Annotated in this window: 46 protein-coding genes, 2 tRNA genes, 1 other RNA gene and 4 pseudogenes (1 of these 53 cut by a window edge); 23 read left to right on the forward strand and 30 right to left on the reverse strand. The window is 72.7% G+C overall.

The annotated features are described in order from the left end of the window. Positions 1-550: the start of a pyridoxal phosphate-dependent aminotransferase gene (locus BJF80_RS01335; protein ID WP_075810932.1), read on the reverse strand. The gene continues 650 nt to the left of window position 1, outside the view; 550 of the gene's 1,200 nt are visible here — the first part of the coding sequence; the start codon lies at positions 548-550; its stop codon lies off the left edge, out of view. Between the two features lie 165 nt (positions 551-715). On the opposite strand from BJF80_RS01335, the gene BJF80_RS01340 reads away from it, so the two are divergent. Then, positions 716-2,122, forward strand: coding sequence for a sugar porter family MFS transporter (locus BJF80_RS01340; RefSeq protein ID WP_075810933.1), 1,407 nt, complete (start codon positions 716-718; stop codon positions 2,120-2,122). A gap of 202 nt (positions 2,123-2,324) precedes the next feature. Next, complete coding sequence (locus BJF80_RS01345; protein ID WP_022926005.1) at positions 2,325-3,353, forward strand: type IV toxin-antitoxin system AbiEi family antitoxin domain-containing protein; 1,029 nt, start codon at positions 2,325-2,327, stop codon at positions 3,351-3,353. A gap of 48 nt (positions 3,354-3,401) precedes the next feature. Here BJF80_RS01345 and BJF80_RS01350 read toward each other — a convergent pair whose 3' ends face one another. Beyond that, positions 3,402-4,334, reverse strand: coding sequence for an alpha/beta hydrolase family protein (locus tag BJF80_RS01350; RefSeq protein ID WP_083673388.1), 933 nt, complete (start codon positions 4,332-4,334; stop codon positions 3,402-3,404). Positions 4,335-4,346: 12 nt separating this feature from the next. After that, complete coding sequence (gene def / locus BJF80_RS01355; protein WP_075810934.1) at positions 4,347-4,916, reverse strand: peptide deformylase; 570 nt, start codon at positions 4,914-4,916, stop codon at positions 4,347-4,349. Between the two features lie 49 nt (positions 4,917-4,965). On the opposite strand from def, the gene BJF80_RS01360 reads away from it, so the two are divergent. Further along, on the forward strand, positions 4,966-5,589 hold the full coding sequence (locus BJF80_RS01360; RefSeq protein ID WP_022926002.1) for a YgjV family protein: 624 nt from the start codon (positions 4,966-4,968) through the stop codon (positions 5,587-5,589). Between the two features lie 25 nt (positions 5,590-5,614). Here BJF80_RS01360 and BJF80_RS18055 read toward each other — a convergent pair whose 3' ends face one another. From BJF80_RS18055 to upp, 4 genes are all read right to left on the reverse strand, one after another. Further along, positions 5,615-6,367, reverse strand: a complete 753-nt coding sequence (locus BJF80_RS18055) for a PH domain-containing protein (RefSeq protein WP_075810935.1) — start codon at positions 6,365-6,367, stop codon at positions 5,615-5,617. Between the two features lie 16 nt (positions 6,368-6,383). Then, positions 6,384-6,554 (reverse strand): hypothetical protein, encoded by a 171-nt coding sequence (locus BJF80_RS19005; RefSeq protein ID WP_022926000.1) that lies wholly within the window; start codon positions 6,552-6,554, stop codon positions 6,384-6,386. Between the two features lie 216 nt (positions 6,555-6,770). Further along, positions 6,771-7,961: a pyridoxal phosphate-dependent aminotransferase gene (locus tag BJF80_RS01370; RefSeq protein WP_075810936.1), complete on the reverse strand. Its 1,191-nt coding sequence runs from the start codon at positions 7,959-7,961 to the stop codon at positions 6,771-6,773. A gap of 3 nt (positions 7,962-7,964) precedes the next feature. After that, complete coding sequence (gene upp / locus BJF80_RS01375) at positions 7,965-8,603, reverse strand: uracil phosphoribosyltransferase (RefSeq protein ID WP_022925998.1); 639 nt, start codon at positions 8,601-8,603, stop codon at positions 7,965-7,967. Between the two features lie 17 nt (positions 8,604-8,620). On the opposite strand from upp, the gene BJF80_RS01380 reads away from it, so the two are divergent. Continuing rightward, the gene (locus BJF80_RS01380) at positions 8,621-9,127 is read left to right on the forward strand and encodes a nucleoside deaminase (RefSeq protein ID WP_075810937.1); all 507 of its coding nucleotides are present in this window, start codon (positions 8,621-8,623) and stop codon (positions 9,125-9,127) included. A gap of 48 nt (positions 9,128-9,175) precedes the next feature. Then, positions 9,176-9,262 (forward strand) — tRNA-Ser (locus BJF80_RS01385). Positions 9,263-9,328: 66 nt separating this feature from the next. On the opposite strand, the gene BJF80_RS01390 is transcribed toward BJF80_RS01385, so the two are convergent. From BJF80_RS01390 to BJF80_RS01415, 6 genes are all read right to left on the reverse strand, one after another. After that, positions 9,329-10,801, reverse strand: a complete 1,473-nt coding sequence (locus BJF80_RS01390; RefSeq protein ID WP_075810938.1) for a serine hydrolase domain-containing protein — start codon at positions 10,799-10,801, stop codon at positions 9,329-9,331. Positions 10,802-10,947: 146 nt separating this feature from the next. Continuing rightward, positions 10,948-11,325: a DUF4190 domain-containing protein gene (locus BJF80_RS17435; protein ID WP_083673389.1), complete on the reverse strand. Its 378-nt coding sequence runs from the start codon at positions 11,323-11,325 to the stop codon at positions 10,948-10,950. A 37-nt stretch (positions 11,326-11,362) separates the two neighbouring features. After that, complete coding sequence (locus BJF80_RS01400) at positions 11,363-11,686, reverse strand: hypothetical protein (RefSeq protein WP_075810939.1); 324 nt, start codon at positions 11,684-11,686, stop codon at positions 11,363-11,365. A gap of 63 nt (positions 11,687-11,749) precedes the next feature. After that, complete coding sequence (locus BJF80_RS01405) at positions 11,750-12,229, reverse strand: SRPBCC family protein (protein ID WP_075810940.1); 480 nt, start codon at positions 12,227-12,229, stop codon at positions 11,750-11,752. After that, a complete protein-coding gene (locus tag BJF80_RS01410; RefSeq protein ID WP_143553767.1) occupies positions 12,226-12,753 on the reverse strand; it encodes a LytR C-terminal domain-containing protein in 528 nt (175 codons plus the stop codon). The genes BJF80_RS01405 and BJF80_RS01410 overlap by 4 nt, the downstream gene beginning before the upstream one ends. Positions 12,754-12,780: 27 nt before the next feature. Next, positions 12,781-13,092, reverse strand: a complete 312-nt coding sequence (locus BJF80_RS01415; protein WP_022925877.1) for a type II toxin-antitoxin system VapB family antitoxin — start codon at positions 13,090-13,092, stop codon at positions 12,781-12,783. 24 nt (positions 13,093-13,116) lie between these two features. Between BJF80_RS01415 and BJF80_RS01420 the strand changes: the two are divergent. Next, positions 13,117-14,711, forward strand: a pseudogene (locus BJF80_RS01420) (helicase HerA-like domain-containing protein). Between the two features lie 89 nt (positions 14,712-14,800). Here BJF80_RS01420 and BJF80_RS01425 read toward each other — a convergent pair. Continuing rightward, positions 14,801-14,885, reverse strand: a tRNA-Ser gene (locus BJF80_RS01425). Between the two features lie 96 nt (positions 14,886-14,981). Here BJF80_RS01425 and ffs point away from each other — a divergent pair. From ffs to purM, 9 genes are all read left to right on the forward strand, one after another. After that, positions 14,982-15,076: signal recognition particle sRNA small type (gene ffs / locus BJF80_RS01430), an RNA gene on the forward strand. A 77-nt stretch (positions 15,077-15,153) separates the two neighbouring features. Next, positions 15,154-16,401 (forward strand): arginine deiminase, encoded by a 1,248-nt coding sequence (locus BJF80_RS01435; protein ID WP_075810942.1) that lies wholly within the window; start codon positions 15,154-15,156, stop codon positions 16,399-16,401. Then, positions 16,401-16,760 carry a sterol carrier family protein gene (locus BJF80_RS01440; RefSeq protein ID WP_075810943.1) on the forward strand — a complete coding sequence of 120 codons (360 nt, stop codon included), beginning with the start codon at positions 16,401-16,403 and terminating at the stop codon, positions 16,758-16,760. The genes BJF80_RS01435 and BJF80_RS01440 overlap by 1 nt, the downstream gene beginning before the upstream one ends. A gap of 190 nt (positions 16,761-16,950) precedes the next feature. After that, positions 16,951-18,381, forward strand: coding sequence for a cell wall-binding repeat-containing protein (locus tag BJF80_RS01445; protein WP_075810944.1), 1,431 nt, complete (start codon positions 16,951-16,953; stop codon positions 18,379-18,381). A gap of 79 nt (positions 18,382-18,460) precedes the next feature. Continuing rightward, on the forward strand, positions 18,461-18,712 hold the full coding sequence (locus BJF80_RS01450) for a hypothetical protein (protein WP_143553928.1): 252 nt from the start codon (positions 18,461-18,463) through the stop codon (positions 18,710-18,712). 5 nt (positions 18,713-18,717) lie between these two features. Next, positions 18,718-18,933 (forward strand): hypothetical protein, encoded by a 216-nt coding sequence (locus tag BJF80_RS01455; protein WP_075810945.1) that lies wholly within the window; start codon positions 18,718-18,720, stop codon positions 18,931-18,933. Positions 18,934-18,994: 61 nt separating this feature from the next. After that, on the forward strand, positions 18,995-20,575 hold the full coding sequence (gene purF / locus BJF80_RS01460; RefSeq protein WP_075810946.1) for an amidophosphoribosyltransferase: 1,581 nt from the start codon (positions 18,995-18,997) through the stop codon (positions 20,573-20,575). A 134-nt stretch (positions 20,576-20,709) separates the two neighbouring features. Beyond that, positions 20,710-21,132, forward strand: a complete 423-nt coding sequence (locus tag BJF80_RS01465) for a hypothetical protein (protein ID WP_075810947.1) — start codon at positions 20,710-20,712, stop codon at positions 21,130-21,132. A 101-nt stretch (positions 21,133-21,233) separates the two neighbouring features. After that, complete coding sequence (gene purM / locus BJF80_RS01470) at positions 21,234-22,340, forward strand: phosphoribosylformylglycinamidine cyclo-ligase (protein WP_075810948.1); 1,107 nt, start codon at positions 21,234-21,236, stop codon at positions 22,338-22,340. Positions 22,341-22,364: 24 nt separating this feature from the next. On the opposite strand, the gene BJF80_RS01475 is transcribed toward purM, so the two are convergent. The 3 genes from BJF80_RS01475 to BJF80_RS01485 form a co-directional block, all read right to left on the reverse strand. Further along, positions 22,365-22,895 (reverse strand): hypothetical protein, encoded by a 531-nt coding sequence (locus BJF80_RS01475; protein ID WP_075810949.1) that lies wholly within the window; start codon positions 22,893-22,895, stop codon positions 22,365-22,367. Between the two features lie 25 nt (positions 22,896-22,920). After that, on the reverse strand, positions 22,921-23,163 hold the full coding sequence (locus BJF80_RS01480; RefSeq protein ID WP_075810950.1) for a DUF3073 domain-containing protein: 243 nt from the start codon (positions 23,161-23,163) through the stop codon (positions 22,921-22,923). 141 nt (positions 23,164-23,304) lie between these two features. Beyond that, entirely contained in the window at positions 23,305-23,976 is a 672-nt protein-coding gene (locus tag BJF80_RS01485) for a copper resistance CopC family protein (protein ID WP_158068452.1), read from the reverse strand. A gap of 44 nt (positions 23,977-24,020) precedes the next feature. Here BJF80_RS01485 and BJF80_RS01490 point away from each other — a divergent pair, with 44 nt between their 5' ends. The 4 genes from BJF80_RS01490 to BJF80_RS01505 all read left to right on the forward strand — a co-directional run bounded on the left by BJF80_RS01490 (position 24,021) and on the right by BJF80_RS01505 (position 28,565). Then, entirely contained in the window at positions 24,021-24,668 is a 648-nt protein-coding gene (locus BJF80_RS01490) for an IMPACT family protein (protein WP_075810952.1), read from the forward strand. 130 nt (positions 24,669-24,798) lie between these two features. Next, positions 24,799-26,238, forward strand: a complete 1,440-nt coding sequence (locus tag BJF80_RS01495) for a GntP family permease (RefSeq protein ID WP_075810977.1) — start codon at positions 24,799-24,801, stop codon at positions 26,236-26,238. Beyond that, positions 26,235-26,762 carry a gluconokinase gene (locus BJF80_RS01500; protein WP_075810953.1) on the forward strand — a complete coding sequence of 176 codons (528 nt, stop codon included), beginning with the start codon at positions 26,235-26,237 and terminating at the stop codon, positions 26,760-26,762. Before BJF80_RS01495 ends, BJF80_RS01500 begins: the two co-directional genes overlap by 4 nt. 93 nt (positions 26,763-26,855) lie before the next feature. Further along, a complete protein-coding gene (locus BJF80_RS01505; protein WP_075810954.1) occupies positions 26,856-28,565 on the forward strand; it encodes an alpha-glucosidase in 1,710 nt (569 codons plus the stop codon). On the opposite strand, the pseudogene BJF80_RS17440 reads toward BJF80_RS01505, so the two are convergent. From BJF80_RS17440 to BJF80_RS01520, 3 genes and pseudogenes are all read right to left on the reverse strand, one after another. Beyond that, positions 28,564-29,044, reverse strand: a pseudogene (locus BJF80_RS17440) (amidohydrolase family protein); the annotation flags it as partial. The gene BJF80_RS01505 and the pseudogene BJF80_RS17440 sit on opposite strands and share 2 nt — an antisense overlap. Positions 29,045-29,239: 195 nt before the next feature. Further along, complete coding sequence (locus BJF80_RS01515; RefSeq protein WP_075810956.1) at positions 29,240-30,556, reverse strand: SPFH domain-containing protein; 1,317 nt, start codon at positions 30,554-30,556, stop codon at positions 29,240-29,242. 51 nt (positions 30,557-30,607) lie between these two features. Further along, positions 30,608-31,099: an NfeD family protein gene (locus BJF80_RS01520; protein ID WP_075810957.1), complete on the reverse strand. Its 492-nt coding sequence runs from the start codon at positions 31,097-31,099 to the stop codon at positions 30,608-30,610. A gap of 100 nt (positions 31,100-31,199) precedes the next feature. On the opposite strand from BJF80_RS01520, the gene BJF80_RS01525 reads away from it, so the two are divergent. Then, positions 31,200-32,336 carry a hypothetical protein gene (locus BJF80_RS01525; protein ID WP_075810958.1) on the forward strand — a complete coding sequence of 379 codons (1,137 nt, stop codon included), beginning with the start codon at positions 31,200-31,202 and terminating at the stop codon, positions 32,334-32,336. A gap of 225 nt (positions 32,337-32,561) precedes the next feature. Here BJF80_RS01525 and metX read toward each other — a convergent pair whose 3' ends face one another. From metX to BJF80_RS01560, 6 genes and pseudogenes are all read right to left on the reverse strand, one after another. Beyond that, on the reverse strand, positions 32,562-33,752 hold the full coding sequence (gene metX, locus BJF80_RS01530) for a homoserine O-acetyltransferase MetX (protein ID WP_075810959.1): 1,191 nt from the start codon (positions 33,750-33,752) through the stop codon (positions 32,562-32,564). 1 nt (position 33,753) lies between these two features. Next, a pseudogene (locus BJF80_RS01535) lies at positions 33,754-35,090 on the reverse strand (bifunctional o-acetylhomoserine/o-acetylserine sulfhydrylase). Positions 35,091-35,439: 349 nt separating this feature from the next. After that, the gene (locus BJF80_RS01545) at positions 35,440-36,513 is read right to left on the reverse strand and encodes a beta-propeller domain-containing protein (RefSeq protein ID WP_075810961.1); all 1,074 of its coding nucleotides are present in this window, start codon (positions 36,511-36,513) and stop codon (positions 35,440-35,442) included. Then, positions 36,450-37,430: a beta-propeller domain-containing protein gene (locus tag BJF80_RS01550; protein ID WP_075810962.1), complete on the reverse strand. Its 981-nt coding sequence runs from the start codon at positions 37,428-37,430 to the stop codon at positions 36,450-36,452. Before BJF80_RS01550 ends, BJF80_RS01545 begins: the two co-directional genes overlap by 64 nt. A gap of 176 nt (positions 37,431-37,606) precedes the next feature. After that, positions 37,607-39,376 carry a sodium:solute symporter family protein gene (locus BJF80_RS01555; RefSeq protein ID WP_075810963.1) on the reverse strand — a complete coding sequence of 590 codons (1,770 nt, stop codon included), beginning with the start codon at positions 39,374-39,376 and terminating at the stop codon, positions 37,607-37,609. Continuing rightward, positions 39,373-39,654 (reverse strand): DUF4212 domain-containing protein, encoded by a 282-nt coding sequence (locus BJF80_RS01560; RefSeq protein WP_075810964.1) that lies wholly within the window; start codon positions 39,652-39,654, stop codon positions 39,373-39,375. The genes BJF80_RS01555 and BJF80_RS01560 overlap by 4 nt, the downstream gene beginning before the upstream one ends. Before the next feature lie 155 nt (positions 39,655-39,809). Between BJF80_RS01560 and BJF80_RS01565 the strand changes: the two genes are divergently transcribed. After that, positions 39,810-40,172, forward strand: a complete 363-nt coding sequence (locus tag BJF80_RS01565) for a hypothetical protein (protein WP_075810965.1) — start codon at positions 39,810-39,812, stop codon at positions 40,170-40,172. Between the two features lie 39 nt (positions 40,173-40,211). Continuing rightward, positions 40,212-41,147 (forward strand): hypothetical protein, encoded by a 936-nt coding sequence (locus BJF80_RS01570; RefSeq protein ID WP_075810966.1) that lies wholly within the window; start codon positions 40,212-40,214, stop codon positions 41,145-41,147. A gap of 85 nt (positions 41,148-41,232) precedes the next feature. Here the strand turns inward: BJF80_RS01570 and BJF80_RS01575 are convergent, their stop codons facing one another. Beyond that, on the reverse strand, positions 41,233-41,739 hold the full coding sequence (locus BJF80_RS01575; protein ID WP_075810967.1) for a PspC domain-containing protein: 507 nt from the start codon (positions 41,737-41,739) through the stop codon (positions 41,233-41,235). A gap of 149 nt (positions 41,740-41,888) precedes the next feature. Here BJF80_RS01575 and BJF80_RS01580 point away from each other — a divergent pair, with 149 nt between their 5' ends. Further along, positions 41,889-43,148, forward strand: a complete 1,260-nt coding sequence (locus BJF80_RS01580) for a hypothetical protein (RefSeq protein ID WP_075810968.1) — start codon at positions 41,889-41,891, stop codon at positions 43,146-43,148. Here BJF80_RS01580 and BJF80_RS20625 read toward each other — a convergent pair. The 3 genes and pseudogenes from BJF80_RS20625 to lpdA form a co-directional block, all read right to left on the reverse strand. Next, positions 43,067-43,666: a lipid II flippase MurJ gene (locus BJF80_RS20625; protein ID WP_269087361.1), complete on the reverse strand. Its 600-nt coding sequence runs from the start codon at positions 43,664-43,666 to the stop codon at positions 43,067-43,069. The genes BJF80_RS01580 and BJF80_RS20625 overlap by 82 nt on opposite strands. After that, positions 43,555-44,601, reverse strand: coding sequence for a murein biosynthesis integral membrane protein MurJ (gene murJ, locus BJF80_RS01585; protein ID WP_269087362.1), 1,047 nt, complete (start codon positions 44,599-44,601; stop codon positions 43,555-43,557). The genes BJF80_RS20625 and murJ overlap by 112 nt, the downstream gene beginning before the upstream one ends. Before the next feature lie 22 nt (positions 44,602-44,623). Then, positions 44,624-46,023 (reverse strand): annotated as a pseudogene (gene lpdA, locus BJF80_RS01590) (dihydrolipoyl dehydrogenase). Positions 46,024-46,135 lie beyond the last annotated feature (112 nt).

Here is a 46,135-nt window from a genome sequence, read left to right on the forward strand (position 1 = left end):
CGTCGGTGGACTCCGCGGAGATCGGGTTCTGCAGGTCGTTGTAGATGATGGCGACGGTCCGTTCGGTGATGGCGTCGCGCACCTGGTCCAGGTCGATGCGGAAGCCGTCGTCGGTCGGGAGGTAGCGGTAGGGCCGGGCGACGCCGCCGAGGTACTCGATCTGGGACTCGTAGATCGGGAAGCCCGGGTTGGGGTAGAGCACCTCGTCGCCCGGGTTCATCACCGCCTGGAGGAACTTGGTGATCACCGGTTTGCCGCCGGTCATCACGGTGACGTCCTCGGGGGCGACGGTCATGCCGCGGCGGGAGCCGATGTCGTCGGCGAGGGCCGTCCGCAGCTCCGGTATGCCCGGTCCCGGGCAGTAGCCGGTCCTCCCGTCCGCGATCGCGGCGTTCATCGCCTCGACGATGTGGTCGGCCAGCGGGAAGTCGAGGTCGCCGAGGTGGAAGGGGAAGACCTCGTGGCCCTGCGCCTTCCAGTCGGCGGCCGCCGCCGCGACCGCGAACGCGGTCTCGGTGCCGAGGTTGTCCAGTCTGCTCGCGAGCCGCATACCCCACGTCCTTGTGTCGAGTGTCGAGTGCCGAGTCGTGCCCGCCGGGCGGAGAGCGGCGGCGGGCTGGACCACGGTACCGCGCGTCCGCTGGTGAAACGGAGGCCCACGTTGCACACTGTGCCCTGACGCTGCGTCAACGGGGTGCGGCAGGAGGGTGGACACATGAGCCAGCAACCACAGGTCCAGGTGGGCGAGCGCGACTACTACCTCGGTAAGGCCATCCTGCTCGCGTCCGTCGCGGCGCTCGGCGGCTTCCTCTTCGGCTTCGACACCGCCGTCATCAACGGCGCGGTCAACGCGATGCGCAACGACTTCGGGATGGGGGCCGGGCTGACCGGTTTCGTCGTCAGCTCGGCACTGCTCGGCTGCATGGTCGGCGCCTACGTCGCCGGTCGCCTGGCGGAGCGGATGGGGCGCATCCGCGTGATGATGCTCGCCTCGGCGCTGTTCACCCTCTCGGCGATCGGCTCCGGCTTCGCCTTCGGGCCGGTGGACATGATCCTGTGGCGCGTGATCGGCGGCATCGGCGTGGGGATGGCCTCGGTCATCGCGCCGGCCTACATCGCCGAGATCGCGCCGGCCTCGATCCGTGGTCGGCTCGGCTCGCTGCAGCAGCTCGCGATCGTCGTCGGCATCTTCATCGCGCTGCTCTCCGACTACTTCCTCGCGGGGGTCGCCGGCGGGTCTGCCGAGGCGCTCTGGGGCAGCACCGCGTGGCGCTGGATGTTCTGGGCCGAGATCATCCCGGCCCTGGCCTACGGCGTCCTCGCCACGACCATCCCCGAGTCGCCGCGCTACCTGGTGACCCTCGGCAAGCTGGACGAGGCCCGCGAGGTGCTGGGGCGCGTGATGCTGCGGGGCATACCGGAGCGGATCAAGGAGATCCAGCGCACCGTGCGCCGCGACGCCAAGGCCTCGCTGTCCGACCTGGTGAAGTCCGGCGGCGGGCTGCTGCCGATCGTGTGGATCGGCATCGGGCTGTCGGTCTTCCAGCAGTTCGTCGGGATCAACGTCATCTTCTACTACTCCTCGACGCTGTGGCAGGCGGTCGGCTTCACCGAGGAGGACGCGCTCACCCAGACCGTCATCACCTCGGTGACCAACATCGTCGTGACCATCGTCGCGATCGCGCTCATCGACAAGATCGGGCGGCGGGTGCTGCTCATGATCGGCTCGGCCGGGATGTTCCTCACGCTCGGCACGATGGCGTGGATCTTCGCCAACGCGCCGATCGTGGACGGGTCCCCGCAGCTCGGGGACAGCACCGGTCTGGTGGCGCTCATCGCGGCCAACGGCTTCGTGGTCTTCTTCGGTATGTCGTGGGGCCCGGGCGTCTGGGTGCTGCTGGGCGAGATGTTCAACAACAGGATCCGGGCCACGGCGCTGGGTGTCGCGGCGGCGGCCCAGTGGCTGGCCAACTTCGCCATCTCCACGAGCTTCCCGCGCATGGCCGAGCTGGGCCTGGGCTTCGCCTACGGCTTCTACACCCTCTTCGCGCTGCTGAGCTTCTTCTTCGTGCTGAAGTTCGTCCCCGAGACCAACGGGCGCGAGCTGGAGGACATGGACTGAGCGCGGGGCCGGTCAGCGGGTCGCGGGACCGACTCCTACGCAGAAGGTGTTCCTCGGGTGTGATGCATCCCCGTAGCGGAACACGTTCTGCGTGGGTGTTGGGCCGAGCGAGTTGTACACACGACAGGCGGGTCGGGTCCGGCGTCCACAGATCTCTCCGCGGCCGTGGCGGCCGCCGGACGGCGGTCGCAGGCTCGTCGGTATGGACGAGCTCGCACGCCTCACTGGCTTCCTCGCCGCGCACGAAGGCGTCATCACCGCCCAGGAGGCACGCCGCCTCGGCGTAGGCCCCAACGGACTCCGGTCCCTCGTCACCCGACGTGTGCTCCGACGGGTGGGGCGCGGCGCCTATGCCGAGCCGTCCCACGACCGCCTGATCGAGGCGCGCCGTACTGTCCTCGCGCTGTGCCGCGCGCGCCCGAGCGTGGCGGCGAGCCACCAGAGCGGTGCCCTGCTGTGGCGGCTCCCGGTGCTCACCAGCGCGCTGACCCGAGTGCACCTCACCCGTACCTCGGGGACCGCGGCCACCCGGAGTCATCCAGGTCTCACGCTGCACGCCTGCCCCGGTCGACAGGACGCCTTCGGGCTCGTAGGCGGGCACCCCGTGGTGACCCCAGCCCTGGCGGTCGTCGGCACGGCGTTGGAGGCCGGCTCCGATGCCGGGGTCTGCGTCGCCGACGCCGCGCTGCGGCTGGATCTCGCGACCGTCGAGGAGATGTCAGGCTGGGTGGACCGTCTGCGGCGCACCCCGCACCTTTCGGTGGCCCGGCACGTCGTCGCGAGCGCGAGCCCGACGGCGGAGTCGGCTGCCGAGTCCAAGGCCAGGCTGCGGCTGCTGTCGCTGGGCTACCGGGTGATCCCGCAGGTCGTCCTCCGCGAGCAGGACGGTGCCTTCGTCGCCCGGGTCGATTTCCTGCTGCCCGATCTCGGGGTGGTCGTCGAGGTCGACGGCGCGCTCAAGTACGACGGTGCGGAGGGCCGGGCAGCCCTCGTCCGCGAGAAGCGCCGCGAGGACGACATCCGGCGGCTGGGTTATGGGATGGCCCGACTCGTGTGGGCCGACCTGGACGACCTGGCCCGGATCCGCGCGGTCGTGGAGCTGGCCGCGCGCAGCGTGCAGCGCCCGCCGGGGCGGATGGCGGGCGTCGTGGACGCGCACCGGCGCCGCACCGGGGCCACGTGGGACGGGCTGCTGCTCCACTCCTACGCAGAAGGTGTTCCTCGGGCATGATGCATCACGCCCGAGGAACACCTTCTGCGTAGAAGTGACGGGCGAAAGTCAGCGGGCAGGAGCGATGCCGTCGAGGACCGCCGCGACGGCGGCCCAGGCGTCCGAGCCGACCTCGATGAGGTCGAAGTGACCGCCGGTGACCTCGACCAGCTCGGCGTCGGCCCCGGCCTCACGGGCCGCGGCGACGTAGCGCTCTGACTGGCTGATCGGGACCTGCTCGTCGTCCGGTGCGTGCAGGGCCCGGACGGGCGCGTCGAGCGGCAGCATGCGCTGCGGGTCGGCGACGTCGTAGAGCGGGTCGTCGGGGGTGGCGGAGAGCAGGTCTCCAACCGCACCCCCGCCGAGCCGGTCCTGGTATGCCGCCGTGAGGTCGAGCACCCCGGCCTGCGACACCACGTGGGTCACCTGGACCCGCCCGGACCACTGCCCGGTCTGCAGCCGACCTGCGGCCCAGGTCGCGAGGTGCCCACCCGCTGAGTGCCCCAGCGTGATGACCGGCCCCTCACCGTCCGCGAGCTCGACGGCGGCGTGGATGTCGTCGAAGGTCTGTGGGAAGCCCCCGCCGTCCCCGACCCGGCGGTACTCCACGTTGAGCGTCGTCCAGCCGCGCGCGGTCAGGTCCTCCGCGAGCGGGGTGCCGAGGTCCGCAGCATACGCGGCCCGCCAGAAACCTCCGTGGATGACGACGACCGTGCCCCGGCTCGCACCCGAGGGGACACGGCGCTCCACCCACTGGGACGGGTGGTCGCCGTAGCTGATCCGCTCGGTGGCCGACCCGGCGCCCGCCTCTGTGACAGGCTCGCTGCTCATCCCGCTCTCCTCGCTGCCCTGCTCGGCCGGCGGCCCGGTCGCGCTCCTCCGCCCGTCATCGGGGCCACCACCCTCGTCAGGCCCCTCGTCTGCCCTTGAGCAGGCCGCGAGGGCACCGGCACCCGCGAGCGCCAGCAGCGCCCGTCGCCGCAGGCGCACCGTGCGGGGCATACCCAGGCGGTCTCAGACCTCGTCGGCGGTGGTCGCCGAGGGATCCCACTTGAGGATGCCGTCGACGTTCCAGCCACGGTCCTTGACCGCCTCCCGGGCCTGCGCCTTGACCGGCCCGGTGAGCTTGTCGACGTAGAGGTAGCCGTCGAGGTGGTCGGTCTCGTGCTGCAGGCAGCGCGCGAGCAGTCCCTCGCCCTCGACGACGATCTCCTGGCCGTCGAGGTCGGTGCCGGTGACCCGGGCCCGCGGGTGCCGGGCGAGCGGGAACCACTCGCCGGGCACGGACAGGCAGCCCTCGCCGTCGTCCTCCTCGTCCAGCGGCCCTGGCGTCCCGAGCCGCTCCAGCGCGGGGTTGACGATGACGCCCCGGGCGTTGTCGGCGCCGGGCACCGGGCAGTCGTAGACGAAGAGCCGCAGCCGGACCCCGACCTGGTTCGCCGCCAGGCCGACCCCCTCGGCGGCGGCCATGGTGTCGAACATGTCGTCGACGAGGGTGCGCAGCTCGTCGGTGATCTCCCGCACCTTCTTGGTCGGCGCGTGCAGGGCCTTGTGGCCGATGACGGTGATGGGTCGGACTGCCATGGGAGCAGATTCTAGGTATGCCCCGGGCCTGCCCGTTACCCTGCCCGTCATGAACTGGATCGAGATCGTCGGCTGGGTCGGCTCGGCCATCCTGGTGGTGTCGCTGCTGCAGACGCGGGTGCTGCGGCTGCGCTGGATCAATCTCGTGGGGTGCGTCGTGCTCATCGGCTACAACGCCGCCGTCGGCGTGTGGCCGATGGTGGGGCTCAACGTGGTGCTGGCGGTCATCAACATCGTCTACCTGTGGCGGATGCTGCGGACCCGGCACGACGCGGCGAGCTACACCGTGCTCGAGGTGGAGCCGGACGACACCTACCTCGGTCACGTGCTCACGGTCCACGCTGACGACATCGCCGAGCACAACCCGGGCTTCGTCCACGACCCGGAGGCACAGCGCTCGGCCTTCCTCGTGCTCCGCGGTGACGAGACGGTGGGCGTCGTGCTGGCGCGGGACGCGGGTGAGGGCACCGCCGAGGTCGTCCTGGACTGGGTCACGCCGAGCCACCGCGACTTCTCGCCGGGCGAGTTCGTCTACCGCCGGTCCGGTCTGTTCGCGCGACGCGGCTTCAGCCGGGTGCTCTCGCCGGCGGGGATGCAGCACCCCTACTACGAGCGGATCGGCTTCCGCCCGACCGAGGACAGGTGGGTGCTCGACGTCCCGCAGCCGGCCTGACTCCGACGGCGTCGGCCGCTGCCGGTCAGCGCAGCGGGGTGGGGTCCGGGTCGACGGCCACGCGGCGACGGGTCGCGGCACGGCCGCCCCGAGCCTCGTCGTCCACCCAGTCCCAGTCCCGGGGGAGGTCGCGACGGTCGACCGCCTCCCACCGGCTGCTGGTGCCGCGCGACCGGGTGATGCTCGGCCGAGGCCCCGTCGGGTCGTCGCCCCGGCCACGGGCATACCGCTCCTCCGGCTCCTCCCAGGCCTCCTCGTCCTCACCCGGGTCGCGGACGTCGCGGCCGAAGATGGTCTCGCACATCGCCTGGTACTTCTCGTCCGGCTCCGGGATGTAGTCGATGTGGCTGAGGGCCTGGTCCTGGCCCGCGGACTCCATGACGAAGCGGCCGTAGCCGAGCAGGCGCCCGAGGATGGTCCGGTCGTAGCTCATGTCGGTGACCTTGACCAGCGGCATCATCGCGACCCGCTGCGTGATGAGGCCGTAGGTCTTGAGCAGCCGGCGGTCGGTCGCGATGAACCACTCGCAGCGCCACTCCAGCACCTGCCAGGCGGCCCAGGCGCACACGACCGCCAGCACGCACAGCGCGAACCCGATAGCGGCGGGGTCGGTCACCGCTGCCGCGACCCACAGGGTGAGGAAGAGCGCGATGAGCACCGCCGCGGCGGGGCGCACGAGCTTGGCCCAGTGCCAGCGGGTGGAGACGACGACCTGCTCGTCGGCCAGCAGGTAGCGCTTGGCGACGCGCCGGCTGACCTGCGGCGGGGCGGCAGGCATGGCGTGGCCTCGGGTGTCAGGTCCCCATCAGCTGGTTGAAGAACCGGCCGATGTTGAGGAAGCCCTGACTGATGATGTCCCACACGGCGCGCACGATGTCGGCGGCGCGGTCGGGGTTGGTGATCACCGCGTAGATGAGGAAGCCCCACACCAGCCAGTGCAGGACCTTCTTGACCGTGGACGGCATGTCAGGTGCCTTTCGCTGGACGGGTGGACGAGCGGGCGAGTGCGCGGGTGGACACGGACCTGTTGTCAGTGTGGCAGATGTGGCGGGGTATGCCGATTCTCGCCCCCGCGCGCGTGTCGCCCCGCCCGACCGGGCGTCGGGGAGCGCGAGCTGGCGCGACGGTATACCGCGGTGGGGTAGTGACCAACCATTCGCGGCGCTCGGTGGGGAGGGGTGTCAGGAGGTGGTGGGTCGCAGCAACGGCGAGGCGGCCATCCGGTCGAGGGCCTCGTCCACCTCGGCCGTCGACCCGGCGAAGCTGAGCCGGACCTTGCGGTGCCCCGCCACCGTGTCGAAGTCCACACCCGGCGTGAGCGCGACGCCGCAGTCGTCCAGCAGGTCCCGGCACCAGGTGACCGAGTCCTGCGTGAGGTGCCCGATGTCGCACCACGCGTAGAAGGCACCGTCCGGCGGGGCGTAGTCGCGCAGGCCGATCTCGGGCAGGCGGCGCAGCAGCAGGTCGCGGTTCGCGGCATACCGCTCGCGGTGCCCGTCGAGCTCCGCCCGCGCGCCCTCGCCGAGCGCCGCGGCCGCCGCGTGCTGGCCGATCGCGGGCGGGCAGATGTTGAGGTTGCCGGTGAGCACCTCCAGCGGTCGCCGCAGCGCCGGGGGAGCGAGCAGCCAGCCGACCCGCCAGCCGGTCATGGAGAAGTACTTGCTCACCGACCCGACGACCACCCCGGCGCGTGAGGTCGCCCACGCGCTCGTGGTCGGTCGCCCGTAGCTGAGCCCGTGGTAGATCTCGTCGCTCACCAGCAGCGTCCCGTGCTCCTCGCACCACGCGGCCAGCTCGCGCAGCACGTCGGGGTCGACGACCGTGCCCGTCGGGTTGGCGGGGGAGGCCACGATCAGCCCCGCGGGCGGCGCGGGCAGCGCCTCGAGCATCTCGACGGTCGGCTGGAAGCGGGTGTCCGGCCCGCAGTCGAGCTCGACCACCTCGCAGCCCAGCGCGGCCAGGCTGTTGCGGTATGCCGGGTAGCCGGGCCGCGTCATCGCCACCTGGTCGCCCACGTCGAAGGCGGCGAGGAAGAGCGCGGTGAAGGCGCCCGAGCTGCCGGGGAAGACGACGACGTCGTCCGGCGAGACCTCGATCCCGGCGGCGTCCCGGTGGTGCCGGGCGATCGCCTCGCGCAGCGGGAGGATGCCGCTGGACTCGGTGTAGCCCAGCACGTCGGAGTCCAGGGCCCGGATCGCGGCCTCCCGGGCCACGGCGGGGGCGGGGGTCGAGGGCTGCCCGGCGCAGAGCATGAGGACGTCACCGTGGCTGCGCTGCCGGGCCGCCGCAGCCTTGAGCACCTCCATGACGTGGAACGGCTCGACGGCCGACCGCGCCGAGACGCGGGGCCGCGAGGACCGGTCGGAAGGCATACCTCAGACGACGCCGTAGAGGCGGTCGCCCGCGTCACCGAGGCCGGGCACGATGTAGCCCTGCTCGTTGAGCCGCTCGTCGATCGCACCGGTGACCAGCGTGATCGGCGGCTCGACGTCGGCGAGCCCGGCCTGGACCTTCTCGATCCCCTCGGGGGCGGAGAGCAGGGTGATCGCGGTGATGTCGTCGGCGCCGCGCTCGGCGAGGTAACGGATCGCCGCGATCAGGGTGCCACCGGTCGCGAGCATCGGGTCGAGCACGTAGCACTGCCGCTTGTCGAGGTCGTCCGGGAGCCGGTTGGCGTAGGTGTGCGCCTCCAGCGTCTCCTCGTTGCGAACCATCCCGAGGAAGCCGACCTCCGCCGTCGGCAGCATGCGCATCATCCCGTCGAGCATGCCCAGGCCCGCGCGCAGGATGGGGACGACCAGCGGCTTGGGCGTCGCCAGGTGGATGCCGGTCGTCGCGGCGACCGGGGTCTCGATCTGGAACGGCGAGACCCGCACCTCCCGGGTCGCCTCGTAGGCGAGCAGCGTGACGAGCTCGTCGGCCAGCCGGCGGAAGGTCGGGGTGTCGGTCCGCTTGTCGCGCAGGTAGGTCAGCTTGTGGGCGATGAGCGGGTGGTCGGCGAGGTGGACGCGCATACGCCAGACTCTAGGACGTGACCCACGCGCCCGACACCTCGCCCGGCGGCCCCGCCGGCGCCGCTGGGGGACTCGACCGGTATGCCGCGTGGGTGCGTCTCGCGATCGCCGAGGCGCAGCGTGTCGACACCTCGGGTGACGTCCCGATCGGTGCCCTCGTCGTCGACGCGACGGGGGAGGTCGTCGGGCGGGGGCACAACGTCCGGGAGGCGGAGCACGACCCGACCGGGCACGCGGAGGTGGTCGCGCTCCGCGAGGCCGGGCGCGCCCTCGGGTCGTGGCGGCTCGACGGGTGCTCCCTGGTCGTCACCCTGGAACCGTGCGCGATGTGCGCCGGGGCGGCTCTGCTGGCCCGCGTCGACCGCGTCGTCTTCGGCGCCTGGGACGACAAGGCGGGAGCCTGCGGATCGGTGTGGGACCTGCCCCGGGACCGGAGGGCGCTGCACCGTGCCGAGGTCGTCGGGGGCGTGCTGGAGGATGAGTGCGCCGGCCTCCTGACCGGCTTCTTCGGGAGCAGGCGCTGACGCTCAGGATTTTGGGCGGGCCCCTGCCCGTCAGGTAGCCTCATCGGTGGTGGCGTGTCCGAGCGGCCTAAGGAGCACGCCTCGAAAGCGTGTGAGGGCGCAAGTCCTCCGTGGGTTCAAATCCCACCGCCACCGCCCATGTCCCGCGGGACACAACGAGCCCCCGGACCACGCGGTCCGGGGGCTCGTCGCACGTCGCGATCAGGCCGCGCGCGACCGGGTGAGCGAGGCCAGCCGGGCGCCCAGCAGGCCCACCGCCACGAGTCCGGTCAGGGCGACGAGCAGCAGACCCTCCGGCAGCACCCCGGCGCCCCAGTGCCAGGAGGTGACCGGGCCCATCGGACTGCCGAAGGCATACCGTGCCAGCAGCGCGGGGGTGAGGGCGCACAGGATCGCCAGGGCGGTCGGCCAGGCGAGTCCGGCCGCCCGGGTCGCCACCCGGCGGCGGCGCTGCGGCCAGGAGCGCGAGCGATGCAGGCCCACCGCACCGAGGAGCAGCACCAGGACGATCACGGCCCCGAAGACGGTCGCCGGCCGCACGAGCGGCTGCGCGGGGACCTCGATCTGCTGCCCCGCCGCCTCGGCGGCCAGGGCGCGGGCCAGCATCCCGGGGGTCCCGACCGTGTCGGTGAGGACCACCGCGGCGTCGCCGGTCGGCCGCCCCTGCTCGTCCGCGACGATGGCCATGTGCGAGGTCCAGGTGACCAGCGCGCCGCCGTGCTCGACGAGGTCCACCCCCTGCTCCTGGGCGAAGGACCAGCCGAGACCGAAGCCGTCGACCCCCTCCGTGCCCGGCTGCGGCGTGTGCAGCTCGCGCAGACCCTCGGTGGTCAGCAGCGGCTCGCCACCGGGCGTGCCCCCGTCGCCCGCCTGGAACTGCAGCCAGGTCGCGACGTCCTCGGCGGTGCTGACCATCCCGCCGGAGCCGACACAGTTGTCGTCGGGCTCGGGATACGGCACGACTTGCCCGAAGACCACGGTATGCCCGCTGCCCAGACCGTCGACCGCGTCGGCGCAGCCCGTGAGGGCGGTCGTCGCGTCCATCCCGAGCGGGGCCAGCAGCTCCTCGCGGAGCACCTGGTCGAAGGGCCGACCGGTGGCGCGCTCGACCGCGGCGGCGGCGAGGGCATACCCGGTGTTGGAGTAGACGTGCTCGGTGCCCGGGTCGGCGGCCAACGTCTCGTCCCGCAGGTCGGCGAGCAGCACGGCGGGGTCGACGCTCGCGGGGCGGCCGAGGTCGCGGGTGCTGCCGCCCCCGATCCCGCTGGTGTGCGCCAGCAGCATCCGCAGGGTGATCTGCCCGGCACGCTCGTCGGCCATGGCGAACTCGGGGAGCGTCGCGGTCAGCGGTGCGTCGAGGTCGACCTCGCCCTGCTCGACCAGGACCATCACCAGGGTGGCCGTGAACGACTTGGACATCGAGGCGATGCGGAAGGGCGTGCTCCCGTCGACGGCGGCCCCGAGCGCGTCCTCGCCGTGACCACGGACCGTCACCTCGCCGTCGTCCACGACCGCGAGCGCCAGCGCCGACGCGGGGGAGCGGTCGAGGTATGCCGCCATCGGGTCGTCCGTGGCCGCGGCAGCGGGCCGGGAGGTGCCGAGGCCGGCTACGGCGACGGCGAGCAGGAGCAGGACGAGGAGCGGGCGCAGGATCGTCGCGGGTCGCGTGGTCATGGTGTCGACGCTAGGCAGCGACGCCTGCGGGCGCCCCTGGGTCAGCACCCGAACCGCACGGGGGCTGACCCCCGGTCAGGTCCCGGCGCTGGTCAGGCAAAGCAGGCCATCACCAGCGCGCTATCCCGTCAACAGGACGAGGCTGATCATGAGGACGAACCAGAGGCGCCGAGCACGAGCATCCCCGTGCCGACCATGCCGAGGATCCGAGCCGCGGTGAGCTGCCCGTGATTGGTCACGGGGTAGGGGGAGGCGTCGGACTCCCGGATCGCGGAGTGCGACATCGCCCAGGCGATCGGGCCGAGCAGCGCCACGCCGCAGCAGCTGAGGATCCCGAGCACCAGCGCCGTCGTGCCGCGCGGGTGGTGGTTGTGGCCCACAGGACCCCACGGTGCTCCCGGGGCGACGGCATACGGATCGCGCGACGCCGCCTCCTGCTCGGCCCGGGGCGAGGCGGCGTAGGGGTCCTCCCGCTCGGCCCCGCCACCGGCGCGGGGCGCGGGAGGTGGCTCGAACCGGAACATGTCGCTCACCCTACGCCCGCCGTGCCGGTATGCCGCCCTACTCGATGCCGAACAAGACCACGAGGACGACGGTCGCCACGAAGACCACGACGATCAGGGCCAGCGCGGCGGTGCCGATCATGCCCATCGTGCGACCGGCGACGAGCTGCCCCCGGTTGACCACAGGTCCGGGCTGGGAGTCCGCCTCGCGCAGCGCGCGGGAGGCGACGGACCAGGCGACCGGTCCCAGGACGGGGACACCGGCGACCGCCAGGACCCCGAGGACGATGACCAGCGTGCCGCGGGGGTGATGGTGCCCGGTGGGGCCGGGAAAGCTGGTGGCTCCGCCGACAGGGCCGGGTGCTGAAGGTGCTCCATGCAACGACGCTAGGAGGAGCGAGGCCTCGGCCGCAGAAGTTGTCCACAGGCAGGCTCGCCGGGGACGTCAGTCGGCGTCGAGAGCCTCCGCGGCGGCCGCGATGTCGGCGAGCTCGGTGCGCAACGCCTTCTCGGTCATCTTCAGGCCCAGGGGCCCCACGGCGCGCAGCGCGAGGCGCTGCAGCGCGTTGGGGTCGGTGGTGCCCGCGCTGAACCTGATCGACAGCTGCGTCGCCGCCCCCTCCTCGAGCGGCTCCAGCTCCAGCACCGTCCGGAAGACGGTGTTGCGCGACCTCGCCTCGGTCTCGGTGCGCCGCTCCGGGTCGTTGTCGACCACCCAGATCTCCTGGGTGTCGGAGGCGCCCATCATCCGGCGGGTCTCGCGCCAGCCGGTGCCCACGGCATACGGGCCGGTGGTGATGACGTGCAGGTCGGTCACCTGGGAGAGCCGCTCCTGCGCGTGCTCGAGGTCGGTGATGACGTCCCACACCGTGGTGGGGGAGGCCTCGACGCGGCGGGCGACCGAGACCTCGTGGGTGTCGCTCACCGCTCGTCCCCGGTCTGCTCGGCGTCGGTGTCCTCCGCGGCGGGCAGGTCCTCCCACGCCTCGCCGAGGACGAGGTCCAGGCTCTCGTCCTCCCGCTCGTCCTGGACCAGCTCGACCTCCTGCGGCAGCGCGTCGGCCAGCAGCTGCGCCGCCTCGGCACCGGAGGCGCCGTGCAGGATCTGGCCGGGTCCCTCGATGTCGGCGTCGGAGTTGTCCACCCCGTCCACGGTGAAGCCGCGGGCGGTCAGCCCGTCGCTCGCCCGTCCGGCCAGACCGGTGGTCCCGGTCGAGTTGAAGACGTTGACGACGACGTCCTCCGCCTCCAGGGTGGGGGTCGGCACCGCGACCGTGGTCTGGCTCTCGTCCGTCTCGCCACCCCCGAGGCCGAACCACCCCTGCATCGTCGCCAGCGCGACGAGCAGCGCGAGCCCCAGGACGGCCAGCAGACCGACGATGACCATGGCTGCCCGGCGCCGCGCCCGACGCGCGGCGGTGGACATACCAGCCGTGCGCACGTATCCCACGCCGAGGCTCCTTCCGACCGCAGCAGGCTAGCGAGTCGGCGCGGCATCCAGGTCGAGGACACGCCCGTGCACTGCGGGCCGGCCCTGCAGCGCGGCCCGGAGCGCCCGGTGCAGACCGTCCTCGAGGTAGAGCACGTCGTGCCACTTCACGACGTGGCAGAAGATGTCGCCGTAGAACGTCGAGTCGGCCGACAGCAGGGCCCGCAGGTCCAGCTCGGCACGGGTCGTCACGAGCTCGTCCAGCCGCAGCATCCGGGGCGGCAGGTGTGCCCAGTCACCGGGCTCGTCGAGGCCGTGGGAGGGGTATGGCCGCGTCTCGCCCACGCCCTTGAAGATCATGCGGCGCAGTCTAGAGTCTGCTATGTGAGCGAGCAGAGCAGCCAGATCGACCGCATCCGCGAGGGCTACACCTTCACCGACCCGAGCATCGTGCTGGGTGGGGCTGTGGGGGCGGACGGCGACAGCGTGGTGAGCGAGGCGGTCGTCCGGCTGCCGCTCGGCTCGATGAACCGGCACGGGCTGGTCGCCGGGGCCACCGGGACCGGCAAGACCGTCACGCTGCAGGTGCTCGCCGAGCAGCTCTCCGACGCGGGCGTCCCGGTCTTCCTCGCCGACATCAAGGGCGACCTGACGGGCCTGGCCACGCCGGCCGGGGGCGGGGGCAAGATCGAGGAGCGGATGGGCGAGCTCGGTCAGGACTGGACCGGCTCTGCCTACCCCGTCGAGTTGCTCAACCTCGGCGGGCACGGGGCGGGCACCCCGGTGCGGGCCACCATCACGGCCTTCGGGCCCACGCTGCTGGCCAAGGTGCTGCAGCTCAACAAGACCCAGGAGTCCAGCCTCGGGCTCATCTTCTACTGGGCGGACCAGCAGGGGCTGGCGCTGCTGGACCTCAAGGACCTCATCGCGGTCATCCAGCACCTCATCTCGGACGAGGGCAAGGAGGACCTCAAGGGACTCGGCGGACTGGCGACCTCCACCGCCGGGGTCATCCTGCGCGAGCTCATCGCCCTGTCCGCCGCGGGCGGTGACGTCTTCTTCGGCGAGCCGGAGTTCGAGACCGCCGACCTGCTGCGCACCACCCCCGACGACACCGGCGTCATCTCGCTGCTCGAGCTGCCCGGCGTCCAGGACAAGCCGGTGCTCTTCTCCACCTTCCTCATGTGGCTGCTCGCCGAGCTCTTCCAGGACCTGCCCGAGGTGGGCAACCCGGACAAGCCCAAGCTCGTCTTCTTCTTCGACGAGGCGCACCTGCTCTTCGACGACGCCTCCGACGCCTTCCTCGACGCCGTGGAGCAGGCCGTCCGGCTCATCCGCTCCAAGGGCGTCGGCGTCTTCTTCGTCACCCAGACCCCCAAGGACGTGCCCGACTCGGTGCTCGCCCAGCTGGGCAACCGGGTGCAGCACGCGCTGCGTGCGCACACCCCCAACGACGCCAAGGCGCTCAAGGCGACCGTCTCGACGTTCCCGACCAGCGACTACGACCTCGAGGAGGTCCTCACCTCGCTGCGCACCGGGGAGGCGGTGGTCACCGTGCTCTCTGAGGAGGGGGCGCCGACCCCGGTCGCGCGGACGATGCTCCGCGCGCCGCAGGGTCAGATCGGGCCCTCGGACGAGGAGGTCGTGCGCACCGCGGTCGCCGGCTCGGCGTTGGCGGGCAAGTATGCCGAGCCGCTTGACCGCGAGTCGGCGTACGAGATGCTGGCTGCGCGCATGGAGGAGGCGACCCGGGCGCCGACGCCGCTGAGGCACAGGAGGCCGAGGACGCCGCGGCGCAGGCCGGTGCGCGTGAGCAGGCGGGCGGCAGCCGGTCACGGCGTGGTGAAGAGAGGGGCGAGGAAAGGGGCATGGTGGAGCAGGTCGTCTCCTCGACCGCGTTCCGCTCCATGCTGCGCTCGGCCGGGACCGTGATCGGGCGGGAGATCAGCCGGTCGATCTTCGGGACCCGACGGCGCTGAGGCATACCGCCCGCACACCCGAGGGCGGACGACGAAACCCCCGGACCGAGGGTCCGGGGGTTTCTCCTGTCCTGAGATGAGGACATCGGCGGAGGATGGGGGATTTGAACCCCCGAGGGTTTTATCCCAACACGATTTCCAATCGTGCGCACTAGGCCGCTATGCGAATCCTCCGCCGAGAAGGATAGCCGAGAGCGAGGCAGCGACCCTAATCCTGGTGGGCCGACCCGCCGGCTTGGAGGGGCCGTGGCGAACGCCTAGACTCGGTGCCGGACCCCTCGTGCGGTGGTACCTCGGTGAACTCCCCCAGGGCAGGAATGCAGCAAGGGCAACCGAGCTCTTCCAGGTGCGCGAGGGGTTCTTCACGTCCTGGTCCGTGGCCCGAGCGGCGCCCTCGCCCCGCATGGCAGGATGTCCGCACCCCTGCGAAAGGACCCCGCTCATGCCCTTCCACGTCGGCTCCGAGGTCGGTCGGCTGCGTCAGGTGATCGTCCACCGGCCCGGGCTGGAGATGCACCGCCTGACGCCGGACAACAAGGACCGCTACCTCTTCGACGAGATCCTCTGGGTGGAGAAGGCGCAGGAGGAGCACGACTACTTCGTCCAGGTGATGCGCGAGCGGGGCGTGACGGTGCACCACTTCGACGCGCTGCTACGGGAGTCGCTCGCGGTCCCCGAGGCGCGCGGCCACGTGCTCGGCCACAGCCTGGACGAGCGGCACGTCGGCCCGCAGGCCGCCGAGGAGCTGCGCGCGATGTTCGACGAGATGGATGACGCCGAGCTGGCGACCCACCTCATCGGCGGCATCACCAAGGCCGAGGTCCTCGAGCGGATCGGCAGCCCCAGCTCGGTGGTCATCGAGCAGTTCGGGACGCACGACTCCGTGCTGGCGCCGCTGCCCAACCACCTGTTCACCCGGGACACCTCCGCCTGGGCCTACTCCGGCGTGGCGGTCAACTCCATGCACAAGAAGGCGCGCCGCCGGGAGACCGTGCACTACGACGCGATCTACCGCTACCACCCGATGTTCGCCGAGGCGGGGATGCAGTGGTGGAGCCACGGCGTGGACGACGGGCCCGCCACGGCCGAGGGCGGAGACATCCTCGTGCCGGGCAACGGCATGGTGCTCGTCGGGCTCTCCGAGCGGACCACCGCCATGGGCGTGGAGCGGCTGGCGCGCCGGCTGCTGGCCTCCGGCCAGGCGGAGCGGGTGGTCGCCCTCGACATGCCCAAGGCGAGGGCCGTCATGCACCTGGACACGGTGATGACGATGGTCGACGAGCGCACCTTCACCCGCTACCTCGGGCTGCCCGACCTCACCTCGTGGACGATCACCGCGGCCGAGGGCGAGCAGGACGCCGACCCCGCGGACCTGCACCTGTCGATCGAGCGGCACGAGCCGGAGCAGATGGAGCAGGTCATCGCCCGCGGCCTGGGGCTGGAGCGTCTCCGGGTGCTGGCCGCCGACCAGGACCCGCGGGCCGCGGCCCGCGAGCAGTGGGACGACGGCTGCAACGTGCTCGCCCTGGAGCCCGGGGTCGTCGTCGGCTACCGCCGCAACACGGTCACCAACGCCCACCTGCGCGAGCAGGGGGTGGAGGTCCTCGAGATCGACGGCTCCGAGCTTGGCCGGGGCAGGGGCGGACCGCGCTGTATGTCCTGCCCGGTCGAGCGCGACCCGCTCACCTGATGCCGCCGCGGCGCCGGATCGACCCGGCCGCGGGCGAGCAGGCGCTCGCCGCCTGGGAGGCGGGGGAGGAGCCGGCCCGCGGGATGCTCGCCACCGCGGTGCGCTACACGATCGAGGAGCTGGCCGCGCGCGCCCCCGGGCGGTCGGTCGAGGTCCGCGTCCCGCCGTATGCCGCCGCCCAGGTCATCGAGGGGCCGCGGCACACGCGCGGGACGCCGACGAACGTCGTCGAGACCGATCCGCAGACCTGGCTCGCGCTGGTGACAGGCCGCGCCACCTGGGCCGAGGCTGTGGCGAGCGGCGCGGTGCGTGCGTCGGGGCAGCGGGCCGACCTCTCGGCATACCTCCCGCTGCGCTGAGGGCGGCTCAGCCTCTGTCGTCGTCCGGGTCCCGCAGCGCCTCGTGGACGCGCACGAGCTCGACCGGGTCCCGACGAGCACCGGTATCTGAGGTCGGTGTGCGCCCTCTGTAGCGCCGACGCCCCGGCGGAGGCGAGGGACCTCCCGGCGTCACCGGTCAGTGCTGACCGGACCGTGAAGGAGAAGCACCATGCCCACCACACCACTGGTCCGTCGACGGGCGGGGATCGCGGCCGGCGCCGCGCTCGCCCTCGGGACGACCGCACTGGCCGGGGCCGTACCGGCCTTCGCCGCCACGCTCGGCGACTACGAGATCGCCGGCGTGCAGTTCGTCAACGACGACTGCAGCCGCAACGAGTACGCCATCGACGCCACGATCACCGGCACCACCGACGACGTCGCCGGTTTCGACCGGGTGCGCTTCGAGGTCTGGGACGACGGCACGCTGATGGACAGCCGCACCCTCGAGGTCGAGGTGGGCGCCACCCGCGACCTGCACGCCTTCCTCTCGTTCGTCGGCCTCTACGGCCACGGCGCCCCGGGGGTCGGGATCCAGATCAGCGACGTCGACGCGGACGACAACGATGTCTCCACCCTGATGAGCGAGGATCCTTTCTACCCCGACGACGTCGACGGCCCGTGCACCTTCGATGTCGAGCGGATCGGCGGCCCGACGCGGATCGAGACCGCGGCGATGCTCTCGGAGCAGAAGTTCGTCATGGCCGACACGGCCGTGATTGCCACCGCCAAAGCCTATCCGGACGCGCTCACCGCCGCCCCCTGGGCCGCGCAGCTGGGCGCCCCGCTGCTGCTCACCAACCCCGGTGGGCTGCCCACCGCCACCGTGGACGAGCTGACACGGCTCATGCCGACCTCGGTCTACGTCGTCGGCGGGACCACCGCCGTCGAGGACCAGGTGCTGGCCGACGTCCAGGCCGCGCTCCCGGGCGCGACCGTGGAGCGGGTCTCCGGGTCCGACCGCTACGGCACCGCCGGCGAGATCGCGCAACGCGTGGTGCAGGACAGCTCGGCCGAGCTCTTCGTCGCCTCGGGCCAGGACTTCCCGGACGCGTTGGTGCTCAGCGCGCTCGCCGCGCGGCACCAGGCGCCGTTGGTGCTGGTCAAGCACGACGAGGTGCCGCCGGCCACGGACGCGGCACTCGGCGCGCTGTCCTTCGACGACGTCTACGCGGCCGGAGGCACCACGGTCCTCACCGACGACGTGCTCGACGACGTCGCCGGGGGTGTGCCCTGGACCCGCTACAGCGGCACCGACCGCTACGCGACGGCCCAGCAGGTGCTCGAGCAGTTCCCGGCCGAGGGCAAGGTGCTGGTCGCCACCGGTCAGGACTTCCCGGACAGCCTGACCGCCGTGCCGGTCGCCGCGCGGACCGGCGCCGGCGTGGCGCTGACCCGTCCGGAGGCGGTCCCCGTCGGCGTGCTGGACGAGGTCGAGCGGCTGATCACCGGCTTCTCGTTCCCGCTCATCACCATCGTCGGCGGCGAGGTGGCGGTGCACGACACCGTCAAGACCCAGCTGCTGGGCCTGGTCGGCGGGCTCGCCGACCCGACCGAGCGCTCCGGCGCAGGGTCGAGCGAGAGCAACATCCCCCAGGGGTGAGGTCCGGCGTCCCGTGACGCAGCGGCGCGGCAGCCACCCGGCTGCCGCGCCGTTCGCCGTCCTGACGGATACTGGGGTGATGGCCTCCGCCCAGACCCCGGACGACCCCTCGCGCACGCCCGTGCACCGGCGTCCCCAGCTCAACCGCTTCCTCGTCGCGGGGGCGGTGCTGGGTCTGGTCGTGGGGGTCGTGACCTCGCTGACGCGCCCGGACGCGCCGGGCAGCACCGCCGGGCAGCAGGCGATCCTGCTGGGGGCCACCGGTGCGATCTTCTGCGGTCTGCTCGCCGCGATCGTCTACCTCGTCGTCGACCGCAGCGGTCGCCGCTGACCGTCGTGGCGCCCCGTCACCCACGCCTGCCCCGGTTCCTCGGCACCGGGGGAGTCCTCGGTGCCTTGATCGCCCTGCTGGTGGCGGTCGTCGGACGCGACGTCCCCTACGTCAACGGGCTCGAGGAATACCTCATCTTCGCGCTCATCGGGGGTGGCACCGGGGTGGCCGTCGGTGCCCTGGCCTTCCTCGTCGCCGACCGCCCGCGGCTCGGCTCCTGACGCCCCGCGCGGCCGCCTCGGCCGGGTGCGACGGGCATACCGGCTGTGGGAGCATGGCCGCGTGGCTCGCGCTGACGGACGGCTCTCGCACGACCTGCTCCCCGAGGAGCGCCTGCCCCAGGACGCCTGCGGGGTGTTCGGGGTGTGGGCGCCGGGCGAGGAGGTCGCCAAGCTCACCTACTTCGGCCTCTACGCCCTGCAGCACCGCGGCCAGGAGGCGGCCGGCATCGCGACCAGCGACGGGCAGCGCCTCGTGGTCTACAAGGACGTGGGGCTGGTCAGCCAGGTCTTCGACGAGTCCGCGCTCGCCTCGCTCCAGGGGCACCTCGCGGTCGGCCACTGCCGCTACTCCACGACCGGGCGCAACTCGTGGCAGAACGCCCAGCCGACGCTCGGGGGGACCACGGACGCCACGGTCGCGCTGACGCACAACGGCAACCTCATCAACACCGCCGAACTCCGTGACCTGCTCCGCGAGGCGCTGGGCGGCGATCTCAGCCGCTCCGCCGGCGAGGTCGGGCGGGGCAACACGACGGACACCGCCATCGTCACCGGGCTGCTGACCTCGGACCCGGACCTGTCGCTGCACGAGTCGGCGATGCGGGTGCTGCCGCAGCTGCGCGGCGCCTTCTCGCTCGTCTTCTGCGACGAGGGCACGATGTATGCCGCGCGCGACCCGCAGGGGGTGCGCCCGCTCGTCCTGGGTCGGCTGGAGCGTGGCTGGGTGGTCGCCTCGGAGACCGCCGCGCTGGACATCGTCGGCGCCTCGGTGGTCCGTGAGGTGGAGCCGGGTGAGCTCATCGCCATCGACGAGAACGGCCTGCGCTCGAGCCGCTTCGCGCAGGCGGCCCCGAAGCGGTGCGTCTTCGAGTGGGTCTACCTCGCGCGGCCGGACACCACGATCGCCGGGCGGCAGGTCTACGACTCCCGGGTCGAGATGGGACGCCAGCTCGCGCGCGAGCACCCGGTCGAGGCGGACATGGTCATGCCGACCCCGGAGTCGGGCACCCCGGCAGCCATCGGGTATGCCGAGGAGTCCGGCATCCCCTACGGCCAGGGGCTGGTGAAGAACGCCTACGTCGGCCGGACCTTCATCGCGCCCAGCCAGACGATCCGGCAGCTCGGGATCCGGCTCAAGCTCAACCCGCTGCGCGACGTCATCAAGGGCAAGCGGCTGGTGGTCGTCGACGACTCGATCGTGCGGGGCAACACGCAGCGGGCGCTGGTGCGGATGCTGCGGGAGGCCGGGGCCGCGGAGGTGCACGTACGGATCTCCTCCCCGCCGGTGCGCTGGCCGTGCTTCTACGGCATCGACTTCGCCACCCGCGCCGAGCTCATCGCCACCGGGCTGCAGGCGGCCGACATCTGCGCCTCCGTGGGAGCGGACTCATTGGGCTACATCAGCGAGGACGGGATGGTGGCGGCCACCGAGCAGCCCCGGGCCGCGCTGTGCACGGCGTGCTTCTCGGGTGACTACCCGATCGAGCTCCCGGCCGAGGACCAGCTCGGCAAGGACGTCCTGGAGCTGCAGTTCCCGGTCAACGAGGCCGATGTCGACCCGACCGAGGTCGGCACCCTGGACGTCGACCGGGTCGGGGTCACCGCCGGCGCGGGTGGCGCCGACGCCGTCCGCCGCCCCTGAGCCTGCCTACCCCGCTCGGCCGTCCCGGCCGCACCGGGCCTGCTCCTGGCGTCGTGGCGCTTCGCCGCGCGGTCGGGGGGAACCAGGTCTAGCGTCCGAGGCGACGGGTCGGCGACCCGGGATGCGGAGGAGCCATGAGCGAGCACGACGACCAGACCACGCCGGAGCCTGAGGACCAGGCCGCCCACGAGCCGGAGGGGACGGCCGACGACGCGCCCGGTGCGTCGTCGGCCGCGGGGGACCACGACGCGCAGGAGGCGGAGGAGACCCGTCGGCGGCAGGAGGAGTTCGCCCGGGAGCACGACCCGGCCGACCACGACGTCGCCGCGGGCGAGGACTTCCGGCAGCCGGGCGACTGGGTGGCCGGGGACGACGAGGAGCCGCAGCAGCTCGAGACCGACCAGGCCACGCTGACGACGGACGGCGACGGTGGCGCGGACAGCAGGGGCGACGACGCCGGCGACGGTCAGCGCGCCGCAGTCGCCGACGACGGCGACCACGGTGGTGCCGGGGCTGATGGGCACGGCGAGGAGATCCGCGACGGCGGGCACGGCTGAGCCTCAGCGCTCGCCGACGGGGCAGGTCCGGTCACCTGCGTCGGTGAGCGGCGGCATACCCTGGGGGCGCACCCGCCCCGACCCCTGAGGGAACGCACCTGATGAGCGACCAGCCGATCACGTATGCCAGCGCCGGCGTCGACGTCCACGCCGGCGACCGCGCGGTGGAGCTCATGAAGGAGTCGGTCCGGCGGGCCCAGCGCCCGGAGGTGCTCGGTGGGCTCGGCGGCTTCGCCGGGATGTTCGACGCCTCCGCGCTGCAGGGCATGCGCCGTCCGGTGCTCTCGACCTCCACGGACGGTGTCGGCACCAAGGTGGCGATCGCCCAGGCGGTGGACGTGCACGACACCATCGGGCAGGACCTGGTCGGCATGGTGGTCGACGACATCGTGGTCAGCGGGGCCGAGCCGCTGTTCATGACCGACTACATCGCCTGTGGGCAGGTCGTCCCCGAGCGGATCGCGGCGATCGTCTCGGGCATCGCCCGCGGCTGCGAGCTCGCGGGTGTCGCACTTGTCGGCGGCGAGACCGCGGAGCACCCGGGCCTGCTCGACCCGCAGGAGTACGACGTGGCGGGGGCGGCGACCGGGGTGGTCGAGCACGACGCGTTGCTCGGGCCGCACCGGGTGGCCGACGGCGACGTCGTCCTGGCGCTGGCCAGCTCGGGCCTGCACAGCAACGGCTTCTCCCTGGTCCGCCGGGTCGTGGCCGCCGCGGGCTGGGCCTGGGACCGCCAGGTGCCCGAGCTCGGCCGCACGCTGGGGGAGGAGTGCCTGGAGCCGACCTGCATCTACACCCGCCCGCTGCTCGCTCTCGTCCGTGACCTCCGGGAGGACCTGCACGCGCTCTCGCACGTCACCGGGGGCGGGCTCGCGGCCAACCTGGCTCGGGTCCTGCCCGCCGGGACGCTCGCCACGATCGAGCGGTCGTGGACGCCACCGCCGGTCTTCACCCTCGTCCAGGAGCTGGGGCAGGTGCCGCAGCCGGACCTGGAGCAGACGCTCAACATGGGGGTGGGCTTCGTCGCGGTCCTCGACCCCGACCGTGCCGAGCGGGCGGTCGACCTGCTCACCGAGGCCGGCATCGATACCTGGCCGATCGGCACGGTCGAGCGCGGCGACGGTGGGCAGCCGGACGCCGACGTCGTGCAGGGCGCCAAGGGTGTGGATGGAGGATCGGTGCGCGTCGTCGGGAGCTACCGCCCCTGACCGGCTCCCGCAGTCGAGGTCTTGTCAGCCGGCTGGGGTCACCAGCACCCAGTAGGAGGTCGGCCCGCGACCGCCGATGAAGCCGCCCCAGCGGGTGTCGCTCGCGTCGCTGGTCAGCGCCACCCGCACCCGCTGCGCCTCGGGCTCGCCGATGACGACGGTCTCCGCGGGCTCCGTCAGGTCGAGGTCCACGCTGTGCTCGGGGGAGTTGACCGCCCACGCCTCCCAGGTGAGGACCGACCCGGAGACGCCGTCCGGCTCCACCCGCTCCTCACCGCGCATGAGCGCCATGGTCAGCGCGTCGGCCGATGCCGGCTCGCACGCCGCAGCCTGCACGTCGGCCCAGGTGGACTGCTCGGTCAGCGGTTCCTGGCACTGGCGCACCTCGTAGGTGATGGTGGCGATGCCCATGTAGACGCGGTAGCCGCCGTAGAGGGCCACCAGGCACAGCGCCAACAGCAGCGGCAGCATCCACCAGGCGTTGCGGGGCAACCGACCGGTGGCCTTCGCGTCGGCGTGGGTCCATCGTGCCTCGTGCCGGCTACGTGTGCTCACCGACGGCCCCCCCGGAGTGACGGTGTCAACGGCCGCCGGCGGCCCAGGAGCCGTAGTCGTCTCCCTCGTCCTCGGCGTAGGGGTCGTCCTCGGAGTCGAGGTCGTCATCGCTGTCGCTGCCGGACTCCTCGCTCGGCGGGGTGTAGTCGAACTCCCCACGCGTGGAGTGCAACTCCCGCTCGAGAGCCGAGAGGTCGGTGTCGGGGGCTGAGTACTTCAGCTTCCGTGCAACCTTGATCTGCTTTGCCTTGGCCCGGCCGCGCCCCATGGCGTGACCCCCTTGCATCGAGTCTGCCGGAGCGGCATCGCTGGCTGACGAGTCAGGTCGCGGAGCCGGCCCGGGAATGTGTGTAATCCGTGGCCTCTACGGTACATGAGAGGGGGCCGTGCTCCCGCATCCGGACCGCCGTCAGGAGCGTCCGCGCTGCCAGGTCCAGGCCAGCATGCCGAGCAGTCCCGCGGCGGCGACGGCCACCACGGCCCAGGCCCATGCGGGTACCCCGGTGGGCCCTGCGGCGGCCTCGCCCGAGGTCTCGCCGGCGTCCTCGGTGGTCTCCTCGCCGGTCTCCTCCTCGGCCGCGGCGGAGTCGGTGTCCTCCGGTGTCGGCGCCGGCTCGGCCTCGTCGCTCTCCTGGGGGGCGTCGGCCGACTCCTCCGGCGCGGCGGCCTCGGACGTGGCCTCCGCCGAGCTGTCCTCGTCCTCCTCGGTCGGCGAGCCCTCACCCTCGACGGTGAAGGCGAACTCACCGGAGATGGGGTGGCCGTCCTCGCTGGTCACCCGCCAGGCCACGGCATACTCACCGTCGCCGAGCTCGTCCACGAGGTCCTGCTCGACCTCGGTCCCGTCGACCTCGGGCTCACCGTCGGTGACCGACGACCCGTCCGGGGCCGTGACGGTGACCGCCGCACCGACCTCCGCGATGTCCCCGCTGAAGGTCAGCGTCAGCTCGTCGGGCGCCTCGGCGCTGTCGCCGTCGGCGGGCTCGCTGCCGGTCAGCTCGTCGTGGGCCTGGGCGGCCACGGGGACCGTGAGGAAGCCGGCGGCGAGCAGGGCCGCGAGGAGTCTGCGCGTGAGGACCATGGCTGCAGTGTAGGAGCCGAGGCTGGGCGGCATACCCTCACCAGGTGGAGCCCACGACCTGCCGCACCCTCGCCGCCCCGGTGGTGGCGCGTCTGGAGGACAGGCGCTCGGTCTTCGAGTGCTGGTTGCGCCGGGTGGAGGACGAGGCCGATGCCCGGGGCGTCGTCGACGAGGCCCGGCGGACGCTCTGGGACGCCGGGCACCACTGCTCCGCCTTCGTGCTCGGCGTGGACGCCTCGGTGGTCCGGAGCAACGACGACGGCGAGCCCGCCGGCAGCGCGGGTATGCCGATGCTCGAGGCGCTCACGCACGCCGGTCTCACCGACGTCGTCGCCGTGGTCAGCCGCTGGTTCGGCGGGACGAAGCTGGGCACCGGCGGCCTCGCCCGGGCCTACGGCGGCGCGGTGCGCGAGGCGTTGGAGCAGGCGGTGCCGCTCACCCGGGTGCTCGTCGAGGAGGTCGACGTGCGCATCGGGCACGACCTGGCCGGCCGGTTGGAGCACGACCTGCGGGCGCGAGGGGTGAGCATCGGCGAGGCGCGGTATGCCCAGGAGGTCACGCTGCCGGTCCTGGTCCCGGTGCGGGACGCGCCCTCGTTGCCGGACCTGCTGGCCGAGCTCTCCGGCGGTCGGGCCGATGTCGTCGCCGCCAGCGCCCGTCGCCGCTGGGTCGACGCGCCCGACGACACCTGATCAGCGGCGCCGACGAGCAGCACCGCGGCCTCACGGGCGCGAAACCTCCCTGCCCCTCGTGGCCGCGCCATGGCGGCAGCGTCGGTCTAGGGTGGTCGGGACCACGTCGTCGACACGCCCGGGGGTGCTCATGGAGCCCATGGATCCCGTCTACGGAGCGGGGACCCTGCTCACCATCGCGGCGGTCGCCGTGGCGGTCCTGCTCTTCCTCATCATCACGCTCCGGATGCACGCCTTCGTGGCGCTCATCACCGTCAGTCTCGTCACCGGCCTGGCGGCCGGCATCCCGTTCCGGGAGCTCGCGGGCGTCGCCACCAGCTTCTTCGGCTCGACTCTCGGCTCGGTGGCGCTGCTCGTCGGCCTCGGGGCGATGATCGGGCGGATCCTCGAGGTCACCGGAGGCGCGCAGGTGCTCGCCGACACGATGATCAACCGCTTCGGGGAGAAACGCGCCCCCCTGGCGCTGGGCGTCGCGGCGCTGCTCTTCGGCATACCGATCTTCTTCGACGCCGGCCTCATGGTCTTCCTGCCGATCATCTTCTCGGTCGCCCGCAAGTTCGGCGGGTCGGTGCTCCTGTATGCCCTCCCCGCCGCCGGTGCCTTCGCCGCCATGCACGCGATCGTGCCGCCGCACCCCGGTCCGGTCACGGCGGCGACCGAGCTGGGCGGGTCGATCGGGCTGAGCATGCTCATCGGCATCCCGGCCGCCTTCGTGGCGTGGTACGTCGGCGTCCACCTCGTGACCGTCGGCTACGCCGGGCGGGTCTACGTCCCCATCAACGACACGATCCTGCGTGGCACCGTCTCGGGGGAGCCCTCGGACCTCGACGACGGCGACGACGACGAGCGTGCGGAGCGGATCGCCTCGGGCGAGGAGAAGGTGGCGCCACCTTCCTTCGGCACCGTGATCGGGCTGCTGCTGCTGCCGTTCTTCCTCATCGCGCTCAACACGAGCATCGAGACGCTGCGGGCCGCGGGCACGCTGGGCGACAGCCCTATCCTGGACGCCCTCGTCTTCATCGGCCAGACACCGGTGGCCCTGCTCATCACGCTGCTGGTCTCGACCTACACCCTCGGCACGCGGGGCCGTTCGCTCGCCACGGTCGAGAGCCTGCTCAACGACGCCCTCGGGCCGATCTGCGCGATCATCCTCATCACCGGCGCCGGTGGCATGTTCGGCGGGGTGCTGCGCTACTCCGGGATCGGTGCCGCGCTCTCGGAGAGCCTGGCCGACCTCGGGCTGCCGCTCATCGTCTCGGCCTTCCTCATCGCCACCCTGCTGCGGGTGGCCCAGGGCTCGGCGACCGTGGCGCTGACGACGACCTCCGGGCTCATGGCGGCCGGTGTCGCGGCGGCGGACCTGTCCGACCTGAAGATCGCCTGCCTCGTGCTGGCGATCGCCGCGGGCGCCACCGTGCTCTCGCACGTCAACGACTCCGGTTTCTGGCTGGTCAGCCGGTTCTTCGGGATGGACGTCAAGACCACGCTGCGGACCTGGACGGTGCTGGAGACCACCCTCGGCGTCTCGATCTTCCTCATCGGTCTGCTCGTCTGGTTCGTGGTCCCGTGACGCCGCTGCCGGACCCGGCCGGCGAGCCCCTGCACCTGGTGGTCATGGGGGTCTCCGGCACGGGCAAGTCCACGATCGCGCAGGCCCTGGAGGCACGGCTGGGCTGGGAGTTCGCCGAGGGCGACGACTTCCACCCCGAGGCCAACGTCGCCAAGATGGCCAGCGGCCGACCGCTGGTCGACGAGGACCGCTGGCCCTGGCTGGAGGCGCTCGCCGCCTGGACCGCCGAGCGGGACGCCCGTGGCGAGCCGACGGTCCTCACCTGCTCGGCGCTGCGGGAGGCATACCGCGACATCCTGCGACGCGGTGGCGACGGCACGTGGTTCGTCCACCTCGTCGGTGACAAGGGCCTGCTGCTGGACCGGATGAGCTCGCGGGACCACTTCATGCCGCCCTCGCTGCTGGAGTCGCAGCTCGACACGCTGGAGCCGCTGGGCGCCGAGGAACGGGGCGCGGTCTACGACGTCGCCAACCCGCCGGAGCGGATCGCGCGGATGGTGCTGGCCCAGCTCGACCGGGACTGACCCCTCAGACCCCACCGAGCGCCGCGTGTGGTTGCCTCAGGCCCCACCGAGCGCCGCGTGTGGTCGGCCCCTCCCGCCCCTAGGCTGGCGGGTATGCCTGCTGCTCTCGACCAGCACCTTCCCCGCGACTGGTGGACCTCCGCCGTCGTCTACCAGATCTACCCCCGCAGCTTCGCCGACGGTGACGGCGACGGCATCGGGGACCTGCGGGGTGTCCTGGACCACCTCGACCACCTGGAGCACCTCGGCGTCGACGTGGTCTGGCTGAGCCCGGTCTACCGCAGCCCGCAGGACGACAACGGCTACGACATCAGCGACTACCACGACGTCGACCCGGTCTTCGGCTCGCTGGCGGACCTGGACGAGGTGGTCGCGGCGCTGCACGCCCGGGGGATCCGGCTGGTCATGGACCTCGTGGTCAACCACACCAGCGACGAGCACGCGTGGTTCGAGGAGAGCCGGTTCTCCCGGGGGTCCGACCGGCGCGACTGGTACTGGTGGCGCCCGCCGCGCGAGGGGCATACCGGAGGGGAGCCGGGCGCCGAGCCGACCGACTGGCGCTCGTTCTTCTCCGGCCCGGCGTGGACCTGGGACGAGGCGACGGGGGAGTACTACCTCCACCTGTTCAGCCGTAAGCAGCCCGACCTCAACTGGGAGAACCAGCAGGTCAGGCAGGCGGTCTACGCGATGATGCGGTGGTGGCTGGCCCGCGGGGTGGACGGCTTCCGCATGGACGTCATCAACCTCGTCTCGAAGCCCGCGACCCTCACCGACGGCGACGCCTCCCACGCGGTGGTGGACGGGCCGCGGATGCACGAGTTCCTCCACGAGATGCACCAGGAGGTCTTCGCCGAGCATCCCCGCGCCTTCCTCACCGTCGGTGAGATGCCTGGCGTCGACGTCGACGAGGCCCGCCGCTACACCGACCCGGAGCGGCAGGAGGTGGACATGGTCTTCCAGTTCGAGCACGTCGACCTCGGCATCGGGCCGGGCGGGAAGTTCGACCGGGTGCCGGTGACGATGCCGCAGCTGCGTGAGAGCCTCATGCGCTGGCAGACCGGGCTGGCCGAGCGTGGCTGGAACAGCCTCTACTGGGACAACCACGACCAACCCCGAGCCGTGTCCCGCTTCGGCGACGACGACCCGGTCTGGCGGGAGCGTTCGGCAAAGACGCTCGCGACCGTCCTGCACACGCTGCGCGGCACGCCCTACGTCTACCAGGGCGAGGAGCTGGGGATGACCAACCTCCCCTTCGCCGGTCCCGAGGAGCTGCGCGACATCGAGTCGCTCAACCACCTCGCCGAGCGGCAGGCGGGCGGCGCCTCCGTCGAGGAGCTGCTGCCGGGGGTACGTGAGGTGGGTCGCGACAACGCCCGGACGCCGGTGCAGTGGACGGCCGGCCCCGGGGCAGGCTTCAGCGAGGGCGAGCCGTGGATCGGCGTGAACCTCAACCACACGGAGATCAACGCGCGGGCCCAGGTGGGGGTGGCCGGGTCTGTCCTCGAGCACTACCGCGCGCTCATCGCGCTGCGGCACGACGAGCCGGTCGTGGCGCGCGGCGGCGTCACGCCGCTGGCGATGGAGCATCCCGACCTGTGGGCCTTCGGCCGGGACTTCGGCGACGCCCGGCTGCTGACCCTGGCCTCCTTCACCCGGGAGCCGATCAGCCTGCCGGAGGACCTGCTCGACGGCTGGCGTGAGGCGGACGTGGCGATCTCGACCTCACCGGAGGCCGCCGCGGGTGTGCAGGACGGCGGCGTGCTGCTGGGCTGGGAGTCGGTCGCGCTGGTCAGACGAGGCTGAGCGCGTCGGCGCGGAAGCCGTGGGTGAAGGCGAGCTGCCAGGTGCGGTCGAGCATGTCCGCGTTGCCGTAGGGCGACCAGGAGTCGCGCTGCCCGTCCTCGCCCAGCCCGACCCGGACGCCGGCCTCGGCCAGCGCGACCAGCGGCAGCGTCTGCCGCCCGCCCGGCGCGACCGTCGCGGTGGCGACGTCGAGCTCGGCGAACCGCTCGACCAGGGCCGCGGTCCGGGGTCGCGGTCCAGCGAGCACGGGTCGATCCCGCCGACCACGTCGCGCCGGCGCGCAGCGCCTCCTCGAGCACCTCCACCGAGCCCTGCTCGCGCAGCAGCCCGGCCTCCGCGAGGGCGATGACCTGCACGTCCGCGCGGTCCCGGTGCTGCTCCCGCGTGGCGAGCACCGCCTTCAGCCGCTCCAGCCCGCAGTCCGCGTCGACCTGGGCGAAGGAGCGCACCCGGGTGGTGCCGCGGGTCGCCCTCACGCCCGGGCGCTCCCGCGCCGCTCTCGCGCGGGCATACCTGCGCGATCGGCTCGCCCTCGATCAGAATATCGGCCGGTGCTCCGGCCCACGGGCGCGCGCGGTGATCCACATGGGTCCAACCTCGGCAGCGGGCCCGCGGACGCGGGACGGGCGCGACCGTGGTGGTCGCGCCCCGTCTCGGTGCTCGGCAGTCGGTGGTCAGCCCTGGTCGTCCCGCTTCCACGGCTGGCCCTGATCCTCGGGCCGCTCCCACGGCTCCGCCTCGTGGTCCGGCTGCGGCTGGGACTGCGCGTCGGGCTGGTCGGCACCGGCCTGCTGGCCGAGGTCGGGAGCGACCTGCTCCGGCTGCTGCAGCTCGCCCAGCTCGTCGGGCTGGTCGGCGGAGGGCTGACCGGTCGCGGCGCGCTTGGCCTTCTCCGCAGCCTCGGCGATCGCCTTGTCGGCCTCCTCGCGGGAGCGCGACGAGGTCGTGGTCTCCGCGTCGCGGGTGGCGCCCTGCGCCTCCTCGCGGGCCCGGCGCAGCGCCTCGCGCGGGTCCTCCAGGGTGGGGGCGTCCATGTCGTCCAGGCCCATGTCGCCGGCCTCGGAGCTGATCCCCTGCGAGGGGGCGTCCAGCGCCGCGGTGTCGCCGGGACGGGCGCCGCCCAGGGCGTTGCCGATCCCGGAGAGAGCGGCGGTGAGCTCGGTCGGCACGACCCACATCTGGTTGGAGTCGCCCTTGGCGATCTCGGGCAGCATCTGGAGGTACTGGTAGGCCAGCAGCTTGCTGTCCGGGTTGCCCTTGTGGATGGCGTCGAAGACCTGCAGGATCGCGCGGGCCTCACCCTGGGACTCCAGGATCGCGGACTGCGCGGTGCCCTCGGCCTGGAGGATCTGGGCCTGCTTCTCACCCTCCGCGGTGAGGATCTGGCTCTGCTTGACACCCTCGGCGTTGAGGATCGCGGCGCGCCGGTCACGCTCGGCGCGCATCTGCTTCTCCATCGAGTCCTGCACGCTGGCGGGCGGGTCGATCGCCTTGAGCTCGACCCGGTTGACGCGGATGCCCCAGCGGCCGGTCGCCTCGTCCAGCACGCCGCGCAGCTGGCCGTTGATCATGTCGCGGCTGGTCAGCGTCTGCTCGAGGTCGAGCGAGCCGATGACGTTGCGCAGCGTGGTGACGGTGAGCTGCTCGATGCCCTGGATGTAGTTGGCGATCTCGTAGGTCGCCGCCTTGGGGTCGGTGGGCTGGAAGTAGATGACCGTGTCGATCGAGACGACCAGGTTGTCGCTGGTGATCACCGGCTGCGGCGGGAAGCTCACGACCTGCTCGCGCAGGTCGACCACCGAGCGCGGCCGGTCGATGAAGGGCACGAGGAAGTGCAGCCCCGCGTCGAGGGTGCGGTCGTACTTGCCCAGGCGCTCGACGATGACGCTGGTCGCCTGCGGCACGATGCGGATCGCCCGGGCGATCGCGACCACGACGAAGAGCGCCAGCAGCAGCACGACGGCCCAGACGATGAGGGTGATGGGATCCATCAGGTCTCCTTGGTGGGGTGAGCGAGAGGTATGCGGGGACGCGCCACGGCGTCACATGGTGGGCGGTTCGAGGTCGAAGGGCTTGTCCTCGGGGGTGGCCGCGGTGACGACAGCGGTGGCACCGTCGATGCGGACCACGGTGACGAGGTCACCGGTGGCGAAGGTCTGCCCCTCCAGCTCGGACCGGGCGGTCCAGTCCTCGCCGCGCAGCTTGACGAGCCCGTCGCGGTCGGAGACCGGCTCCAGGACGGTCGCGGTCTGCCCGATGTTGCCCTCGATGCCCATCTTGCCGCCCCTGCCCTCGAGGCGGAGGTACTTCAGCGCGACCGGGCGCAGCGCGAAGACGAACAGCCCGGAGGCGACGGCGAAGAGCAGCACCTGCCAGAGGAGACCGAGGCCGGTGCCCGCGACGATCGCCGCCACGAGCGCGCCCAGCGCAAGCATGAGGAAGAGCAGGTCCAGGGTCGTCATCTCGACGATCCCGAAGGCCAGGGCCGCACCGACCCACCACAGCCATTGCGCGTCTCGTAACCACTCCGGCATCGTGGGCTCCTTTCCCCTGTGGTGGTCCAGCCTACGGCGTGGACGCAGCAGCGGCGCGGCCGGTTCCCTGCCATGGCTCACGGCGGGCAGACTGAGGTGCGTGAGAGGCCGCTGGATCACCGTCGTCGTCGCCCCGCTGCTGGTCGCTGCGTGCGGCGGCAGCAGCGTCCCGCTGGCCTCCACCACCGATCCCGGAGGCACCGCCCCCTCCCCGGACGTCGTCGACTCGGCCACGGTCGATCCCGAGGCTGAGGCGGGAGCCATCACCACCTCGACCTCCGCGCCCGCGCCCGCGCCCCAGCCCGACCCTGGCCCGGAGGCGGCGGCGCTCGCGCTGGCGCCGGCGGACACGGCATACCTCACCGTGACGGACTGGGCGGCGATCAAGGACCGCTTGGGCGCCGCCGACCTGACCAGCGGAAGCCTCCAGACGGACACGATCGCCTTCTGGCGCTCCGTCGGGTCCAGCACCGTGCTGCTCACCGACGGTGCGCTGCGCGCGGAGAACAGTCGGCTGCGGCTGCGGTATGCCGTCACCCAGGACGACGCGCTGTGGGAGGTGCGCTGGGCCGGCGACGAGGACGCCGACGGGCTCGCGCTGCGGCTGCGTGACGACCTGGATCTGGCGGGCCTGGACCGGGCGACCCGTGACGGGGTGCCCGGCGTGGCCGGCGCGACCGTGCTGCGCGACGTGCACCTCCTGGTGCGGGGCGAGGCCACGGACGCGCCGCTCGCGAGCCGCGGCGAGATTGCCGCGCTGCTTGACGGGGAGGCGGAGAGCAGGCTCGTCATGCCCGGCTGCCTGTCCTGGCCAGCCGCCCTCGGTGTCGACGCGACCGTCGAGGAGCAGGAGGTCGCCGTGGGTGGCACGAGGGTCGACGACCTGCGCTCGCCCCGGGCCTGGAGTCTGGCCTTCACCGGCCGCGAGGCGACCCTCGAGCTCGTCCACGAGGAGGGCGTCGGCCCCGAGGCGGCCCGCGCCGACGCGGCTGCCCGGGTGGCGCTCGCAGAGACCTGGCCCACGACCGAGAGCGTCGGGTGGTCCGACGCGCTGGGGCTGCCGCCCGGCCTGGAGGGCGAGCCCTTCACGGTGGAGGAGCAGGACGGCCTGGTCGTCACCTCGATCGGCTACCGGGTGGTGAACCCCACCGCGGCGGCGACCGTGGCCCTCGCCGGGCTCGTGCCCGGCGCCGTCTGCGCGGAGGTCGACTGGTTGGCCGAGCCCACAGGGCTGTGAGGCTCCTGCTCGGGGTCGGCTGGCCGGCGTCGGTGGGGTTGGCGGGACAAGCCCCACGCGCCCCGTCGACCTGGGCAAGGGTATGCACCGCAGGCCAGGCTCCCCACCGGCCCTGGCGACCTGGGCAAGGGTATGCACCGAAAACACGGTCGAGAGTGCTGCATCTGGTGCACAGCCTTGCCCAGGTGGGGTGAGGTGGTGGGCCGGGGTGGGACGGGCCCGCTCCTACCAGAGGCCTGTGCCGACGAGGCGAGGGGACTGCGCCTGCTCGGCCTGCGCGGGGCAGTCCCCCGCCGGGCGGTCACCGGCCAGCGCGCGGGCGATGATCGCGAAGACCTGCTCGGTCTCGATGAGGAAGGCGTCGTGGCCGTACGGGCTGTCGATGACGGCGAGCTCCCGGCAGGCCGGCGCGGTCGCGACCACCTCTCCCTCGGCCGGGGTGAAGAGGCGGTCGCTGGACACGACGGCCACCGTCAGCTCGGCGGTGATCCGCCGCAGCGCGGCCGCCACGCCGCCTCGGTCCCGCCCGACGTCATGGCTGTTCATGGCCTCGGTGAGGGTGAGGTAGGCGTTGGGGTCGAACCGGCGCACCAGCTTTCGGCCGTGGTGCTCCAGGTAGGACTGGACGGCATACCGGCCGCCGCGCAGCGGCTGCTCGCCCTCCTGGGCGTCGCCGCCGAAGCGCAGCGCCAGCTCGGTCGCCGAGCGGTAGGTCGTGTGCGCGATCTGCCGGGCGATCTCGAGCCCGGCGCGCGGGCCGGGGCCGGGGTAGTAGTCGCCGCCGTGGAAGGCCGGGTCGAGCCGGATCGCGTGCAGCTGCGGGACCGACCACGCGATCTGGTCCGCGCTCGCGGCAGCGCTCGCGGCGAGCACCACGCACCGCTTCACCCGACCGGGGAAGGTCGCCGCCCACTCCAGCGAGCGCATACCCCCGACGGAGCCGCCGACGACCAGCGCGAAGGCGGGGATGCCCAGCCGGTCGGCCAGCAGCGCCTCGGCCCGCACCTGGTCCCGGACCGTCACCCGGGGGAAGGAGCTGCCGTAGGGGCGCCCGTCCGGCGCGGCCGAGGACGGGCCGGTCGTGCCGCCGCAGCCGCCGAGCACGTTGGGTGCGACGACGAACCACTCGTCGGTGTCCAGGGGGGCGCCCGGCCCGATGAGCCCCGGCCACCAGCCGCAGGTCGGCTGGCCCGGGCCGCGGTCCCCGACGACGTGGCTGTCGCCGGTGAGCGCGTGCAGGACGAGGACCGCGTTGCTGCGGTCGGCGTTGAGCCGGCCCCACGTCTGGTAGGTGACGCGCACGTCCTCGAGGACCTCACCCGACTCCAGGGTCAGGTCGCCGACGGGTTGGGTGCGCCGCCGGGTGCGCGGGGCGGGAGGGGGCTGCGCCGGCTCCGGGCCGGGGAGGGCGGCCATCTCAGGCGGCCTCGGGGTCGCGGCGGGCGGCGGAGGCGGCGGCGAAGCCGCGCTCCAGGTCGGCCAGGATGTCCTCGATCCCCTCGATGCCCACCGAGAGCCGCACCAGTCCGGGCGTCACCCCGGCTGCTGCCTGCGCCTCCGGCGTGAGCTGGGAGTGCGTGGTGCTCGCGGGGTGGATGACCAGGGAGCGCACGTCGCCGATGTTGGCGACGTGGCTGTGCAGCTCCAGCGCGGAGACGAAGGCGCGCCCTGCGTCGCGCCACCCTCGATCTCGAAGGCGAGGACGGCGCCGGCACCGCCCGGCAGGTATGCCTGGGCGCGGGCGTGCGAGGGGTGGTCGGGGAGCCCGGCGTAGGCGACCGAGCTCACCTGCTCCTGCCCGGTCAGCCACTCCGCGACCCGCTGCGCGTTGGCGACGTGCCGCTCGATCCGCAGCGACAGCGTCTCCAGGCCCTGGGCGATGAGAAAGGCGTTGAACGGCGAGACCGCCGGGCCCAGGTCGCGCAGCAGCTGCACCCGGGCCTTGATGATGTAGGACACGTTGGCCCCGAGCACCCCGCCCTCGCCGAGCGCCTCGGCATACACCAGGCCGTGGTAGCTGGGGTCCGGCTCGGTGAAGCCGGGGAAGCGGCCCGGCTCGGCGCCGTAGTCGAAGCGCCCGGCGTCGACGATGACCCCCGCGATCGACGTGCCGTGGCCACCGAGGAACTTGGTGGCGGAGTGGACCACGACATCGGCGCCGTGCTCGATCGGGCGGGACAGGAAGGGCGTGGCGACCGTGTTGTCCACGATGAGCGGGACGCCGACCTCGTGCGCGACGTCGGCGACGGCCCGGGTGCCCAGGACGTCGCTGCTGGGGTTGGCGATGGTCTCGCCGAAGAACGCCTTGGTCGTGGGGCGCGCGGCCGCCCGCCACTGCTCGGGGTCGGTCGGGTCCTCGACGAAGGTGACCTCGATGCCGAGCCGGGGCAGGGTGTGGGCGAAGAGGTTCTGCGTGCCGCCGTAGAGGCTGGGGGAGGAGACGACGTGGTCACCCGCCCCGGCGACGTTGAGGATCGCGAGGGTCACGGCGGAGGAGCCGGAGGCCAGGAGCAGCGCCCCGACGCCGCCCTCGAGGTCGGCGATGCGGTTCTCCACCGTCTCGGTGGTGGGGTTGGTGATGCGGGTGTAGATCGGGCCCAGCTCGGCCAGCGCGAACCGGTCCGCGGCCTGGTCCGCGTCGTCGAAGACGTAGGAGGTGGTCTGGTAGATCGGCAGCGCCCGCGCGCCGGTCTGGGAGTCGGGGGTCTGGCCGGCGTGGATCTGCCGGGTGGCGAAGTCGGTGTAGGTAGCCATCTGAGTCTCTTCTCGCTCGAGCGGGGTGCAGGGTGGGTGGTCACTCTGCTGAGCCCGCCTCAGCAGCGGGAAGGACGAGGCTGGACGATGATGCGTGCGTCGGCGCGTCGGCTGCGAGGGGTGGGCTCAGCAGCGGCGCATTCGGCCGGAGCAGGTCGTCATGACGCCAGTGAAGCAGCAGGCGCAGGACGAAGTCAATGCGCTGCAGGTATGCCTGGAGCCGGACCTTCCGCAGTATCTGCGTCACCATCCCACGTCAACAAGGATTCTTTGTTTCGCTGGGCGTCGGGCAGGAGAAGGGCGACTCGCCCCAGGCATACCGCAGAATCGCACGAGGGTGCAGAGTGGGTCAGAGGTCGACCGTCCCCTCCGGCTCCAGCGTGGCCAGGTCCGCGACGTGCAGGGTGTCCTCGCCGAGCACCCACAGCCGATCGTCGATGACGAGCGTGCGGCGCGCCCAGTCCCAGCCGGCCGCCGAGCTGCCGCCCAGCTGCAGCCGCGGACCCTGGTCGAGCGCGGTCCCGTCCAGGCTCGCGGAGATCACGCCCGTCCACTCGCTCTCCTCGGTCCAGGCGTCGGCGGGCAGGAAGAGTTGCCCGGTCTGCGGCCAGTAGCGGAAGGCCCGGTGGTCGTGCTCGGCCTGCGAGGAGTGGTCCTTCCAGGTCTGCTTGGCGACCTGGGTCGGCGCGGCCGGGTCGGAGATGTCGAAGAGCGAGACCTGTAGCCCGGTGGTCCGGCCCTGCTCGGTCGCGTCCTGCCCGACGCCGAGCAGGAGGTCCTCACCGACCGGGTGCAGGTATGCCGAGTAGCCGGGGATCTTGAGCTCACCGGTGACCTCGGGCGCGGTGGGGTCGGAGGTGTCGACGAGGTAGAGCGGGTCGGTCTCCCGGAAGGTCACGACGGCCGCGGTGTCGGCCGAGAGGTAGCGCACCGCGTAGATCCGCTCGGTCTCGCCGAGACCGTCGACGCGGCCCTGCTCGACGAGCCGGTCACCCTCCTCGGCGAGCACGACGAGCGAGCTCGACGACGGTGTGCTGCCCCGCGCGTCGGTCGTGGTCGCGACGCGGATGACGCCGTCGGCCTCGTCCAGGCTGAACTGGTTGAGCATGCGGCCCTCGACCGACCCCGAAGCGACGTAGTCGGTGGAGCCGGGATCGGTCAGGTCGAAGGTGTGCAGCGCGGTGCCGGCCGTCCCGGCGTCGCGGGGGAGCACCGCGTCGGAGCCGTCCGCGAGCGCCCACGCCTCCCACGGGCTGGTGGCGACGACGAGGCGGTCGGCGGAGGCATACACCGTGGAGCCGGAGGCGACGACGCCGGTCGCCGAGCTGACGTCGAGCTGGGACTGCGCGAGGTCGAAGGTCAGCACCGACATCGTCGACAGGCCGGAGAAGTCGGGCGGGCGGGCGATGTCCTCGCACGGCACGGCCCTGGTGGTGTCGGTGTCGTCGCCGCGGGTGCCTGGATGGTCTGCAGGTGCGGCAGCCAGTCGTCGAGGGTCGAGGACTCGATGATCTCCCGGTTGCGCTCCTCCGCCTCGTCCTCTGCGGTGAGCGAGCTGTTGCGTGGTTGGGCCAGGGCCAGGCCCGGGGGAGGGGTGACCATGACCACCCGCGCGGTGCCGTCGTGCATCCGCGCCGAGCGGTAGTCACCCTCCAGCCGGATGGTGCCGCCCGCGGCGGGAGCGGTCGGGTCGGAGACGTCCACCAGCGTCACCACGGTGCGGACCGCCTCGAAGGCGGGGTAGGTGGACAGGCCGTCCATCGTCGGCAGCGGCGAGGAGCCGCCGCTCCACTCCCGGGTGAGCACCAGCACGCGGTCGTTCTCCCGGTCCAGCAGCAGCTCGGCCTCGGAGCCGGTGTCGCGGCCCGGGAGTCGGACCGAACCGACCTGCGCCGACGTGGCGACGTCGACGACCACCAGTCGCCCCGCGTGGGTGGTGACGACGATCTCGCCGTCGGTCTGCACCACGTCTGGCTCCTCGACACCCTCCTCCTGGTTGTTGGTGCCGGAGAAGTCGGTGCCCTCCTGGGCGGTGCCGGAGGCGGCGCTCTCCGCCGATCCCGCTGCCGAGTCCTCGGCGGCCATGTCGCCGGAGTCCTCCATCACCATGTCGTCGGCGCCGAACCAGCCTCCGCCGCCGAAGCCCCACGGACCCACCCGCTCCAGCGCGTGCTCCTGGAAGTAGTCGAGCAGCTCCTCGCACGAACCGAAGTCGGTGAGCTCGGCCGCGCCGGCGGCGGGCGGGGCGACGAGGTCGGCGGGGCTGCAGGCCGCCAGCGCGAGAGGCACGGCGAGCAGCGGGGCGATGAGGGCGGTGCGGCGGCCTGACGTCGGTGTCATGGCGGTCTCCAGGCGGGAGAGGGCGGGGCTCGGCGACGAGTCTCGCCGGGGGGTGGTGCTTCGGTCAGGGCTCTGACGCCGCGTCACCCTGCCCGGTTCCCCCGCCTCCCGACGACCGACCGCGCACCCTGCGAGCAGAGTGCGCGGTCGGTCGGTCGGGTGGGGTGAGGGTGGGCTCAGCCGCGCCCGTCCCCATCCCGTCCGGCATGCCCGTCATGCCGGTCGCGCTCGTCGTGCCCGTCGTGGTCACGGGCGTAGTCCTCCAGGTGGCCCTCGGCGTGGGCGGCCACGAGCTCGGAGCGGCCGGGGTAGCGGACGTCCTCCACCACCTGCTGCATCAGCTCGCTGGGCTCCTCGGTGAACTGCGAGACGACGATGATCGTGATGAGGTTGAGGATCATCCCGATCGTGCCGATGCCGGTCGCGGGGATGCCCCAGATCGGCTCGTTGCCGAAGAACGTCGGCAGCGTCCACAGCTGGTAGAGCAGCGTCACGCCGAGCCCGACCGCCATACCGGTCGCGGCTGCCGTGGCCGTCGCCTTCTTCCAGAAGATCCCGAGGAAGAGGATCGGGAAGAAGGAGGCGGCGGCCAGCCCGAAGGCCAGCGCCACGACCTCGGCCACGAACCCGGGCGGGTTGATGCCGAGGTAGCCGGCGACGAGGATGGCTGCGGCCATCGCGATGCGACCGACCCGCAGCTGCTGGGCGTCCGTCGCCCGCGGGTTGACCTTCTTCCAGTAGATGTCGTTGGCCACCGAGCTGGAGATGACCAGGAGCAGGCCGGAGGCGGTCGACAGCGCCGCCGCCAGACCACCCGCGGCGACCAGCCCGACGATCGGGGCCGGCAGGCCCGCGATCTCCGGCGCCGCGAGGACGACGATGTCGTTGTTGATCGCCAGCTCGGTGCCCTCGCCGATCGCCCCGGCGACGTCGATGACGCCGTTGCCGTTGAGGTCCTCGGTGGTGATGAGGCCGACGTCGCGCCAGGTGTTGAACCACTCCGGGGTGTCCTCGATCCCGGACCCCGGGATCTGGGTCAGCACGTTGAACTTGCTGAACGCGCCGACGGCGGGGGCGATGGTGTAGAGCAGCGAGATGAAGAACAGTGCCCACAGCGCCGAGTAGCGCGCCGCGCGCACCGACTTGGCGGTGTAGAAGCGGACGATGACGTGCGGCAGCCCCGCCGTCCCGAACATCAGGGCGGCGGTGATGAGGACCATGTTGACCATGGAGGTCTGGGTGAAGGCCTCGGTGTAGGCCGCCAGCCCCAGCTCCTGCTGCAGCTGGTCCAGCTCCCCGAGGATCTGACCGAAGCCGATCTGCGGGAAGGGGTTGCCGGAGAGCTGCAGCGAGATCGCCACGGCCGGGATGATGTAGGCGATGATCAGCACGGAGTACTGCGCCACCTGGGTCCAGGTGATGCCCTTCATGCCGCCGAGCACGGCATACAGGAAGACGATCGTCATGCCGATGACGACGCCCCACGTCCGGTCGACGCCGAGGAACCGCTGGAAGACGACGCCGACCCCGGCCATCTGCCCGGCGACGTAGACGAAGGACACGACGAGCGCGCAGACGACCGAGACCAGCCGGGCGGTCTCGTTGTAGCGGTCGCCGACGAAGTCGGGCACGGTGTACTTCCCGAACTTGCGCAGGTAGGGCGCGAGGAGCAGCGCCAGCAGCACGTAGCCGCCGGTCCACCCCATGAGGAAGACCGAGCCGGCGTAGCCGTTCTGGCTGAAGGCGACGAGGCCGGCCATCGAGATGAACGAGGCGGCGCTCATCCAGTCCGCCGCGACCGCGGCGCCGTTCGCGGGCGCCGGGATGCCGCCGCCGGCGACGTAGAAGCCCGCGGTGTCCGAGACCCGGCTGCGGTAGGCGATCCAGATGTAGAACCCGAAGGTGAGGATGACGAAGACGAGCGTCCAGGCCTGGATGGTGCTCACTGGTGGTGCACCTCCTGCTCGTACTCGGTGATGCCGAACTCCGCGTCCAGCTTGTCCATCCGCCACACGTAGAACGCGATGAGCAGGACGAAGACGATGATCGAGCCCTGCTGGGCGAACCAGAAGCCCAGCGGTATGCCGAACATCGAGACGGTGTTGAGGGCGTCGACGAAGAGGATCCCGGCGCCGAAGGACACCAGGGCCCAGATCACCAGCAGGACCGACATCAGGCGGACGTTGCGCCGCCAGTACTCACGCCGTTGGTCGACGTCAAGCATGGAGCCTCCTTGCTCTGCGGGACGTGTGGTCGGGGGACCACGCAACCGAAGCCCGGACGTCGCGGCAAGCACAGCGGTGGCGTGGTGCGCCGAACGGTGGACAGGGTGCGCCGAGCGGCACCGGGAGGAGGCCGGTGGTGGCATACAGTGCCCGCATGCGGTCGCGACGTGCCCCCGGTCAGGGCCGGCTCCTGCTCGCCGCCGGGATGATGGCGCTGGGCGGCTTCCTCCCCTGGGTCTACACCCACCTGGGGCCGGTGAGCGGCGCGGTCGGCGCGGGGCTGTGGGTCTTCTACGCCGGGCTCCTCGCACTCGCGGGAGGGCTGCTGCCCGCCGCCCGGCTGCGGACGCTGGTGATCGGCCAGACGCTGCTGTGCGCGGCGGTGGGGCTCGGGCTGCCGGTGTGGCAGGTGGTCTACATGCTGAGCCGGGTGGGGCTCCAGGGGTGGATGCCGGGGCCGGGCCTGGTGCTGAGCGCTTCGGCGGGGTGCTGTGCCTCCTCGCGGCGCGTCAACTGATGTCCGTCGTGCCGGCCGAGCCGGCGACCGCGGACTGACGTGGCCGATCTCGGACGGCTCCGCGAGCGGGTGCTCGATCTGGAGCACGAGCGCTCGCGGTGGCGCCGGCTGCGGCTCTCGCGCGAGCTGCTGCAGCCTCGCATCGACCGCGACCGGGCGCTGCTCGCCGAGCGCGAGCGGGCGTATGCCGCCGAGCAGGCGGACGTCGACCGGCTGCACGGCATCGGCGTGGCGCGGCTGCGGGCGATGCTCGACGGGACGCTGGACGAGCGTCGGGTCGAGGAGCTCGCCCAGGCGCAGGAGGCGGCGGCCCGGGTGGAGGAGATCCAGGCGAGGCTGGCCACCCTGGCACTCGAGGCGGACCGGCTCGACGGTGACATCGCCCTGCTCGGGGACCCCGAGACCGCCTACCAGGAGGCGCTCAGCGACCTCGTCCTCGCGGCGCGGGCACGCGGTCACCTCGGCGGACGGTCCACGCGCGGGACTGCCGAGGAGGTCGTGGACCCCGAGGAGGTCCTCGGCTGGGCCGAGCGGAGGCAGCGGCAGATCAGCCAGCGGGCCGAGGTCGACGTGGTGCTCCCCGTCGCCCGGCAGCTGGTGGCCGAGCTGAAGCGGGTGCACCGGCGCATCCCGGTCGTGGCGGCCGGCATCGAGGCGTCGGTCTCGATGGCCGACCCGCACGGCGGTGTCTACTGGTTCGACGGGCTGCGCGCGGTGCGGCGCCAGGTCGCCGCCGCCGACGAGGTCGTCGGGCACCTGCGCGACGAGCTCGCGGCCTCGGACCTGCCGGAGATCGCGGTGCCGGACCTGGCGGACTTCCCGGCCGGCGGCGGGCGGTTCTTCGACCCGCTGAGCGCCGAGGACCTCACCGCCCGGGTCGACGAGGCGGTCGCCTGGGCCGCGGACCGCCTGGCCGCTGCGCAGGCCCTGGTCGAGGAGCTCGTCGACCTGCGCAGGCGGCTCGCGGACGCCTGACCGCGCCCGCGCACGACGGCGCCGGTCGGACACGAGGTCCGACCGGCGCGGGCCACCCGGAGGGTGACGAGGAGTCCCTGCCTCGTCAGCCGGTGGCCTCCTCGCGCCGGGCGGAGAGCCGGCCCCAGGCCCAGTAGCCCGCGGCGGCCAGGACGGCGACACCGAGGAGCTCGGGCAGGATCGCCGCGAGGAAGGACAGGCCGCCGCCGAGCACGCCGAGCATGGCGAACCCGCCGAGGGCCAGGACGATCAGCGAGCGGCCGCGGCCGTGGCGCAGGCCCTGCTCGACGTGGGTGCTGCCGGTGCGGTCCGGCAGCACGGTCCAGGCGATGAGGTAGATCCCGATCCCCACGCCGCCGAGCAGCGCCACGAGCACGGCGGCGGCGCGGACGGCGACCGGGGCGACCCCGAGCCGGTCGGCGACGGTGGCGCAGACGCCGCCGAGGACGGCCTGGTCGGTGCGGCGGGCGGGGAGGCGGCGCAGGGCGGCATACATGCCGTCCAGGGAGCCGGAGCGCTCCTGCTGCGCGGCGGGCTGCGGCAGGATCGGGGGGAGGTCGGAGGTGGGTGCGGAGCTGGGGTTCTCGTTCATGACATCAAGGTTGCCGCGCGGCGCCGGTCCGGTGGAGCCGGTGGACCACCGGACCTGGTCGGGGGTTATCCCCCCTCGGAGCGCGAGCAGATCGCGGGTCGCCCGGCGATTCTCACCGGCATCTCATCACCGACGCCTACCGTGGGGGCATGCCTGTCGCGCGACGCAGCCGCACCCCGCGTGCGGTGCTGATCCTCGCGCACGCACGGGACCGGGGGGCCGTGACGGCGGCCCGGGCGCTGCGTCGGGCGGGGTGGCGCGTCGGGCTCGGCTCGAGCCGGGCCGACGGCGGGCTGGCGGGCGCCTCCGACGCGGTCCACGCCCTTCACCCGGTGCCCCGTCCGAGCGGCGAGCAGGGCGCCTTCCTCCGGGGTCTGGGGGCGGCTCTGGCCGAGGGCCGCTACGACGTGGTGGTCGGCTCGGGAGACGACTGGATGGCGGCCCTCGCACACCACCGCGAGCGACTGACCGCGACGGTCGCGCACCCTGCCGCCGCGGTGGTCGCCGCCGGCATGGACAAGCTCACCCTCCACCGGATGGCGCAGGACGCCGGGCTGGCGACCCCGGCGACCCGCACGCTGGCACCCGAGCCCTGGCAGGAGGTCGCGCTGCCGGTGGTGGTCAAGAACCGCCGCCACTGGACGCCCCACCACGACCGGCGGCACCGGATCGAGACAGCGGTGTGCCGCACGTCGGCCGAGCTCGAGCGGCACCTGCTGGCCTTCGCCTCGGAGCACGACGAGCCGGTCCTGCAGGAGCCCGTGGACGGCGTCCTGTCGGCCCTCATCGGGGTCGTGCACGAGGGCAGGCTGACGGGTCGGGTCCAGCAGGTCTCCCCGTGCGTCTTCCCGACCCCCTCCGGCGCCTCGGCCCGGGCCCGCACCGTGCCGGTCGACCCGGTGCTCGCCGAGCGCTGCGAGCTGCTGCTCGGCCGGCTGGGGTGGAGCGGCCTGGTGGAGCTGCAGTTCCTGGTGGGGCGAGACGGCGTCCACCGGCTCATCGACCTCAACGGGCGCTTCTTCGGGTCGCTCGCCCTGGCTGAGGCCGCGCGGCCCGGGCTGGTGGACGCGGGTCTGCGCGCGGGCGCGGTATGCCCGTGCCCGAGCTCGCGGACGGGCGACCCGGGATGCGTTACCAGTGGCTGCCGGGCGATCTGCGACGGGCTGTCCAGGAGCGTCGGGGCGGGGTCGTCGCGGACGTCCTCGGCAGCCTGCGGTGGGGTCTGGGTGCGCGCCACAGCGTCGCCGACCCACGCGACCCCGGGCCGGTGCTGCGGCTCCTCGCCGGCCGGCTGCTGGCGGAGCCGACGGAGGTGGTCACCGCGCCGTCAGCGGCGCACGAGCTGTCGCACGACCTCCAGCGCCACGAAGCGCTCCGGCGCCCGCAGGACCGCCAGGGCGAGCTGGTAACCGAGGGCGGCGGTCACCAGGACCAGCAGCGCCGTGGCCCAGACAGGTTCGGGGTCTATGGCGCCGACGGCGAGGCGGGCCAGCAGCGTCGCGGCCAGCAGCGCGAGAGCGGCGCGGCCTAGCAGCAGCGCACTGGCGCGGACCGGCACGAGGTGGTGCCGGGAGGCCGCCCACCACCCGGTGAGGGTGGCCGCCACGAGCAGCGAGGCCGAGGTGGCGATGACGATGCCGGCGACCCCGAGGACTTGGGCGAGCACGAGGTCGCCCACCACGTTGACGACCATCACGACCGCCCCGATCGCGACGGGACCGCGGGTGTCACCCACGGTGTAGCAGGCGCTGACGAGCACCTGCCGGCACGCGAGGGCCAGCAGTCCCGGCACGAACCACAGCACGGCCACGGCGGTCAGCCGCACCGCGTCGGCGTCGAACGCGCCGCGGCCGAAGGCGAGGGCCACCACCGGGACGGGCGCGACGAGCAGCACGACCGCGACCGGCCCGAGCAGGGTGAGCGACACGGCCAGCCCGCGGTGCACCAGCGGCGGAGCCGGGCGCGACCGTCGTCCTGCGCGGCGGCCGCCGCCATCGCGGGGTAGAGCGGTGCCACCAGCGCGGCCACGACGAGCATCTCCGGCAGGTTGACCAGCCGCCAGCCGAGGAAGACCGCCGAGACGGCGCCCTCGCCCACCGTGGAGGCCACCGCCCGGTCGACGAGGGTGTTGACGTTGAGCATCGCCTGACCGAGCACGAGGGGCGGCAGCATCGCCGTGATCTCGCGCACGCCGGGGGAGTCGCCGCGCAGCCGGGGCCGGACCGGCCAGCGGTGCCGGACGAGGGGCACGAGCTGCAGCGCGAGCCGGGCCAGGGAGCCGACGAGGAAGCCCACCGCGAGCGCGACGACCCCGATGCGGGGGCCGAGCAGTCCCGCGCAGCCGATCATCACCAGGTTGAAGGGCACGCCCTGCAGCGCGCCCCACCGGAAGACGCCGTGCGCCTGCGCCTGCGCCACCAGCAGGTCGGTGGCCGCGACGACGACCGTGGTGACCAGGACGATCCGGGTCAGCAGCACCAGCAGGTCCGCCGCCTCGCCGGTCAGGCCGGGCGCCAGCAGGCGCGACACCGGCGCCGCGGCGATGCCGAGGGCCACGCTCAGGGCCCCGATGCCGACCAGCGCGCGGGTCAGGACGACGTCGAAGGTGCGGTGGCCCCGGCATACCTCCTCGCCGTCGGCCTCCCGGGCCAGCACCGGCGTGCTGGCGCGGGTCAGCGAGGTGCCGAGCAGCCCCAGCACGATGTTGGCCAGGCCGAGCGCGACGAAGTAGGCGTCGAGCTGCGGACCGGCGCCGTAGACCGCGGCGATGACCGCGTCCCGGACGAAGCCGAGCAGCGTGGAGACGCCGGTCAGGCCGGAGACGAGCAGCGCGGCACGGCCGATGCTCGGTCGGGTCACCACCCGGCCGCCCCGCGCCGTCGGCTCAGAGGTTGATCATGTGTCCGGCGATGCCGTGCACGGCCTCCTTCACCGCCTCGCCCAGCGTCGGGTGGGCGAAGACGACGCGCGACATCTCGTCGGCGGTGAGGTCCCAGGTCTGCGCCAGGTTGAGCACCGGCAGCAGCTCGGTGACGTCCGGGCCGATCATGTGCGCGCCGAGGATCTCGTTGTACTTCGCGTCCGCGACCACCTTGACGAAGCCGACGCTCTCGCCCTGGCCCATCGCCTTGCCGTTGGCCGAGAAGGGGAACTGCGCGGTCTTGACGTCGTGCCCGGCGTCCTTGGCCGCCTGCTCGGTCATCCCCATGGAGGCGATCTGCGGGTGGCAGTAGGTCGCGCGCGGGATGAAGGTGTAGTCCAGCGGCATCGTCTCGGCGCCGGCCAGTGTCTCGGCGGCGATGATGCCCTGGGACTCGGCGGTGTGCGCGAGCATGAGCTTCGCGGTGACGTCACCGATGGCATACACGTTGTCGACGTTGGTGCGCAGGTAGTCGTCGACCGCGATGGCGCCGCGGTCGGTGAGCTCCACGCCCGTCGTCTCGAGGCCGAAGCCCTCCACCCGCGGGGCGAAGCCGATCGCGGAGAGCAGCTTGTCGGCCTCCAGCGTCTGCGACTCGCCGCCGTCGGCGGGCGTCACGGTGACCTTGACCCCGTCGCCGGTGTCCTCGACGTTGTCGACCTTGGTGCTCGTCATGATCTTCACGCCGAGCTTCTTGTATTCCTTGGCCAGGGCCTTGGAGATCTCCGGCTCCTCGAGCGGGACGATCCGGTCGAGGAACTCGACGATGGTCACGTCGACGCCGTAGTTGGCCATGACGTAGGCGAACTCGACACCGATCGCGCCGGAGCCGGCGATGACGATCGAGCCGGGTAACTCCTCGTCGAGGATCTGCTCCTCGTAGGTCACGACGTTCTTGCTCACCTCGCGCCCGGCAGCATCTTGGTCACCGAGCCGGTGGCCAGGATGAGGTGGTCGAAGGTCAGCTGCGTGGAGTTGCCGTCCTCGCCCTCGACGTCCATCGAGGTCGCCGAGGTCAGCGTGCCCCACCCGTCCACCTCGGTGATCTTGTTCTTCTTCATGAGGAAGTGGACGCCCTTGACGATGCCCGCGCTGACCTTGCGGCTGCGCTGGTGGGCCGGGGCGTAGGACATGGTCGCCTCGCCCTCGATGCCGTAGAGGTCCTTCTCGTGGTGGAGCGTGTGCGCCAGCGCGGCGTTCTTCAGCAGCGCCTTGCTCGGGATACACCCGACGTTGAGGCAGACCCCGCCCCAGTACTGCTTCTCGACGACGGCCACCTTCTTGCCCAGCTGGGACGCGCGGATCGCCGCGACATACCCGCCGGGGCCGGCGCCCAGGACAACAACGTCATAGTGATCGGCCATGGGCTCACACTAATGCCACACCCGGGGGTTCCGCCCGCGGGTTCCCCCACGCCCGGGGGCTCCGCCCCCGGGTTCCCCCACGCCCGGGGGCTCCGCCCCCGGGTTCCCCCAC

Origin of the sequence: Serinicoccus sp. CUA-874 (genome assembly GCF_001942225.1) — a bacterium.
Taxonomy (GTDB): domain Bacteria; phylum Actinomycetota; class Actinomycetes; order Actinomycetales; family Dermatophilaceae; genus Ornithinicoccus; species Ornithinicoccus marinus.

Excerpts from the sequence above, each read along its gene's own strand:
- BJF80_RS01580 (WP_075810968.1), top strand. The coding sequence starts at position 41,889 with ATGCCTGTCGCGCGACGCAGCCGCACCCCGCGTGCGGTGCTGATCCTC.
- BJF80_RS01465 (WP_075810947.1), top strand. The coding sequence starts at position 20,710 with ATGAGCGAGCACGACGACCAGACCACGCCGGAGCCTGAGGACCAGGCC.
- BJF80_RS19005 (WP_022926000.1), bottom strand. The coding sequence starts at position 6,554 with ATGCCGTCCACGGTCAAGAAGGTCCTGCACTGGCTGGTGTGGGGCTTC.
- BJF80_RS01370 (WP_075810936.1), bottom strand. The coding sequence starts at position 7,961 with ATGCCTTCCGACCGGTCCTCGCGGCCCCGCGTCTCGGCGCGGTCGGCC.
- metX (WP_075810959.1), bottom strand. The coding sequence starts at position 33,752 with ATGGCCGCCCTCCCCGGCCCGGAGCCGGCGCAGCCCCCTCCCGCCCCG.
- BJF80_RS18055 (WP_075810935.1), bottom strand. The coding sequence starts at position 6,367 with ATGCCTGCCGCCCCGCCGCAGGTCAGCCGGCGCGTCGCCAAGCGCTAC.
- BJF80_RS01390 (WP_075810938.1), bottom strand. The coding sequence starts at position 10,801 with ATGACCACGCGACCCGCGACGATCCTGCGCCCGCTCCTCGTCCTGCTC.
- BJF80_RS01520 (WP_075810957.1), bottom strand. The coding sequence starts at position 31,099 with ATGCCGGAGTGGTTACGAGACGCGCAATGGCTGTGGTGGGTCGGTGCG.
- BJF80_RS01485 (WP_158068452.1), bottom strand. The coding sequence starts at position 23,976 with ATGGTCCTCACGCGCAGACTCCTCGCGGCCCTGCTCGCCGCCGGCTTC.
- BJF80_RS01560 (WP_075810964.1), bottom strand. The coding sequence starts at position 39,654 with ATGCTTGACGTCGACCAACGGCGTGAGTACTGGCGGCGCAACGTCCGC.
- upp (WP_022925998.1), bottom strand. The coding sequence starts at position 8,603 with ATGCGCGTCCACCTCGCCGACCACCCGCTCATCGCCCACAAGCTGACC.
- BJF80_RS01480 (WP_075810950.1), bottom strand. The coding sequence starts at position 23,163 with ATGGGGCGCGGCCGGGCCAAGGCAAAGCAGATCAAGGTTGCACGGAAG.
- BJF80_RS01340 (WP_075810933.1), top strand. The coding sequence starts at position 716 with ATGAGCCAGCAACCACAGGTCCAGGTGGGCGAGCGCGACTACTACCTC.
- BJF80_RS17435 (WP_083673389.1), bottom strand. The coding sequence starts at position 11,325 with ATGTTCCGGTTCGAGCCACCTCCCGCGCCCCGCGCCGGTGGCGGGGCC.
- def (WP_075810934.1), bottom strand. The coding sequence starts at position 4,916 with ATGGCAGTCCGACCCATCACCGTCATCGGCCACAAGGCCCTGCACGCG.
- BJF80_RS01440 (WP_075810943.1), top strand. The coding sequence starts at position 16,401 with ATGCCGCCGCGGCGCCGGATCGACCCGGCCGCGGGCGAGCAGGCGCTC.
- BJF80_RS01515 (WP_075810956.1), bottom strand. The coding sequence starts at position 30,556 with ATGGATCCCATCACCCTCATCGTCTGGGCCGTCGTGCTGCTGCTGGCG.
- BJF80_RS01360 (WP_022926002.1), top strand. The coding sequence starts at position 4,966 with ATGAACTGGATCGAGATCGTCGGCTGGGTCGGCTCGGCCATCCTGGTG.
- BJF80_RS01495 (WP_075810977.1), top strand. The coding sequence starts at position 24,799 with ATGGAGCCCATGGATCCCGTCTACGGAGCGGGGACCCTGCTCACCATC.
- BJF80_RS01450 (WP_143553928.1), top strand. The coding sequence starts at position 18,461 with ATGGCCTCCGCCCAGACCCCGGACGACCCCTCGCGCACGCCCGTGCAC.
- BJF80_RS01415 (WP_022925877.1), bottom strand. The coding sequence starts at position 13,092 with ATGATCTTCAAGGGCGTGGGCGAGACGCGGCCATACCCCTCCCACGGC.
- purM (WP_075810948.1), top strand. The coding sequence starts at position 21,234 with ATGAGCGACCAGCCGATCACGTATGCCAGCGCCGGCGTCGACGTCCAC.
- BJF80_RS01435 (WP_075810942.1), top strand. The coding sequence starts at position 15,154 with ATGCCCTTCCACGTCGGCTCCGAGGTCGGTCGGCTGCGTCAGGTGATC.
- BJF80_RS01575 (WP_075810967.1), bottom strand. The coding sequence starts at position 41,739 with ATGAACGAGAACCCCAGCTCCGCACCCACCTCCGACCTCCCCCCGATC.
- BJF80_RS01350 (WP_083673388.1), bottom strand. The coding sequence starts at position 4,334 with ATGCCCCGCACGGTGCGCCTGCGGCGACGGGCGCTGCTGGCGCTCGCG.
- BJF80_RS01505 (WP_075810954.1), top strand. The coding sequence starts at position 26,856 with ATGCCTGCTGCTCTCGACCAGCACCTTCCCCGCGACTGGTGGACCTCC.
- BJF80_RS01565 (WP_075810965.1), top strand. The coding sequence starts at position 39,810 with ATGCGGTCGCGACGTGCCCCCGGTCAGGGCCGGCTCCTGCTCGCCGCC.
- BJF80_RS01445 (WP_075810944.1), top strand. The coding sequence starts at position 16,951 with ATGCCCACCACACCACTGGTCCGTCGACGGGCGGGGATCGCGGCCGGC.
- BJF80_RS01550 (WP_075810962.1), bottom strand. The coding sequence starts at position 37,430 with ATGACACCGACGTCAGGCCGCCGCACCGCCCTCATCGCCCCGCTGCTC.
- BJF80_RS01345 (WP_022926005.1), top strand. The coding sequence starts at position 2,325 with ATGGACGAGCTCGCACGCCTCACTGGCTTCCTCGCCGCGCACGAAGGC.